General features: G+C 54.1%; 38 protein-coding genes (2 of these 38 cut by a window edge). 20 read left to right on the top strand and 18 right to left on the bottom strand.

The genetic code is table 11. The features are described 5' to 3' along the window. The 5 genes in view from CCY01nite_RS16790 to CCY01nite_RS16810 are tightly spaced (at most 29 nt apart) and all read left to right on the top strand, a layout consistent with a single transcriptional unit that may run on beyond the window. Nucleotides 1-1085, top strand: partial view of an alpha/beta hydrolase gene (locus CCY01nite_RS16790; RefSeq protein ID WP_146864265.1) — the 3' portion only. It extends 850 nt beyond the left edge of the window; only the last 1085 of its 1935 coding nucleotides appear in the window; its start codon lies off the left edge, out of view; the stop codon is at nt 1083-1085. A gap of 29 nt (nt 1086-1114) precedes the next feature. Next, nucleotides 1115-2746, top strand: coding sequence for a DUF5597 domain-containing protein (locus tag CCY01nite_RS16795; protein ID WP_146864267.1), 1632 nt, complete (start codon nt 1115-1117; stop codon nt 2744-2746). A gap of 26 nt (nt 2747-2772) precedes the next feature. Beyond that, nucleotides 2773-3945 (top strand): polysaccharide deacetylase family protein, encoded by a 1173-nt coding sequence (locus CCY01nite_RS16800; RefSeq protein WP_186831109.1) that lies wholly within the window; start codon nt 2773-2775, stop codon nt 3943-3945. Nucleotides 3946-3955: 10 nt separating this feature from the next. Then, nucleotides 3956-4828: an alpha/beta hydrolase gene (locus tag CCY01nite_RS16805; RefSeq protein ID WP_146864271.1), complete on the top strand. Its 873-nt coding sequence runs from the start codon at nt 3956-3958 to the stop codon at nt 4826-4828. Nucleotides 4829-4848: 20 nt separating this feature from the next. Continuing rightward, nucleotides 4849-7506 (top strand): family 78 glycoside hydrolase catalytic domain, encoded by a 2658-nt coding sequence (locus CCY01nite_RS16810; protein WP_146864273.1) that lies wholly within the window; start codon nt 4849-4851, stop codon nt 7504-7506. 4 nt (nt 7507-7510) lie between these two features. On the opposite strand, the gene CCY01nite_RS16815 is transcribed toward CCY01nite_RS16810, so the two are convergent. Then, complete coding sequence (locus CCY01nite_RS16815; protein WP_246129965.1) at nt 7511-8275, bottom strand: alpha/beta fold hydrolase; 765 nt, start codon at nt 8273-8275, stop codon at nt 7511-7513. A gap of 208 nt (nt 8276-8483) precedes the next feature. Between CCY01nite_RS16815 and CCY01nite_RS16820 the strand changes: the two genes are divergently transcribed. From CCY01nite_RS16820 to CCY01nite_RS16845, 6 genes are all read left to right on the top strand, one after another. Continuing rightward, the gene (locus CCY01nite_RS16820) at nt 8484-9068 is read left to right on the top strand and encodes an RNA polymerase sigma factor (protein WP_146864277.1); all 585 of its coding nucleotides are present in this window, start codon (nt 8484-8486) and stop codon (nt 9066-9068) included. Between the two features lie 85 nt (nt 9069-9153). Continuing rightward, on the top strand, nt 9154-10242 hold the full coding sequence (locus CCY01nite_RS16825; RefSeq protein ID WP_146864279.1) for a FecR family protein: 1089 nt from the start codon (nt 9154-9156) through the stop codon (nt 10240-10242). A 301-nt stretch (nt 10243-10543) separates the two neighbouring features. Next, nucleotides 10544-13759, top strand: coding sequence for a SusC/RagA family TonB-linked outer membrane protein (locus CCY01nite_RS16830; RefSeq protein WP_146864281.1), 3216 nt, complete (start codon nt 10544-10546; stop codon nt 13757-13759). Between the two features lie 18 nt (nt 13760-13777). Continuing rightward, complete coding sequence (locus CCY01nite_RS16835; RefSeq protein ID WP_146864283.1) at nt 13778-15310, top strand: RagB/SusD family nutrient uptake outer membrane protein; 1533 nt, start codon at nt 13778-13780, stop codon at nt 15308-15310. Between the two features lie 38 nt (nt 15311-15348). Beyond that, the gene (locus CCY01nite_RS16840; protein WP_146864285.1) at nt 15349-16317 is read left to right on the top strand and encodes a glycoside hydrolase family 43 protein; all 969 of its coding nucleotides are present in this window, start codon (nt 15349-15351) and stop codon (nt 16315-16317) included. 7 nt (nt 16318-16324) lie between these two features. Then, the gene (locus CCY01nite_RS16845; protein WP_222614424.1) at nt 16325-19117 is read left to right on the top strand and encodes a family 43 glycosylhydrolase; all 2793 of its coding nucleotides are present in this window, start codon (nt 16325-16327) and stop codon (nt 19115-19117) included. Between the two features lie 44 nt (nt 19118-19161). Here the strand turns inward: CCY01nite_RS16845 and CCY01nite_RS16850 are convergent, their stop codons facing one another. From CCY01nite_RS16850 to CCY01nite_RS16890, 9 genes are all read right to left on the bottom strand, one after another. Beyond that, nucleotides 19162-22563 (bottom strand): DUF7133 domain-containing protein, encoded by a 3402-nt coding sequence (locus tag CCY01nite_RS16850; RefSeq protein ID WP_146864287.1) that lies wholly within the window; start codon nt 22561-22563, stop codon nt 19162-19164. A 69-nt stretch (nt 22564-22632) separates the two neighbouring features. Beyond that, a complete protein-coding gene (locus tag CCY01nite_RS16855) occupies nt 22633-26406 on the bottom strand; it encodes a glycosyltransferase family 2 protein (RefSeq protein ID WP_146864289.1) in 3774 nt (1257 codons plus the stop codon). Further along, the gene (locus CCY01nite_RS16860; protein ID WP_186831110.1) at nt 26403-27674 is read right to left on the bottom strand and encodes a glycoside hydrolase family 2 TIM barrel-domain containing protein; all 1272 of its coding nucleotides are present in this window, start codon (nt 27672-27674) and stop codon (nt 26403-26405) included. The genes CCY01nite_RS16855 and CCY01nite_RS16860 overlap by 4 nt, the downstream gene beginning before the upstream one ends. A gap of 200 nt (nt 27675-27874) precedes the next feature. Continuing rightward, nucleotides 27875-29194: an IPT/TIG domain-containing protein gene (locus tag CCY01nite_RS16865; RefSeq protein WP_186831111.1), complete on the bottom strand. Its 1320-nt coding sequence runs from the start codon at nt 29192-29194 to the stop codon at nt 27875-27877. Between the two features lie 11 nt (nt 29195-29205). Continuing rightward, nucleotides 29206-30114, bottom strand: coding sequence for a phosphodiester glycosidase family protein (locus CCY01nite_RS16870; RefSeq protein WP_146864295.1), 909 nt, complete (start codon nt 30112-30114; stop codon nt 29206-29208). 20 nt (nt 30115-30134) lie between these two features. Then, nucleotides 30135-31421 (bottom strand): RagB/SusD family nutrient uptake outer membrane protein, encoded by a 1287-nt coding sequence (locus CCY01nite_RS16875; protein ID WP_146864297.1) that lies wholly within the window; start codon nt 31419-31421, stop codon nt 30135-30137. A gap of 18 nt (nt 31422-31439) precedes the next feature. Beyond that, the gene (locus CCY01nite_RS16880; RefSeq protein ID WP_222614425.1) at nt 31440-34787 is read right to left on the bottom strand and encodes a TonB-dependent receptor; all 3348 of its coding nucleotides are present in this window, start codon (nt 34785-34787) and stop codon (nt 31440-31442) included. Between the two features lie 76 nt (nt 34788-34863). Next, a complete protein-coding gene (locus tag CCY01nite_RS16885) occupies nt 34864-36030 on the bottom strand; it encodes a FecR family protein (protein ID WP_146864298.1) in 1167 nt (388 codons plus the stop codon). 66 nt (nt 36031-36096) lie between these two features. Further along, the gene (locus tag CCY01nite_RS16890; protein ID WP_146864300.1) at nt 36097-36690 is read right to left on the bottom strand and encodes an RNA polymerase sigma-70 factor; all 594 of its coding nucleotides are present in this window, start codon (nt 36688-36690) and stop codon (nt 36097-36099) included. 156 nt (nt 36691-36846) lie between these two features. Between CCY01nite_RS16890 and CCY01nite_RS16895 the strand changes: the two genes are divergently transcribed. Then, nucleotides 36847-38316 carry a TlpA family protein disulfide reductase gene (locus CCY01nite_RS16895; RefSeq protein WP_146864302.1) on the top strand — a complete coding sequence of 490 codons (1470 nt, stop codon included), beginning with the start codon at nt 36847-36849 and terminating at the stop codon, nt 38314-38316. A gap of 26 nt (nt 38317-38342) precedes the next feature. Further along, on the top strand, nt 38343-38567 hold the full coding sequence (locus tag CCY01nite_RS16900) for a hypothetical protein (RefSeq protein WP_146864304.1): 225 nt from the start codon (nt 38343-38345) through the stop codon (nt 38565-38567). Nucleotides 38568-38569: 2 nt separating this feature from the next. On the opposite strand, the gene CCY01nite_RS16905 is transcribed toward CCY01nite_RS16900, so the two are convergent. The 6 genes from CCY01nite_RS16905 to CCY01nite_RS16930 all read right to left on the bottom strand — a co-directional run bounded on the left by CCY01nite_RS16905 (nt 38570) and on the right by CCY01nite_RS16930 (nt 47491). After that, nucleotides 38570-39559: an ABC transporter permease gene (locus CCY01nite_RS16905; protein WP_246129966.1), complete on the bottom strand. Its 990-nt coding sequence runs from the start codon at nt 39557-39559 to the stop codon at nt 38570-38572. Continuing rightward, the gene (locus CCY01nite_RS16910) at nt 39525-40487 is read right to left on the bottom strand and encodes an ABC transporter ATP-binding protein (RefSeq protein ID WP_146864308.1); all 963 of its coding nucleotides are present in this window, start codon (nt 40485-40487) and stop codon (nt 39525-39527) included. Before CCY01nite_RS16910 ends, CCY01nite_RS16905 begins: the two co-directional genes overlap by 35 nt. A 3-nt stretch (nt 40488-40490) precedes the next feature. After that, nucleotides 40491-41588, bottom strand: coding sequence for a COG1470 family protein (locus tag CCY01nite_RS16915; RefSeq protein WP_222614426.1), 1098 nt, complete (start codon nt 41586-41588; stop codon nt 40491-40493). A 193-nt stretch (nt 41589-41781) separates the two neighbouring features. Then, on the bottom strand, nt 41782-42291 hold the full coding sequence (locus tag CCY01nite_RS16920; RefSeq protein WP_146864312.1) for a VOC family protein: 510 nt from the start codon (nt 42289-42291) through the stop codon (nt 41782-41784). Between the two features lie 126 nt (nt 42292-42417). Further along, the gene (locus CCY01nite_RS16925) at nt 42418-44181 is read right to left on the bottom strand and encodes a RagB/SusD family nutrient uptake outer membrane protein (RefSeq protein WP_146864314.1); all 1764 of its coding nucleotides are present in this window, start codon (nt 44179-44181) and stop codon (nt 42418-42420) included. 64 nt (nt 44182-44245) lie between these two features. Further along, nucleotides 44246-47491 carry a SusC/RagA family TonB-linked outer membrane protein gene (locus CCY01nite_RS16930; RefSeq protein WP_146864316.1) on the bottom strand — a complete coding sequence of 1082 codons (3246 nt, stop codon included), beginning with the start codon at nt 47489-47491 and terminating at the stop codon, nt 44246-44248. Nucleotides 47492-48019: 528 nt separating this feature from the next. On the opposite strand from CCY01nite_RS16930, the gene CCY01nite_RS16935 reads away from it, so the two are divergent. The 3 genes from CCY01nite_RS16935 (at nt 48020) to CCY01nite_RS16945 (ending at nt 50884) form a co-directional block, all read left to right on the top strand. Further along, nucleotides 48020-49225, top strand: coding sequence for an exo-beta-N-acetylmuramidase NamZ family protein (locus CCY01nite_RS16935; RefSeq protein ID WP_146864318.1), 1206 nt, complete (start codon nt 48020-48022; stop codon nt 49223-49225). 88 nt (nt 49226-49313) lie between these two features. Continuing rightward, a complete protein-coding gene (locus CCY01nite_RS16940) occupies nt 49314-49613 on the top strand; it encodes a helix-turn-helix domain-containing protein (protein ID WP_146864320.1) in 300 nt (99 codons plus the stop codon). A gap of 2 nt (nt 49614-49615) precedes the next feature. Further along, a complete protein-coding gene (locus CCY01nite_RS16945; protein WP_246129967.1) occupies nt 49616-50884 on the top strand; it encodes a type II toxin-antitoxin system HipA family toxin in 1269 nt (422 codons plus the stop codon). A 119-nt stretch (nt 50885-51003) separates the two neighbouring features. On the opposite strand, the gene CCY01nite_RS16950 is transcribed toward CCY01nite_RS16945, so the two are convergent. Beyond that, nucleotides 51004-53391, bottom strand: coding sequence for a TlpA family protein disulfide reductase (locus CCY01nite_RS16950; protein ID WP_146864324.1), 2388 nt, complete (start codon nt 53389-53391; stop codon nt 51004-51006). Between the two features lie 63 nt (nt 53392-53454). On the opposite strand from CCY01nite_RS16950, the gene CCY01nite_RS16955 reads away from it, so the two are divergent. Then, the gene (locus CCY01nite_RS16955; protein WP_146864326.1) at nt 53455-55527 is read left to right on the top strand and encodes a M48 family metalloprotease; all 2073 of its coding nucleotides are present in this window, start codon (nt 53455-53457) and stop codon (nt 55525-55527) included. A gap of 13 nt (nt 55528-55540) precedes the next feature. Here CCY01nite_RS16955 and CCY01nite_RS26765 read toward each other — a convergent pair whose 3' ends face one another. Beyond that, nucleotides 55541-56086 (bottom strand): hypothetical protein, encoded by a 546-nt coding sequence (locus CCY01nite_RS26765; RefSeq protein ID WP_222614427.1) that lies wholly within the window; start codon nt 56084-56086, stop codon nt 55541-55543. Nucleotides 56087-56278: 192 nt separating this feature from the next. Here CCY01nite_RS26765 and CCY01nite_RS16965 point away from each other — a divergent pair, with 192 nt between their 5' ends. The 3 genes in view from CCY01nite_RS16965 to CCY01nite_RS16975 are tightly spaced (at most 5 nt apart) and all read left to right on the top strand, a layout consistent with a single transcriptional unit that may run on beyond the window. Further along, a complete protein-coding gene (locus CCY01nite_RS16965; RefSeq protein ID WP_146864328.1) occupies nt 56279-56899 on the top strand; it encodes a hypothetical protein in 621 nt (206 codons plus the stop codon). 2 nt (nt 56900-56901) lie between these two features. Further along, nucleotides 56902-57546, top strand: a complete 645-nt coding sequence (locus CCY01nite_RS16970) for a hypothetical protein (RefSeq protein ID WP_146864330.1) — start codon at nt 56902-56904, stop codon at nt 57544-57546. Nucleotides 57547-57551: 5 nt separating this feature from the next. Beyond that, nucleotides 57552-57671, top strand: partial view of a sensor histidine kinase gene (locus tag CCY01nite_RS16975; protein ID WP_146864332.1) — the start only. Its footprint extends 924 nt past the window's final position; the window shows 120 of its 1044 coding nt (coding positions 1-120); the start codon lies at nt 57552-57554; its stop codon lies beyond the right edge, outside the window.

Raw genomic sequence — 57671 nt, forward strand, 5'->3', positions numbered from 1 at the left:
TTGAAATAAGGGATTATAAAGTGGAAAGTAATCTCCGGCAACCGGGCTTCCTGTACCTGCGTCATGTGAATAAAAACGGATGGGGTTTGTACACGCGGCGCTGGCTGCCGCTCGGCCCGTCCGCGAAAAATGTGGAAGCGAAGATCACCACGCCGGCGATCTATGAAGCGGGGCAGGAATACCAGGTGCTACGGTATGATCTCCTAACAGGCCGCTTACGGCTTGCGCAGTCGCGGGCCAACGCCGAAGGCCGTTTGCAGCTGACGCAATCCGCCGGTGCAACGGAAACCGCGATCTACCGGGAGGGGGATGCGGTTGCATGGATGGGGCTGGAATATAAGTTACAGCAGGCTTCCGGTGTTGGAAGACCGTCGTTGATCAATGATAGTACGAATGCCATGCCTGAAAGCGGCTACCTTAAAACCGGACACAACACCCTTACGCTGCGTTTACTGAACCGCGGCGGAGGCAACAAACAGATCCAGCAGGTGCGCGTCCGCATCCGCTCCAATGACCCCACCGTAACGGTCATCGATTCGCTGGTAAAGGTGAGGGCCGCGCCCGGCATACGTGTACTGCAATTGCCGTCCGTTCGCGTGGATTGCCAGAAGCAGCCGCCGCCGCATGCAGCGCCTCCGGAAATAAAATTACTGTTACAGATCACGGCAGACGGCGACCAGGTGTCTGAAGATGAAATGATCGTACCGGTATGGTCCGATGCGCCGGAATGGACGGATATCAAGATAGACGACGGCAGGCCGCTGCGCGATTCAGCTTTTGGCAGCGGCAATGGGAACGGTATAACGGAAGCGGGGGAACGAATTATGCTTTACAAGGATGCTTCCCGTCTGCGGCTCTATACCGAAGACCCCTGGGTGGCCTATGACGAAGAAACGCTGGCGGACGAAATTATCCCCGCACGCTGGCCGGACGGGTTCACACTCAGCTCGGTGATCAAAATAAAGCCGGGTTGTCCGCAAGGGCACGAGATCGTTTTCCTGGCGAGCTACGAAACAAAAACATTCAATCCTATCGAACGGAAAGTGCATTGGGGAACGGTGCGCATCAGGGTGGGGCATCCTTAAAGCAACCTTAAACAGACAAAACACACAACATGAAGAATATTCGGATCATCAGCCTCATCACGGCGTTTCTTTGCTGCAGCCTGGCGGGCGCGGCGCAATCCAGGCAGCTGCCTTCATTTGTAAAAAAGCAACAGGGCAAGGGCTACAGCTTTCTGGTAGACGGCAAACCTTACCTGATGCTGGGCGCCCAGCTATGGAACAGCAGCAACTGGCCCTACATCCTGGAAAAGACCTGGCCGCAACTGCGCGAGCTGCATTGCAATACGCTGGAAGCACCTATCTACTGGCAAAACGTAGAGCCGGAGCCGGGACGGTTTAACTTCAGTGAACTGGATTCCCTCATAGCCGGCGCCCGCAGGGAAAACATAAGGCTCATCCTGCTGTGGTTCGGTTCCTACAAGAACGGCAGCTCCCAGTACGCGCCGGAATGGATACTTTCCAACCCGGACCGCTATCCGCGCATGAGAGATGCCGGCGGCGCGGAGTTATTATTGCTCTCGCCCGTAGCACCCGCCAACCTCGACGCGGATAAGAAAGCCTTCGCCGCCATGATGCGTCACCTGAAAAAAACAGACGCGCAGCAGCAAACGGTGATCATGGTACAGGTGCAGAACGAAGCAGGCTCGCTGGGCACGGACCGCGATTATTCAGAAGGCGCCAACGCCGTATTCAACGCCGCTGTTCCCGCAAAGCTGGTACAGCAACTCGGCAAGCGCGCCGGCATCTGGAAAGAGGTGTTTGGAATAGACGCGCCGGAATCATTTAACGCCTATCACATCGCCAGTTATATCAACGAAGTGGCGGCGGCCGGCAAGCAGGAATATGCGCTGCCGATGTTTGCCAACGCCTGGCTGCGCGAGCACCGGTTCAGGCGCCCCGGCGATTACCCCAGCGGCGGCCCCACTTCCAATATGTTCGATATCTGGAAAGCCGTGGCCGGCAACATGGTGCTGCTCGCGCCGGACATCTATCAGAATAACCTGGCCGCCATCGATGATATTTGTGGTAAGTACGACCGTCCTGACAATCCGCTCTTCATACCTGAAACCGGTAAAGGGCTTGACTTCGCCCGTTATCATTTTCATATGATCGGCAACCACGGTGCGCTCGGTGTAGCCGTGTACGGTATTGATCCTTTTCATGCCGATCCGCATGATGAACGCCGGAAAGACCGGCTGGACGACAAGTTCGCCGGCATCGCCGCCAACTACCGTTTACTGCATGGCGCCATGGATGAAGTGCTCGCCCTGCAGGGAACAGGCCGCCTGAAAGCCGTGATAGAAGAGCATAACCGCTCCGAGCAGCTGGTAAACTTTGACGGATACGATATTCTTTTCACCTTTGGGTATCCTTCTTATAAAAAGGACCGCTCATCTTCCGGCCGTGCGCTGGTGGCTCAGCTGAATGCGAATGAGTTTCTGCTGATCGGGTTTGACGCCAAATTCCAGTTCAGGCCCACTTATGGCTCCGGCGCGCAGAGCGCGGAGATGATCCTGGTGGAGGAAGGGTATTATGAAAAAGGAAAATGGGTGCGCAAGCGGCTCTGGAACGGGGATGAAGTGTACCATTCCACGCTGCTGCCGGAAGGCGTGATCCTGAAAATAAAATTACGCCCGGCCGGCAAAGCCTTTTCGGGAGAAATGAAAGCGAACTTTGAATGATAAGATTATCGTTTTTCTGTTTGTACATGCTTTTTGCGATGGAAGCGGCCGCGCAAACTGCCGCTGCAACATTTGTGCGTATAGCGGAATCATCATCAGCAGATACGACCATCCGTATCATCATCACGCTGGATGCTCCGGCTGCAGATGCCAACGTTAGTATAACACCGCTGCGCTATAACAAGCGTTTTGCATGCAGCTTTACGCTGGATGACGGGCTGGTTTCAGCCGCCCGCGTAGCTTTCCCCTTCTTCAACGGCGGGAAAGTTGCACCATCTTTCAAAGACCAGTGGGGATTTGATCAGGGTGCGGACGGAGCAGCGCATCCGGGTTTGTTTTATACGGACGGATGCGGAAACCCGCGGCCATTTACCGCCGCGGTAGCCGTCAATGCGCACTCCGTGCGGAAAGACAGCACACCCGATGCTGGCAATCTTTCCTGGGGCCAGCTGGAACGCATGACCAGCGCGGGATGGGATGTACTTAACCACAGCTTCACTCACGCCACAGGAAAAGATGTAAAGGCCGCGGAGGAAGTGGACAGCAACACCAGCGCCGTGCAGCGGCATCTTCACACCAGCATGCGCCAGTTCGTAATACCGGGCGGAAAGGATGACGTACTCAGCCTGCCATTGTACACCGCCGCCGCTTTTGAGCAGGGCCTGCAGGTGGTGCACAGCAGCCGGTACCGCGACTACTGGATAGAACCGGCCACTTGCAAAGACTGGGACCATCTGCTGGCCGGCCGTTATTTCCTGCATAGCAACATGAAAAAAGATGTCTTTCAGGAGATCGCCCAACGGCTTGAAACAGGCAGGTACTACTGGCTGAACACCTTTACGCACAGCGTGGGGAACGACAATCTCTGGAATATCAGCTTTCGCTTCAACGATTTCTCCGCCTTTTTCAACCGCCTGGCCGCGGCCTATGGCAAAGATGGCGCGGACAACATGTGGTTTGCACCGCCGGAGGCCGTTCACGCCTACGAATCCCTGCGGCGCGCCGTGAAGCCCGACATCAGTTACAGCGATAACAAGCTGTTGATAACATTTGATACGAACAGCCTTCCTGCGGTGGAGCAGCACCGGGCGCTGACCTTCCGGGTGCAGGGCAGCGCCGCTATTGCGGAAGTTTCCGCGGAGAATTGCACCATCGAAAGTTATGGAGGAAAAGAAAAGATCATTAATATAACATGGTAAAATCAAGATCATGAAAAAACAGCTTTGGGCATGGATGATGGCCTGCATCATGCTTCCCGCATTATTGCATGCGCAGGCAGGGAAGGTATCGGATAATCTTACCCTGCCCAGTAAAATATTGAAAGGGGACAGGAAGTACGCCATTTACCTGCCGCCGGATTATGAATCGTCCAGCCGCAGCTATCCTGTGCTGTACCTCCTGCATGGCGCCGGCGACGATCAGACCGGCTGGGTGCAGTTCGGGGAAGTTTTGCATATTGCCGATAAGGCCATCCGCGAAGGCAACGCCACGCCCATGATCATCGTGATGCCCGACGCCAACACCGGCCGCCGTGGATACGCCAATGATATCAAAGGAGAATGGCAGTATGAAGATTTCTTTTTCAAAGAGCTGATCCCTTTCATCGAAAAAACGTACCGCGCCAAAAAGGAAAAGCGCTACCGTGCGGTGGCGGGCCTTTCCATGGGTGGAGAAGGTACGTTCACTTATGCCCTGCATCATCCCGAGCTTTTCGCCGCGGCCTGCCCCTTGAGCGCGGCTACCGGCCCGCTCGCGCTGGAAGACGCCACCAGGTGGCTCAAACGCCGCGGACAGGATTCCACCGTTTCCGATGCGCAGATCAAAGCCTGGTATGAAAGACAGAGCGTGTTGCACATGGTGAACAATATGCCGGAAGATCAAAAGAAAGCCGTGCGCTGGTACATTGATTGCGGCGACGATGATTTCCTGTTTGAAGGCAATTCCCTCGTTCACATCGCCATGCGTAAAAAAGAAATACCGCATGAATTCCGCATCCGGGACGGCGGCCACTCCTGGGGCTACTGGCGCACCGCATTGCCCGAAGTGCTGGCATTTGTATCCGCATCTTTCCACCAGTTTTAAATCATCCCGAAACAGACATCATGATAAAGACCTGCATTTTATTTGCGGGCCTGGCGTTCGCGCTGCCCGCATTTGCGCAAAGTACCATGGAAGTCACAGACCTGCGCTGTGAATACATGACCGATCCCCTAGGCATTGACGTGCAAACACCAAGGTTTAACTGGAAGCTCACAGACAAAGAACATACACGGGGGCAAAAACAAACCGCGTATCACATACTCGTCGCCAGCAGCAAGGCGCTGCTGGACAAAAACAGGGGAGATATCTGGGACAGCGGTGAAGTAACATCGGATCAGTCGTCGCTCGTGCCGTTTAAGGGAGCAGCGCTGCGCGCCAACCAGGATTGCTACTGGAAAGTGCGTACGCGCGACAAGGACGGGCATACTACCGCATGGAGCGCGGCCGCGCGCTTTTCCATGGGGCTGCTGCAGCCTTCTGACTGGAAAGGCGCCTGGATCAAACATCCCGATGCGGCGAAGGAAAACCATATCTGGTACCGCCGGAATTTTACACTCGGTAAAGTGAATACCGCTTTTGTGCACGTAGCTTCCATGGGATATCATGAGCTGTACATCAATGGCCGGAAGGCGGATAACCGGGTGCTGGCGCCGGCCCTTACGCGGCTCGACAAGCGGGTGATGTATGTAACATATGATATTGCCGGCCTGCTGCGCGAAGGAAATAATACGATCGCGATATGGTATGGGCCGGGATGGTCGCGGAACGAGTTTTTCGGCAGGATCATCTTTCCGTCGCTGCGGGCGCAGCTGAACGCGGAAGATTTTGTGCTCGCCACGGATGCCAGCTGGAAATGCCAGGTAAGTTCCAGCAAAAACACGGGGAATAATACCTATGAAGATCACGGCGCCGAATGCGTGGACGCCCGGCAATACCTGGCAGACTGGAATACCACCGGCTTTGACGACAGTAAATGGCCGCATGCCGTGGAAACCGGGCATAAAGTGGCTTTGTCCGCCCACATCATGGAACCCGCCCGTATCATCGATACCGTCACTGCTAAAACGGTGACGGATACACTGAAAGGTATTTACAAAGTAGATCTGGGCAAGAACTTTACAGGATGGGTGGAAGTGAAGCTGAAAGGAATGGCGGCGGGCGATTCCGTCAGGATCATGGTGGCGGACGATCCCGAAACCGTCCAGGACTGGGCGCAGGGAAATATCTATATCTGCAAGGGCGGCGGCGAAGAAACATTCCGCAACCGTTTCAACTACATCGCAGGGCGCTATATCAATATATCCGGATTAAAAAATAAACCCCCGCTCAACAGTGTGAAAGGATATGTTATTGCGACGGACATTGAGCGCACCGGGCATTTTTCCTGTTCAAACACCCTGTTCAACAAAATATACGAAACCGATCTGTGGACGTACCGGATGTGTACCACCGAAGGGTATACGGCGGATTGTCCCCACCGCGAGCGGCTCGGCTACGGAGAGGAAGTATTTGCCACGGCATGGGGGATAGGCATGCCGAACTATAACGTGGGCGCGTTTTATACGAAGCATGTGCGGGACTGGTCGGATGTGCAGGAACCGAACGGATGGATCCATCATACCGCGCCGCAATGGAACGAACATTATGGAGGGCCGATGTGGAGCAGTGCGGGATTGAATGTAGCCTGGGAGTTTTACCGCACCTACGGTGATAAAAAAATACTGGAAGCCAATTATCCATCCAGCAAAAAATGGCTGGAATTTCTGCATACCAAAAGCCAGTTCGGCCTGCTCGAAGCGTTTTTCGGCGGCGGGAAGTTTCTGGGCGACTGGGCCGCGCCGGGCGGAAGAAAAGAGTTCGGCGGCACCCCCGAGGCCACGTTCTTCAACAACTGCGTATACGCCATGAACCTGGAAACGATGATCAACATAGCCGGCATACTCGGTCATCAACAGGACGCAATCCTGTACACCAAAAGATTAAGATTCCTCAAAACCCGGATCAACGCGCAGTTCTTCGACCCCGCGCTGAACATCTACATGAACGGCGACCAGGTGCAGACCGCTTTCCCGTTAATGACCGGCATCGTTCCCGAAAAATTGTATGCGCCCGTGCTCGCCGGTTTCCGGGAAAAGATCACCGCGCCGGACGCCTATTTTGATATGGGCAGCTCCGGCCTGCCGGTGCTGCTGAAGTTCCTGATAGAAGACAAGGAATATGATGAAGCGTTTTCCCGCATCCTTTCCAAAACGAATGAACCGAGCTATGGTTATTTCCTGGAAATGGACGAAACCACCTGGCCGGAATACTGGAGCGTGAACGTCACCAGTAAAATTCATACCTGCTTCACCGGCATCGCATCCTGGTTCATCAAGAGCCTGGCCGGCATCCGCCCCGATCCCGAACATCCCGGCTACCAGTCCTTCATCATCAAACCCTCGCCCGTCAGCAATGTGTCCCACGCCGAAGCGGAAACCGCCTCCCTGTACGGCATCATTAAAAGCAGCTGGCAAAAGGAAAACGGCCGGTTCCGCCTGAATGTAACCGTGCCGGTGAATGCGCAGGCCACCGTTTATTTTCCCGCGTCTGCAGGGGAGCGCATCACCGAAGGCGGCAGGGATATCAGCAGTATAAAGGAGATAAAGGTGATCGGGAAAAAAGATGGCCGCCTGCTGGTAAAAGTACCCGCCGGGCAGTATGTGTTTGTGGCCGGCAGGTAAGCTGTTACCGCAGGAATTCGTTTATCAGGGAAACCGTCAGCTGCGGCATGTAGCTGTCTGGATCCGGCGCGCAGATCTCCCCGATGTAATCTCCGTGCCCGGCCGGCAGGATCGCCAGCTTTGCGTGGGGCAGGGCGCGGAACAGCTCCAGCGCATGTTCGGGAAGTATCACATCGGTATCGCCGTTGATAACGAGCGCGGGCGCCTGGATGGCTTTGATGTCCGCCTCGCTGATATCCCTGAAATGGATCATCCGGGTAGCGTCGCGGGTGAACATGGCTTTCAGCCCTTCCGGGTCGGGGTTGATCGCGCGATAAGCGTCTTTCAGCGGCTGCGGCATATTGTCCAGGGACGCCTGTTGCATGCCTTCGAAAAAGCCGGCCGGCACGCCGCTCCGTTTGTAAAGCGTGGAAGCCAGCACCAGTTTGTTCACCACCTCGGGATGACGGATGGCGATCTGCAGCGAAGTGGTACCGCCGTTGCTGAAGCCCATGATGTCCGCTTTGCTGATATCAAGCTGGCGCAGCAGGGCCGCCACATCGTCCGCATCCTGTTCAAAGGTCATTTCCCGGTCGATGTCCGCGGTATGCCCGTGCGCCTGCAGCTCAACAGCAATGACCCGGTGGCTTTTTGCCAGTTCAGGAAGGATGCGGCCGAAGGTGGTGCCGATAGTTGATCCCCCGCCATGTATCAGCACGAGCGGTTTTCCGCTTCCATGAACTTCGTAGTACATTTTCAGGCCATTCACTGTGGCATATTGTGCATTCATTTGCAAATGTGTTACCGTTAAAAGAAATATGATGAATAAGAACTTGTGTTTCATGGGGTGTGCTGTTTTGATGGCACAAACTTAAACGGATTTTTCATATTCCGGGGGATGTGGAAGTGCCAAGTTGCAGGGGCAATTTGGCTATCCGGCAAGGATATCCGACGGTAATTTCCCAAAAAAGTATTACCTTTTTCCCATCTTCCACAATATGCCAGGATACAAATATTCAGATCGGGATACCATAGACAGGAATGAATGGTATGTTGCCTTGTACAGGCAGCATTACAACTACCTTGTCGCGATCGGGCTGAATGCCGGCTACGGGATGGAAACCGTCAAGGACTGCATTAATCAGCTCTTCCTGCATTTTATTGAAAAGAAGATCGACTGGAATGCGGTGGACAACTGCAAGCACTTTATTGCCGTGAGCTTCCGGCGCCGGCTGCTCAACCTTTCCGCGGCCAAAGAAAGCCGGCTGGTATACGATCTGCCGGAAACGGACGATGCGGAAGACAATGCCGAAGAGAAAATGATCCTGGACGAAGAGCAGCGTCAGTTACAGGAGAAATTGAAAAACGCCTTCCTCCGCCTGCCGCCACGCTGCCGCCTGGTAGTGAAGCTGAAATACTACGAAGGTCTTTCATCGGCCCAGATCGCCGAAAAAACCGGCCTGAGCCATCGCAGTATATATAATAACCTGTCTGTGGCGCTGAAAGAGCTGCGCCTGATATTGGAAAAACAGGAGAAGCACCCCGTAAAACATCTCAACTTCCTGTTGCTGACCCTTTTCTAACGTTTCCCGCCTGTGAGCAAAAAAAAATTGGAAAAAGTTGGTAAATCCTGCCAGCCATCTTGTCTATTAAGTACAATCGCCGCTGATGGATAAGGTTTTCACGCAGGATGAGCTGGAACAAAGCTCGTCGTTCATTAAATATTGCACCCGGCCAGATACTGCGCTGCAGGCGGAATGGGAGGCGTATGTGAAAGCATATCCGGGTGAGATGGAAACGGTGTGGAAAGCCAGGGCGAACATACAGGCGCTGTACGCCATGCTGGGCGACGTATACAGTACGGAAGCGGCGGAAGGGTTCCGGCAATTGCTGTTGCAGCGGGAGAATCAGCTGGAAAGTAGCCTGCCGGAGGAACCGGCAGCAGCGATCCGTTCCGGAACAAAAAAATACTGGCTGGCTGCCGCAGCGGTGCTGCTGTTGATCCTGGGAGCCGGTGGCGCGCTGCTGTTCCGGCGCACAGCGGACACCGCGGTTACAACGCCTGCACTGGCGGAGCAGCTGGAAACCGGCTACGGCACCAAGTCAAAACGCATACTGCCGGACGGCACCACCGTATGGCTGAACGCCGGAAGCAAGCTGTCTTACAACGACAGGGAAGCAACGCTGGAAGGAGAAGCCTTTTTTGATGTGGCGAAAGACGCGGGCCATCCCTTTATCGTGCACGCCGGCGGCGTTACGATAGAAGTACTGGGCACCACTTTCAATGTGAAAGCCTACGTCTGCGAGGAAAATGTGGAAGCCACGCTCATCAGTGGCAAGATCAGGGTGCAACTGAACCACCTGAAAGGAGAAAAGATCACGCTGGCGCCCAATGAAAAACTGATCATCCGCCGCCTGCCGGCCACCAATAATAATACACAGACAACGCCGGATAGCCGTGAGCGTGAGAAAGAATACCGCGTGCAATCCGTCGTGAAACCCGATAACAGCCCATATCTGGCGGAAACCGCATGGGTGAACAACACCCTGGTGTTTACGAACGAAACCTTCGGCGACGTAGCCACCAAGCTGGAACGTTGGTACAACGTGCATATCCGCTTTGAGAACGAACAATTGAAACAGGAACAGCTAAGCGGCGTCTTCGAAGAGGAGGATGTACAGCAGGCCCTGCAGATCCTGCAAATGACCACGAGATTCAAATACCGGATAACGGATAGCGAGATCGTAATATTCTGACGGCCGTACTTTACAACGGCCCCTGGTAGCAAATTATTCCCTGACTTAAAACACTTGTTATGGCGTAAACAGTACTCATGTCCCTAATGATACAGCAAAAAGGGAAGAGCGGCTACTCTTCCCCCGCAAGGCTGTCAAAAAACGGCCGGATAAAGCAACTACTTGCAGGTGATGCTTTTCCGTATTATTTCTCAACCTTACAATTCTTAAAGTTATGAAAAACAAAAGACTTCATTGGCCCGGCGATATGCCGGCCAGGGTAGTTAAATTTTTGCTCGTTATGAAATTATGTGCGTTGCTTATGCTGACTTGTTGCCTGCAGGTATCCGCCGACGTGTACTCCCAGAAAAGATTTACACTGAAGTTCGAGCAGGCGGGAATTGACAAGATATTCGCACGGATACAGAAGGAAAGCGAGTATAAGTTCTTTTATAATTACGGGTATATCCGGCAACTCGGCAAGATAGACCTGCAGGTGGCCGATGCCACCCTGCCGGAGATACTGGACCGGGTACTGAATAACAGGCTGGATTACAGGATACTTGACAGAAACCGCGTGGTCATTTCACCGCCGGAAGAGATCAACACGCAGCAGGATGTAAAGGGCCGCGTAACGGATTCCACCGGTCAGCCTTTGCCCGGCGTGTCTGTGCGCGTAAAGGGGCAGACCACCGGCGTGATCACGAACGCGAAAGGGGAGTTCTCCCTGATCGTGCCGGATGGCGCGGTGCTGGAAGTATCTTATCTCGGTTTTGAAACGCAGGAAGTGACCGTCAGCGGCAACAAGTTCCTGGACATACAATTGAACGAAAGCGCCAGCGGCCTGAATGAAGTGGTGGTAGTGGGATACGGCGCGCAGCAGAAGAAAGACCTCACCTCCGCGATCTCCGTGGTAAAGGCCGATGACATTAAAAAACGACAGGCCACCACCGTGGCGGAAGCCTTGCAGGGCCTCGCTTCAGGTATCAACGTGCGTGGCGGCGGCCTGCCCGGTTCGGAAGCCAAGATCGAGATCAGGGGCACGAAAAATTTCACAGGCACCAATCCCCTGTATGTGATAGACGGAATGATCACCACGGCCAACCGCGACTTCAACCCCAACGACATTGAATCCATACAAATATTGAAAGACGCCGCCGCCGCTGCGATCTACGGCTCCCGCGCCGCCAACGGCGTGATCATCATCACCACCAAAAAAGGCCGCGAAGGCCCCATGAAAGTAGAGGTCTCCGCCAAAACCAGCGTGCAGACCATCCCGCGCTACGAACTCGCGGAAACAGATGAGTTCTCCCGTATCAACTACATGGCGTATGACAATGCCGGCGCAACAAGGCAGCAGCTGGACCTGGCGGTGAATACCGACTGGCAGGACGTGGCCTACCGCACCGGCACCATGCACGATCTCAACGCCAGCTTTTCCGGCGGCGGAAAAAGCGGTACTTATATGATATCCGCCAACTACTTCGGGAATAAAGGCACCGTTATCAGCACCAATTTCGACCGGTTCAGCCTGCGTGTAAATTCACAGGGCTCCAAAGGCATCTTCAGCATCGGGGAGAACATCGCCATCAGCAATGGCCGGGCGGATGAAATGTCCGGCAACCCGATCATAGACGTGGTGCGCCTGCTGCCCACCATACCGGTGTACGATGCCTCGCATCCCGGTGGTTACGGCTACGGCGATGAAGCCAAGGCGCGTACCTTCGGCACCAACCCTGTAGCGATCGCCAACCTGGAAGACCGTATGAACGAGAACTTCAGGGTGCGCGGAAATATCTGGGGAGAAATACAGATACTGCCCGAACTGAAATACCGCCTCAACCTCGGCTACGAAACCAGCAACGATCACTACTCCTATCTGCGCAAGGAAGGGAACTGGACGCTGAACCAGTCTTACGATCCCGCTATCGCGAACGAGAACAGGGCAAGATGGCAGACCGCATTGGTGGAAAATACATTGACCTTCACCAAAACCATCAACAGGCATTCACTCACCGTGCTCGCAGGGCAGACCTATCAGCGCGATGACTATGGGCAGATCTGGGGAACGAAGCGCAACATTCTGCAAAATTCCAACACGGGGCAGTATTATCCCGTACTGGACCAGGGCAATGAACCCCAGACCGGCGGCTACCTGCGCAAGGGCATACTGCTTTCCTACCTCGGAAGGGCGGAATATAATTTCGCGGACAAATACCTCCTCAACGCCGTATTCCGTCGCGACGGCAGCTCCCGCTTCGCGAGCGCCAACCAGTGGGGCAACTTCCCCGGCTTCTCCGCCGCATGGCGCATCAGCCGCGAGAACTTCTTCCAGGTGAGGTGGATCGACGACCTGAAGCTGCGTGGCAGCTATGGTGAAGTGGGCAACAGCAACACCAGCCAGGGAGGATATTGGGATTACCTCGCGGTCATCAACACCCTGATCACGACTACCATGGGGCGCGACCAGCACGTAGAGCCCGGGGCCACGCTTGTGAAGCTCGTGAACGCGGACCTGCGCTGGGAAAGGCTGAAACAAACGAACATTGGTCTGGATGCGGCCTTCCTCAATAACCGGCTATCCGTTACCGCGGAATACTTCATCAACCAAACGGACGACGTGCTCACCGCCATGCCCATCGCGCTGACGACAGGTAACGACGGCGGCAACCCCGTTGCCAACGCGGCCAGCCTGAAAAACACCGGCTTCGAAGTGTCCGCCGGCTTCAACGACACGCATGGAGAGTTCAGCTACAACATCGGCGTGAACTTCACCCGCCTGCGGAACAAAGTGCTCGGCCTCGGATACGGAAGAAATAACATCTACGTGGGCAACACCGTCACCAAGATCGGCCAGCCGATCGGCATGTGGTATGTATTGCAGACAGACGGCCTTTTCCAGAGCCAGGAAGAAGTGGATAACTACAAGAATAAAGACGGCAAGATCATTCAGCCGACCGCAAAACCCGGCGACATCCGTTTCCGCGACAATGACGGCAACGGGCAGATCACCAATGCGGACAAAGTGGTAGTAGGCGATCCCTGGCCCGACTTTGAGGTGGGCCTCAACCTGGGTGCCTCCTGGAAAGGGTTTGAGCTGTCCATGAACTGGTTCGGCTCTTTTGGTGCAAAGGTGTTTAACGGCCCGCGCAGCGTGACGGACCGCTTTGACGATAATTCCAATTATCGCAAAGGCATCCGCCCCTGGACGCCGGACGATCCCAACACGGACGTTCCCCGCGCATACTACGGCACCACGCTGAACTCCCGCGGAGATATCGACCGCTGGCTGGAACCCGGCAGCTTCGCCCGCATGAAGCTCGCCAGCCTCGCCTGGAACGTGCCGAACGATCTTGTCAAAAGGATCGGCTTCGAGCGCGCGCAGGTGTCCATATCCGGGCAGAACCTGATCACGATCACAAAATATACCGGCCTGGACCCCGAATTCAACAACGCCTCGATCTACGAAAGAGGCTACGACTTCGGCGCTTTCCCGAACCTCAGGACCTGGTCCGTTGGATTGCAATTTGGTTTTTAATTCATCAAGCCGTTTTTTATGAACAAACATCTGCTATATATAACATTGCTGGCGTCCACACTGCTGGCGCCATCCTGTAACAAGGACCTGCTGAACGTTGAAAATCCGAATACGATCACAGAAGATCAGTTCTGGAAAACAGAATCCGATGCGGAAAAAGGCGTGAACGCGATCTACTCCATGTTCTATCAGAACGGCGGATTCAACCGCTGGATCTATTTCCGCCTGGACCTCACGTCTGATGAAGGATTCAGCAGAAGCCCCTGGCTGGAGCTGGGGGACTGGACGCGCTTCCAGTATATCAATTATAATTTCTGGGAAGGCAACGTCAACACCTGGCGCGATGTGTACAAAGCCATCTTCCGCGCCAACCAGGTGCTGGCCTATGTTCCCGACATTCCTTTTGCGGACGAGCAGAAGAAAAGCCGGCTGCTGGCACAGGCGCATTTCCTGCGCGGACTGTATTACTATTATGCAGCCATCCTGTGGGAGAACGTGCCGCTGGTGCTGGAACCTTCCGAGCCCGCTGACCTGCCCCAGCAAAATACGCTCGAAGAAGTATGGGCGCAGGTGGAAAAAGACCTCACCGCCGCCGCTGCCGTATTGCCCCCGCAATGGGACGATCCCAACGTAGGCCGCGCCACGAAAGGCGCCGCGCAGGCCATGCTGGCAAAGACCTACATGCAGCAGCATAAATGGCCGGAGGCCAAAACCGCCCTGGATTACCTCGTCACCGGCGAAGGCCAGGGATACTACGATCTCGTGCCGGCATTCAGGGATAACTTCCGCGGCAACACCGAAAACAATATCGAATCCGTATTCGAGATCCAGTTCTCCGACGCCAACAAAACCGGCGAAGGCGACGGCCCCAACAGCAACATGGGCAGCAACCGCTCGCAGTTCTTTGCCCCGAGAGGCATCGGCTGGTCAGACGGACAGGCCAGGAACTGGATCATCGGCGAGTTTAAAAAAGAAATGAACAAGGATGGCGCGCTGGATGAAAGACTGCGGTATACGCTTTTTTATAAAGACCTGGAAGCGGACTTCGGCGATAAGGTGTATGGCCGCGACTGGCAATGGGATGCGGACGAAGCCTGGTTCAGAAAATATCAGCGCGATTATTACCGCAGCAATGAAGATTATTTCAACGAGATCAATTTCAGGATGATCCGCTATGCGGACGTGCTGCTGATGTACGCGGAAGTGCTGAATGAGCTGGGGCAGACGGCGAACGCTTATCAGTATGTGGACAGAGTGCGCGAGCGTGCCAACATGCGGCCGCTGGCTACCGCTTATCCTGCCATCGGGAACGATGCCGCCGCTTTCCGCGAACGGCTGAAAGTGGAAAGGGAACTGGAGCTTTGCGGCGAAAGCGTGCGGTGGGCGGACCTGAAGCGCTGGGACGACCTGCGCTCCGACGCCGGCGTTGATAAAGTGGCCGCCCGTGATCCGGACTTCAACAACTTCGTGGTGGGCAAACACATCCGGCTGCCGCTGCCGCAGATAGAGGTGGAGAATAACACCAATCTCGAACAAAATGATGATTATTGACGGATTTAGTCGGATATTGATACGTTAAAACAGGCACTATGAAAAAATTCTGTTTGGCGGCGGTCCTCTCGTTCGCCGGCATGTATGGCTTTGCGCAAAAGACCGGCCATAATCCCGTACTTGACAAGAATTTTCCGGACCCTACGGTCATCCGCGCAGAAGGAAAATACTATGCCTATGCCACCAACAGCAACGCGCACATCCAGGTGGCGTCATCCACCGACCTGATGCACTGGCAGCCGGAAGGCGATGCCCTGCCGCAACCGCCGGTATGGGCGGACCGCGATTTCTGGGCGCCCCACGTGCTGTACGATCCCGTCATGAAAAAATACGTGATGTTCTATTCCGGCGAGTCTACCGATAAAAACATGGGCAAATGCCTCGGCGTGGCGTATGCAGACAAGCCGACCGGCCCCTTCGTGGATAAAGGCACGCCGCTGATCTGCGGAGAGGGTTTCGTGAACATCGACCCGATGGCTTTTGTAGACCCTGTCAGCGGAAAGAAGCTGCTGTACTGGGGTTCCGGCTTCGAGCCGATCCGGGTACAGGAAATGTCCGACGACTGGTCAGGTTTCAAACCCGGCACCACCGCCAAAATGGTGGTGTGGCCCGGCAAAGATAAAGTTCCCGCCGACGGAAAAAGCTACGACCGGCTGATCGAAGGCGCATGGGTCACCCTGCATAAGGGATGGTATTACCTCTATTATTCGGGCGATAACTGCTGCGGGGAAAATGCGCATTATGCCGTGATGGTCGCGCGTTCCAAAGATCCATTCGGTCCCTTTGAAAGATTCGGGGAAAAGCATAACAACGGCAGCAGTGTGATACTCGGTCTGAATGAAGAATGGCTGGCGCCGGGGCACAACTCCATCGTAAAGGATGACCGGGGCCGTGAATATATTGCCTATCACGCCATCCCGGCAAAGAAAAAGACCGGCGGCCGCGTGATGCTGATCGACCGCATTACCTACCGCAAAGGCTGGCCGGTGGTGGTACCATCAAAATAGTTACGGCATGAACTACAGCATGATGTTCCTGTGCGCCTGCTGCCAGTTGCTGGCGTTGTATGCAGGCGCACAAAGACCGGAACATATCCATAACCCCGTACTGCCCGGTGTGGCGGACGCGGGCGTGATGAAATTCAACGGGGAATATTATATCGGCGGCGTGTTTACCAACGGCGGCTTTTATGTGTCGGACGACCTGGTGAACTGGAAAGGGCCGGTGCATGTATTTTCGATGAATAACGGCTGGACGGAAGGAGCTTCCGCCGGCGATAACCAGATACATGCGAACGATATGCGGTACATCAACGGCGTGTTCCATCTCTACTGGTCCGTGAACTACTGGGGGCAGGACAGGAACGTGGTGCACATCGGGCACGCCGTGTCAGACAGCGTGCTCGGTCCTTACAACGAGCCGGTAAAAGACACATGGCTGGATAACCGCATTGATCCGATGCTTTTTACAGATGACGACGGCCGGCACTACCTCTACATGGTAAAATTCACAGACGGTAACACCATCTGGGCGCGGCCCATGAAAGATCCTTACACGTTTGCAGGGCCGCCGGTATACCAGTTCGCATCACTGCCCAACACCTGGGAAACAACGGACAACCGCGTGGCGGAAGGCCCCTGGGTCATCAAATACCGCAACCGGTATTACATGATGTACAATGCCAATCACACTTCCACCGCCTGGGGCAATTACATGCTCGGTGTGGCGGAGGCGGATAGCCCGATGGGCTTCGGGCATGGCGGCAAGTATCCCGGGCCGGTGGTGTTCTCCAATCAATCCGGTCTGGAAGACCGTTTTGCTGATCTGCTGAAATACAATACAAATCCATACTTTCAGTACACCACCGCCAGACCGGCTGAAAACTGGCATCAGTCCGGCTTTGATGCAAGCGGCTGGCAGCAGGGGAAGCCCGGATTTGGCTCCGGCGTTATCAAAGGTTCCACCGTCCGGAATGTCCGTACGATGTGGAATGAGCCGGAGATATGGGCGCGAAAAGTGTTTTCCCTGAACAGCCAACTTCCGTCCAATCTGTTACTGCGTGTGTATCATAATGGCGATACCCGCATCTACCTGAACGGCCAACCAGTTTACGAAAGATCCGGCCGTCAGTACACCACCCTGAACATCGATGCGCGTCAGCTGCTGAAGAACGGAGAAAACATACTGGCCATCCAAAGCAGCCGCGGCCGGCAAAACTTCCTCGACATATCGCTTTTCGATATGAAAAATGAAAGGGGGGATGATATTTTATATTCTCCCGGCCAGCCGAACATATTGCGCGGTCCAAACGGTTTTGAGTGGTGGCTGGTGTACATGGCGAATAAAAATGCGGATCGGAGAGGACAGTATATTGACCGGGTGCATTTCTTTAACCGCAAACTGGTTGTTGATGGTATTACCAGCGAGCACACGCCCGGTTATCATCCGGCGCCTGCGATGCCGGATTTCAGGGATTTGTTCAATGGTGCAGATAGCCTGACGGCGGCGGTAACATCAACGGTCAAACGAACTGATGTGGATTTTCTGCAAAAGTGGCGAACATCCGGTGGCGACTGGCAGCAACGCCACGGCCAGCTGACGCAAACCGCAACCGGTACTGCGCAGGCTTTGATAAAAAGCACGCCGGCCAGCAACTACCTTTTTGAAACCGGCGTCCAGCCCAATAAAGCAAAAGCAGGCATCATAGCCGCATGGAAAGATGAGTCAGATTGGCTGAAAATATGGCTGGACCCGCAACGCAAGGCATGGGGATACCGCCTCAACCAGAAAGGAAAACAAACCACCGCGTATCATCCGCTACCGCAGGATTTCAATTTTGACCGTTATCATACGCTGACTGTTTTCAGGAATGCCGCGTCGTTTGAAGTGAAAATAGATCACCTGCCCGCACCGGGCATGCCGGTGATCCGCACGGCGCTGAACGGCAAACATATTCCCGGCCTTTATACAGAAGGCGCGGGCGCGGCATTTGATGGTGTGCTGTATACGATCGGATGGGATGAATTTGACAACATGATCAGCGGATGGGGTACGCCGGCCAGCATCTCCGGCAACGGCCTCACGCTCAACGCCGGTAACCGCGTTTTCAAAGGTGATCTGCTGGACAGTTACGAGATCGGCACACAGGTGACGCAAACCGCAACCGGCAACGCAGGTATCTACGCTGTTTATATCGATGATGAAAACTATTTGCAGGCGCAGTTTGACAACAAAACGCAAAAGCTGGCCATCACCGGTAAAAAAGACGGTACGCCTTTATCCACCGAAGCAATATCCCTCGAAACCGCGAGCAGCTATTATGTGGACATGAAGTACAGCGATTTTTTTGAAAGACATTTTAGCTTCGATCATCCCGTCTACATCAATTCCATCAGCCTGAACAAAACGCCTTACCAGCAGCCGGACACATTGATAGAGCGCATCCATGAGAAAATGAACATCTTCTATCAAAGCGGGGAAAAGTGGCATCCGCTGCCGGCTTTCCGGCGGGATACCACCGGCCATCCGGGTTTCGACAAAATCGTATTTAATCCCGTAAAGGCGGAAGGGCTGAAGTTCGTCAACAAAGCACCCGGCGAACGGATGATATATGTCAACAAAATACAGGTAAACGAAACCTGCCGCGAATCGTATCATTTACGCGCGGTGAAGACCGCCAGCGAAGTGATCTTTTTTGTAGACGGGCGGGAAGTGAAGCGCTATCCCGCGTCATTCCCCGCATCCCGGGTAGGATTGTGCGGCAACGGCACGTTTAACGGCATCACGTATTTTCATATTCCGCAATAATGTAGAAGGCCCTCGCATCGTTGGATGGGAGGGCCTTTTCTGTCTTAATTATCTTCCTTCGAAAGCGCCAGGAAACTCACTACGTCACGGATCTCTTTTTTGGAGAGCACGGTTTTCATATCCGGCATGCTGGAAGGAGAAAATACCTTTTTCACGATCTGGCTGTTGGGGATGGTCCTTTCGGGATCAAGTCCAACTTTTACGGTGATACCGTTTTTATCTTCTCCCTGCAATACGCCCGTCACTTTTTCACCGTCTTTCAATTCCAGTACCGCCATGCCGAAACCCGGCGCGAGGCGCGCACTTGGCGAGATAAGCGCTTCCAGTATCTGCTGACGGGAGATCCTGCCCGCGATGCCGTTCAGCCGCGGGCCGGCATTGCCGCCGCGGTCGTCATAAGCATGGCACTTCATACATTGCGCGTTCTGGTTGCGGTAGAATATCTGCCTGCCGCGCTGCGGGTCACCGCCTTGCAGGCTACCCGCATAGGCGGCCAGCTGATCGTCCGGCGACAGTTTGCTGCTGATCTCTTTGTACTGCGCGATCAGTTGCGGAGAACGGTTACTGTCCACCGCTTCACCCAGTTCAAGATAGATGTCAGGGCTCAGCTTGCCGGCGGCCATTTTATGCAGCAGGTCTTCGAGAGCTTTATTTGATTTCGCCGGCGTGAGCTTTCCGAGCGTGAGCACGGCGGCTTGTTTCTCTTCCATGGTTTTGCTGGCGATCACCTCTGTCAGCAGGCTGACCATCACTTCCTGCGGGATGCTCATTTTGGGCAGGAGGTCGAGGCCCGCTACACGTACTGTTTTTTCTCGGTCAGCGAGCGCATAGCGGATGGCTTGCTCTGATTCCGGCGCTTGCAGCGATACCAGTGTTTTGAGGGATTCCTCGCGCATGGCGGCTTCCGGATCGCTTTTCAGCACGGCGAGCAGGGGCGTGGCGGCGCGTTTGATGGCGAGCTTGTGGATGGCTTTCGCAGCGCTGGTCCTTACAGGTAGCTCGCGGTCTTTTAACAGGCTGATCAGCGCATCGGCGGAGGTGCTGACCAGTTGTGCGGCATTCCTTTCGATCTTTCCTCTTAAACGCCCGTCCACTCTGTCAAGCACGGAAGGCTTGGCCCAAACGCTGATCGCGTCTACGGCTTCGGCTCTCATGGCGGCGGGACTGCCGTTCTTCTGCGCGTAGCTGATAAGGCTTTGCAAAGCGGCGTCCGTACCCACGCGCAGGCTGGCGTTGATGGCGCGGCGCAGCAGGGCTTCACTGGTGAAGGTGGTGGTGTTTAAGAGATTAGCTAGTGCGGGCAGGGCTTCTTTGATGGACAGATCATCATTGATCGCCCGTGCTGCTTCTGTTACAATAAATTCGTCGGTATCATTGAGGAAACCGGCGATGCCGGGGTGGGACATTCTTCTGAGCGTTACCACGGCCGCGATGCGCAAGGCCCTGGAGGGGCTGGATGATAATGCGATCACCGGCTCCGTTTTGCCAATGCGGGACAATGCGAGGCAGCCTGCATGGCGCAGGTAAGCGTCCTCATCATTATTGCTTTCGAGAAAATCGATGATGGGTTGAACGGCGGGCTCGTATTTGATCCGGCCAAGCGCTTCCGCCGCAAAGAAGCGGGCGCGGCTGGCGGTATCTTTCAGCAGTGGCACCAGTGCGGGGCCGGCCTCGCTGTAACGGATATCTCCCAGCCATTTTGCGGCCTGCGCCCTGATTTCGGGATCGTTGTCTTTTAATACGGGGATCAGCACGGCGGCATATTGCTTATCCTGCCGCGCGAGCTGGCAGATACCCCAGATAGCGTGTACCCGTGCCAGTTGGTTATCCCGCTGTTGCAGCATTTGCAGGAAAATATCGTTGCCTTTCGCTTTGCGTTTCACCAGCTCGAACTGTGCTTTCAGGCGCACCCGCATGTCCGGGTTCTTCAGCAGCCCGCCGAGCGCGGCTTCTTTGCGTTTGCTGAAGTCCTCCGCCAGCAGGGATTTTACTTCCATGCGAACGGGAGAGGAGGCGCTGGCGGCATGGTCGAGCTTCCAGATGCGGCCATAGTTATGCGTATCCCATCCATCGATCCAGTCCGCCACGTACAATGCGCCGTCCGGGCCAAAATCCAGTCCCGTTGGCAATACGCCGCGCAGTACTTCTTTATGTTCTCCCAGCTCAAAAGTGGCGCCTTTGGGATTGAGCCGGAAGCTGTGCACGCCGGAGCCGGAGGGATTGCCCACGAACTCGGCGATGAAGAAGGTATTTTTGTATTCGGGGCCCAGTGCGGTTCCGGGGTTGTACACCATGCCGGCGGGACCGCTGACGAAGTTGCTGATGCAGGGCGTGATATAGGCCGCCTGGCCTTCAAAGCGCGGGAGGTACATCTTTTCTTCCATCCACACTTTGTAGGTGTTGTTGTCCGGGTCGCGGTATTTGCCGTATTGCCAGTTGCTGCGCCAGCCCGCGTCTGATCCGTTCACGATGTATACGAGGCGTTCTTTTTCACCGGGATGATCGCCATCATTGTCCTCACTGATCAGGTTACCGTATTCATCAAAAACGAACTCATGTGTGTTGCGCAGGCCGTGTGCGAATATTTCGAAATCGCTGCCGTCAGGGTTGGAGCGGGCGATCACGCCGCTGTTGGGGTGTTCCCATTTCTGCCCGTCGGGCCCTTTGCCGGAAAATCCGATATCGCCGATCTGCCAGTAGATCCTGCCGTCAGGCCCCATTTCAACGCCGGACATGCCGTGGCCGCTGAAGCCGATGTGAATGCCGTATCCGGTGGAGATAGATGTTTTCTCATCCGCGAGGCCGTCCTTGTTCTTGTCTTTCATCCGCCAGAGATCCGGCGCTACGGCCACATAGAGATCATCGCCGTCGCTCAGCACGCCGCCGGCCACATCCGTTACCTCATCGTTAAAATCATCTACTACCAGTTGCGACAGATCCGCTACGCCATCGCCGGAGATATCTTCCAGGCGGAAAACATTTTCTTTTTCGATGGTAAGATCGCGCCAGTCGTGGGAGCTGTCGCCGTTCAGGTCTTCCAGCCAGCGGTTCCTTTCACTGTTTTCGGGCGAAAGCTCCTTGTGCAGGAAAGCGCGCCGGTCTTCCACGGTCTGCAGGCTGATGGACGGAATTTCCCAGTCCCGGTGCCCGCGGATATCAAATTCGGAATGTTTCTGCCGGTTGGTGGTGGTGTAATACAACTTTCCATGATCGTCAATATCAATGGCGATCGGGGAGATCACCAGCGAATCGATACCCCATAGTTTCAGGGTAAGACCTTCCGCCAGTACGGGTTTTACCTGTGCTTCGATGGAAGCCGCGATCTGCGCGGTCTGGGCCGTATCCATCTGTTTGATGCGTTTGTCGGCAGGGCCCTGTTGCCCGCAGGCCGTGATAAGTACCGGGGCCAGCAGCAGGGATGCCGGGAGCGCTGAAAATGTTCTCATGGTGGAATTTTAAATAATGCCGATCAAAATAGGGAAAAAATAACGGAAAGCAAAGCCCTGCATATTCATTCAGGGCTGGGGCATTAAATGCAGCGGCGTATTCAATGGTGAGCGGGCGGTGGTTACCTGGTTATCCCGTACGGCCTGCAGGTAGAGGCTGTAGTGCCCGGGAGATTCGGGTATGGTAACGGTGATGGACGTTCCGGAACCGAGTTTTTTGAGGAACACCTCGTTGCCGTAATTGTCCGTTTTCACAAGATGCCAGTTAAACGCCAGGCTGTCCGCTGCTGCGCCGGGAAACGCCCATTCGTTGTTGCGCAATAGGAGCGCATGATAGGTCAGTTGGCTGCCCGGAAAGGTTGTTCTTGCGGGCCGCAGAATGTGAATTTGCGGGAGATGTGGTTGCTGTATTGCCGGGTTCCAGGAAGCTGCGAGCTGGTAATACGCCGGTTTGTACCGGCCCCAATGGTCCGTCAGTCCATTAAAGGTCACGTAATCTCTCGTTTCAAGGTCCTGCCAGGTAGTGATGAACGCCGGAACCCGGTCATCAGGCAATTGCCGGTAATATTCCACGGGGATCTGGCTGATGAAATGCGGAACGGACATCTTTCCGAGCTGTGACAAGCCGGAAGTATCATGCTCGGCGACTATGCCAAACGCATCCACCCGCGGTAATTCCCGTTGCAATAATTCCAGGACTTCGTCGATATTGTCTGAAAGCGCGACATCCATTGTCAGCGGTCTTGAGGCGTCAATCGCCTTGATCCTGACGGAGAGGTTTTTCAACCAGTGCAGGAAGGCTTGCTGCTGGTAAAGAAGGGCGGGCTTGCTGTAATGGCCGGCCAGTTCCTGCCAGCTGGTATTCCCGATGCTCCAGGCTGTAATATCGGGGTTGTGCTGCAGCTCTTTTACACGCCGGAGTATTGTTTTTTCCAGCCGGTCAAGCATCCTGCCGTTCTTCCGCATATCCTTTACCGCCGGCACCCAGAAGCCATAATGTACTTGCATGCCGGTCGTTTCCGCTACACGGAGAATGTTCCTGTCATAGATGCCGGGCCCGAAGCGCCGGATGGCATTCACACCCAACGCTTTCATGCCTTCCATATCTTTCTCCACCTGCCGGCGGGTAAGCGCATGCAGATTACGGAACCAGTTTTCTCCTTTGTGATAATTGAGCCCGCGCAGCGTGTCCGGCAACCGCCGGTGTCCGCTGTTGCCTGTAGTAGTGGCGAACTGCACAGGAGCATAATATGCGGTGTCTTCCCGCAGATATTTTTCCTTCGCGGCAAATACCTGCCGGGGATGCTGCAGTTGCCAGTCCAGCACGCCGCCTGCAACGGGCCGGAGAATATTTTTATCCTGGTTGCTGTTGAAGAACACCATTGCCTGAATTTCGGGGAAGCTGTCCCGCGTCAGGCGGAACGCATCTTCCATCCATTGGTCCTGCCGCCCCGCCATGGCGAGTGATCCCATCTCGGCGATCATCACCGGTAATCCCGATCTGAAAACCGGCAGGCGGTGGAAAGGCATATACAGTTCCCCGAAGGAAAACCATTGGCCGTTTTCATTTTGTGGACCGTAGTTCAGTCCGGTAACGCCGATCCAGTCCACATAATCTTTCCCCGGAAAATAATCCGCCGCAGCTTCCGGCCGCCAGGGATTCCAGACCCATATTACGTTATGGGCGCCCTGCCGGGCAAAAAAGCGGTGAACATACTTCCACGCCTCCCGGAATTCTTCCTTCGTATTGCGGCCGGTTGGCGACCAGGGATATGCAGGATTGTCTGCTTCATGCGCAAAACGCAGGAAAACGGGGCGTTTCCATGCTTTTATCTGTCCGGCGAACCGGAGCAGGTAATCATCAAAAGAACCGGCACTGATATGCGCGAGCACTTTTTGCTCATGAAGTGACGCCGCGTTTTCAAACAGGCTGGTCCATGGCTCCCATGTGATCATCGGCAGGGAACGGTTATCGTAAATAGCCTGCAGTACCGAGTCCTGCAAAAAACACTGGCTGGCATCGCCCCAGGGAATATACAGTGAAATGATACTGAAATGTGCGCTGTCCCGCTGCTGGTATTCCGTTACCTGGCGCATCGAAGTAAGGCCATCCGTTTCGCCGGGACTGTAGATGCCGGTATAGAATGTTTTTCGCAGGGCATGGCGTTCAATAGCGGGGGTGGCGGGCTCCGGGTTCATGGTTGTGCCGTACCAGGTCAGGAAAACCGTGATCAGCAGCAGCGGCAGGCCGAGCTTTCGGAAACCGGCATAGAGGTGCAGGTGCCGGAAAAGCCAGAATTGCTTTTTGATCAGCAGGGGATATACAAGCATGGTGCTTATCCACCGGGATCGTGCGGAGAGGCGGCGGAGCCTGAAGCTGGCGATGATGTTAAAGGCCATGATCAGGCAATTGATGCCGGCGATGCCCGCCATGATCAGCGTATAGGGGTTCCAGTCATACGACAGGCCGTAGATGATCGCAACAAGCGACACCAGCAGTACCGCAATATTGGGAATGTTCAGCTTCCAGTTATCCGGTTCGCTGTCATCTTTCGGCGTGGGGATATACGGTACTTTTTTCCTGATCACGGTGTAAACAAGACCGAGGATATATATCCACCATGTGCCGATCAGCAGCAACCCGCCTACCACGTGAAAGCCCCGTTCTTTTTCTTCCATCACCCATCGCTGTACGAAGTGGCGGATCAGGATAATGGAAGCGATGGCCGGCAATCCCAGTAACGTGAAATCTACAATGTCTACCCGGAAAGGGATGAAGCCTGTGAAAAGGGAAAGAACAGGTATGAGGAAATTGATCAGGAAGACGATGCCAGACAGGTAGTGAAGCGGTATGGTGCCGTAGTGCAGCTTTTGTTGCCAGGTGAAATGCCGGAACAACTTCGGATAGGAAGTTACCAGCAGCTCCAGGGTGCCACGGGCCCACTTCAGCTGCTGCGCGTAGTAGGCGGACAAGGTAGAAGGCACGAGGCCCCGTGTGAGCACAGCTGGTACGTACACCGATTTCCAGCCACGGGCATGCAGCTGCATGGCGGTATGCATGTCTTCCGCCAGCCCGCTGGCATGTCCGCCGATAGAATCCAGCGCAGCCCTCCGGAACGTACAGTTCGCACCAATGGCGAGTACGGTGCCGTAGCTGTTCATGGTCGCCATGATAGGGCCGTAGAACTGAAAAGTCTGCTGTGCAGCGCCTTTGGCGACAAGACTGTCCCCCAGGTTGCTGTATGCCTGCACGATCTGCACAAAGCCTACTTCGGGATCGTTGAAATGCGATATGATGGGGTCCAGGAAATCGGGCGTCGGCACATGGTCAGGGTCCATTACCACACAAAGCTCGCCGGTAGCATATTGCAATGCATTATTGATGTTGCCGGCCTTGGCATTCAGACGGTTGTTCCGCGTCACGTGCCGCACGCCCAGCTCCCGGCAGATGGCTATCAGGTAGGGATCATTGGCTTCATCGCAGAGATAGGTGGTGTGGGGATAACGGATAGCCTGTATGGCCTTCAGCGTTTCCACGATCATGGGGTAAGGTTCTCCGGCACAGAAAGTGGTCAGGATATCAACGGTGAACATATGCTGTTGCGCCGGTGTAGCCGGAATGGAGATGGAAAAGTAATGGTACCATTCATGCAGTATCCGCAGGCAGTTGAAGGTAAGGCCGGCCATCAGTATCCAGTAGAAAGGCGCATAACCGATCTGCCTGTCATCAAACAGGTTGTACAGCAAATAACCGATACTGCCTACGCCCAGTATGATCATCAGCCGTAAGGTAAAGCGTTCCCGCCGCGAGGGAGGGGCAATAGGATCTGGTAGTTTTATCATTGACCGACTACGTAAAAAGGTGTATTCGTTGATGCAAAATGCCCGTTGTTGTCGTAGACCGTAGCAAAGATCCTGTAAGGACCTTCTTTTGCCGGTGAACGGAATGCGGCCGTGTGCGCTCCGAAAGAAAGCAGAAGGCTGTCGAAAACAGCAGGCTTTTGCGTATTGGTTTCATATTTGTTTTTGGTATACCAGTCCTCTTCCAGTATTTCCCAGTGAATGCGCAGTGAATCGCCGGGAGTGCCCTGGAACAGTACTTCCGCTGATTGCAGCGTGTTGGGCCTGAACATGATATTATCCCTGGCGCCTCTGCCGGCAAGCAGCATGTATTTCAGCATGGGAGCTTTGCTGCCGGGCCATTTGCCTGTCCACAGGTACTGCATGACATCAACCGTTTCAGATTGGGCGCCTTCTTCCGTGAACAGGCTGAACCAGGTGTGGGTGACTTCCTGTTTGCGGCCCCAGTAGAAGATGCAGGAACCGAGGTACCTGGGGTGCTGTACAGGCATGAACTGCTCGTAAAGTTCCCGGTATTGCTCTGCTTTTTTCGTACTGGTATTCTCGATAGGCGCGCCCCATGCCGTAAATTCCGATTCCCAGGGGCCATTAATACCCCATTCGGTGATCAGGAACGGACCGTCCCAGAACCATGCGAAATCTTTCAGATCTTTTTCGATCTCCTTCAACGCACCGAATATGTTAAAGGAGATAAGATCAAGGTCGGGTACCTTAAACCTGATATTGTAAATGCACCGCCGGTTGACATTGATCAGGGCTGTGGTCACGGGATGGTCCGGGTCTTCGGCATGGATCATTTTCACCAGCCGACGATACGCGCTGTAAAAGGCGTTGTAACGGGGCCTGCTGGGGAAATCCACTTCGTTTCCCAGGCACCACATCAATAGCGCCGGATGAGATTTATACCTGTTTACAATATCCCGGAACGCAGCGTATTGCATGGATACCTTTGACCGGTCTTTATAGTAAGGCAGAAAGTTGCTGACGGGCATGGGGAATCCAGCGATAACAGCGATGTTGTTGGCGTACGCACTATCGAGTATGCTGCCAAGGTGCAGCGTGTCCCAGGTACGGATGGTGTTACCGCCCGCTTCATGCAATTTCCTGAGGTCTGTGAAGCCCGCCGCGCCCTTTACTGTAAAAGGCTTGCCGTCGCGATAAAGTATATATTTTTCTCCATTCCGGGCAATAAACACTTTTCGTTCAGGGGTAGACGTGGTTGATCGTGTACATCCTGCAAGTACAGCCATTAGAACAATTGCGACCCGGTGGAAAAACTGAATATTACATGCCGATCCCTGCATTATTTGATGAATTGCCGCTTTAAATTTAAGTTTTTTCTGTATCTGTGACAGCATTGGTAAAAATCAGATGGGGCAGGGGGCAGATATGGAGGGTTGATGTCGAAAAAAAAACCGGCGCTGCAATGGCGCCGGTTTTTTTATAGTGCTTATTCTATCGGTGATATCTTCCTGATACAATGATTGCCAAGGTCCGCTACAAATATATTTCCATTCGCATCCACACAAACATCCACCGGCGATCTGAACTGGGCGATCACGCCCGCGCCGTCCGTGAAGCCGGCATTGGTGCCCGCGATGGTGCTTACTTTCGCATCGGTGGATAACTTCCTGATCTTCGCATTATTCAGGTCGGCAATGATGATATTACCGTTTTTATCCACCGCAATACCATACGGGTCGGCGAATCGTGCAAGTGAGGCGTCGCCATCGCGGAAGCCGCTGATGCCTTCGCCGGCCAGTGTTGTTACCACGCCTTGCGGCGTGATCTTGCGTATCCGGTGGTTCAGGCGGTCTGCTACCAGTACGTTGCCTTCCGCATCCAGCGTGATACCGCTGGGGTTGCGCAGTTTCGCGGCGGCGCCTGTGCCGTCCGCATAAGCAGCCGTGCCATCGCCCGCGAGCGTGGTTACGTTGCCGTCCGGATCGATCTTCCTGATCCGGTGGTTCAGATTGTCCGCCACATAAATATTGCCGGTTGCGTCTACGGCCACATCCAGCGGCTGGTTGAATTGGGCGGTATTTTTATCGCCGTCCACAAAGCCCGCCGTTCCTGTTCCGGCAATGGTGCTTACCACGCCATCCGGTGTTATTTTGCGGATGCGGTGGTTATCGCGGTCTGCTACGATGATGTTGCCTGCTGCATCCACGGCGGAACGCCAGGGAAGCCGGAAGCGCGCGGTGCCGGAAGGGCCGTCCGCAAAGCCCGCGGCATCGGCGCCGGCGACAGTGCTCATGATCCCTGCCGGCGTTATTTTGCGGATGCGGTTATTGCCGCGGTCCGTGATGATGAGGTTGCCCGCGGCATCGATGACCACGCCCTCCGGGCTGCGCAGTCGGATGTCGGCCAGCGCGCCGTCAACAGAACCCGCTGTTCCGTTACCGGCATATGCTTTCACCGTGTATTCTTCCGGCGGCGCGGCGTAGGTGAACACCGGCCCTGTTACGGAAGCATTGCCCACGGATACGGTAACGGGACCGCTGGTGCCGGCTTCGGGGCTGACTACCTGCAGTTCACCGGCGGAGGCTTCGATCACAACCGCGTCTGTGCCGTTGAATTGCACGATGTTCTCCGTGCGCACGCCGCTGAAATTTTTTCCTTTGATGGTTACGATCGTGGAGGCGGTGCCTTCTTCCGGCCAGATGTACCTGATCTGCGGGGAAGTTACGCTGCCGGTCTCATTGTTCTTGTCGCAGCCGGACATCCATACGAAGCCCAGCAGTAATGATAGTATAGAGAGTTGCTTCATCAATCCGGAGTTTAAGGTTTTGAAACGATCATCCATGCATTGCCCACGGCGCGGTTGGTGCCGTCAGATGGGCGGTTGCGCACCTGCCAGACTTCCGCGAGCGGATGACGGATCATGAAAGTGGAAGAGCCGCCACCATCTACATTGATAGCGATGGTAGCACCGCAGGCGCGCAGCATTTCCCCGAGCCGGGCAATGGTGATGCCGTTGGAATAATAGAAGCTGCGGCCATCCACCACCGCGAAATACAATTTGCCGTTGTCGTTCATGCCGATGCCGGTTCTTGGTTCTATGGACAGGTCCGTTTGCGGCAGCATTTCATTGTCTTTCACCAGCATCGGCCCGCCGCCGAGCGCATCTTCAAATTCATCCTGCATGTTCACGAAGTCAGTGCGGTCGCCGATGAACAGTTTGCCGTCTTTCCGCACGCCGAGGAAGCTGCGGCTGCGATCGTTCGCCCAGGTGGTTTTAACGATCTGCCCGTTTTTGATGTAGATGCCGCGCGGCTCTCCGGCGGTGCTGAAGAAATCCGCGTTAATGCCGGCCACTACGCGCGCTTCCGGCGACTGCAGGTACTTTGCCATTTCAGGCACCGTTTGCAGCGCATAAGCGGTGTTATCGTAAGGGGAGGCGGCTTCCAGCTTCAGGGAAGGATTGTTCATGTCTATTTCAAGGATGAACACATGCATGGAATAGCCTTCCCGGCTGAGATAATGTATATCCGTTTCCGTGATGCCTTCGCTGATCTGGAAAATAGTATCGGAGAACACCCGCGCCATAATGTCCGTGCTGTCCGCAATACGCTGCGTCAGCGGGCTTTCGATGGTTACCGGCGGCACCTGCGCCTGGCTGTCCTTTTCACAGCCCGCTCCGGCAACGCCGAGCAGGATGAGAAAGGAGAATAATCTGATGGTGTGCATATGTCGTTCTTTTAAGATCATCAATAGTCATAATTCTGTTCGAGCAGGTTGTTCAGCGCCCGTTCGTTCATGGGTATGGGGTATTTCACTTCGCGTTCCAGCAATCCGAGCGTGGAAATGGCGCGGCCAGTGCGCACCAGGTCGTACCAGCGGTGGCCTTCGCCGAGAAATTCCTTCCTTCTTTCCAGCAGTACAGCATCGAGATAAGCGCTCTCATCAACCGGTGAAATATCCGTCAATCCCCGTTCTCGGCGTAATTCGTTCAGCCTGTCAAGACCGGCGAGACCCCGGCCTTCGGCGCTGATGAGGTACATCTCGGCGAGGCGGATCACCACAATGGGATCCGTGCCGGATTGGCCGCTCGGGTATTTGTTGATCACCCGTAGCCCTTCATAAGTGTCTACGGACATAGCCGTGCGCTTGTCTTCGGCGCTGAACATGTCCATCACTTCCTGCACGGGGCGGTATACGTAGCTGCCTTTTACGTCATGGGCATACGTGTAGAACAGTGTGCTTACACGGATGGAGGATTCTATCGTGAGATTTTTAAAAGAGAAGATCTCTTCGTTGTTCTGCTGTGCGCGGAAGATCTTTTCGAATGCATCGAGCTGGAAATAATTGCTGTTGATGACTTCTTCCGCAAGCGTGGCGGCTTCCGCTTTTTTGTCCTGCGCCAGCTTCACACGCGCCATCATGGCTTTGGCGGCGATGGAAGACACCTGGTAATACTGGCCGGTAGCGTATGCAGGCGCACCGTCTATCGCCAGCTGCAGTTCTTTTTCGATGAACGCCCATACTTCCGCTTCGGTATTGCGCTTTACTTTTTCCTTGGTGTTCTTTTCCAGGATGGGCACGCCACCCCAGCGGGTAACGAGGTTGTAATACAGGTAGCCGCGGAAGAAATGCCCGATACCGGCGATCTCTGTGTTACGCGGCGATTCCGGCAGGGTAGCGGTCACTTCCAGCAGGTTGTTCACCTGGTAGAGCGCTGAATAGTACCCGTTCCAGGCGGCGGACATCAGGCCGTTTTCCGGCCGCAGCACGTTGCTGATAAAGGTGTTCAGCCCGCCGTCTGACGTAGCGCCTGCATTGATCAGGTTGCCGCCGGTGATGTCGAAGGCGATGTAGGATTCCGCGCCCGGCGCATTCTGCACACGGTTGTAGATACCTACCAGGAAGGCTTCCACATCCGCGGCCGACAGGGTGTTGGTAGCAACGGCGGAATGCGATTTCACGTCCAGCATCTTGCTGCAGGCAGTAAAGAAGCAAGCGCCGGAAAGCAGGATCGGAAAAATGATTCGTTTCATGGGAATATTTTGCATCATTTAGAAATTCAGGTTAATGCCCGCGTTGAAGGAGCGCGGTTGCGGCAGCACGAGATTGTCTTCCCCGATAAAGCGCGGGTCCATGTTGGAGCTTACTTCCGGGTCCAGGCCGGAGTAGTTGGTCAGCAGCCAGAGGTTGTCCGCCTGCAGGTACACTCTTAACCGGCTGATCTTCGCGCGGGACAGCCAGGACTTCGGCAGCTCATAGCCGAGGGATACCGTGCGCAGGCGCAGGAAAGAACCATCCTCCATCCAGCGGCTGGAATTATACAGGTTGTAAGCAAGGTTGTAGATCGCGCGGGGCGTTGTATTGCTGGTGCCGGGACCAGTCCACCTGTCTTTCACCACGCTTTCGCGGATGTTCACCGCATTCTGCCCAAGCCGGTCGATCGTAATGCGGTAGGTGGCATATACGTCCTGCCCCTGCATGTAGTTCAGGAATACGGAAAGGTCGAAGTTGCGGTAACGGAAAGTGTTGTTCCATCCGCCGTAGAAAGCAGGATTGGAGCTGCCTACGATCTGCCGGTCGTTGATGTCGATATTACCATCGCCGTTCACATCTTCATATTTCACGTCGCCGGCCCTTACGCCGATCTTCTGCAATGGTTCGGGTACTTCCTTATCATCCTGGTAGATGCCGGTCATTTTGTACACCCAGATGCTGCCGATATCATAACCCACCTGCAGGGCGCGGTTGCTGCCGATGGACAGCACATCGTTGTTGCCGATGAGCGACGTGATCCTGTTTTTGACGAAAGAGATATTGAAGTCGGACGACCAGTTGAATTCACCGAAGTTGAAGTTGGTGTTCACGGCGGCTTCCAGGCCGTGGTTCAGCATGGAGCCGATGTTGCTGGTCACGCTGGTGAAACCGGAGGTGCCGGGTATCGGCATGTTGTACAGCAGGTTGGTGGTGTTCTTCCGGAAATAATCCACCGTGAGGTTCAGCGCGCCGCCCATCAGGCCGAGATCGATGCCGGCATCCAGCTGGTTGGCTTTTTCCCAGGTGAGCGTTTCATTACCGAAACCGGTAATGGCGATGCCGCTTTTACCGTCGTAATTATATCCGCCGCCGGTCAGCGACTGGTAGGCGTAGTTGCTCACGCCTTCCTGGTTACCGGTAGCGCCGTAGCTGAGGCGCAGCTTGAGGTCCGTTTCCGGCATCGTCCAGAAGGGCTCGCGGGAAACCAGCCATCCTGCGGAAACAGAGGGGAAGTAGCCATAGCGGTTGTCCGGCGAGAAGCGGGAAGACCCGTCCGTACGGATGGAAGCGCCCAGCAGGTACCGGCCTTTCCAGGCCAGGTTGGCCCGGCCGAAATAGGATTCCATGGCGTTGCCGTAAAGGTTGGTGGATGCGTTGTTGATGACGGAAGCGGCTGCCAGCACGTCGAATGAAGGAGCGGGGAAGCCGTTGCCGTCGATGCCGGAAGTGGATACGGAAAGGCGCTGGAAGGAATGACCGCCTAACAGGTCCACTTTCAGGTCGCCGAAGGAGCGGGAATAGTTCAGCGTATTTTCCAGCAGTATGTTGGTCAGCAGCCTGTTTTCATCCACGATGCGGCCATTGCCGGTACCATAGGGATGCTGCTGGTTGTAGTAGATATAATCATGCGTATACCCGATATCGGAACCGAAGGATGTTTTGAAGGTGAGGTCGCGGGTGAATTTCAGCTCTGCAAAGGCATTGCCCAGCAGGCGGTAATTTTTCAGGTTGGCCACTTCTTCCTTCAGTATCTGCACCGGGTTGTGGTATACGAGGTCAGGCGTGCCGCCTACATAATAGCTGCCATCCGGTTTATACGGCCGGTCGAACGGTCGCTGGGGAATGCTTCTGCCCATCACGGTAGAGCCCATATTGGAGCCCGGCACGCGGTTGTTGTCGGAATAATTGAAGCTCACGTTGATGCCTGTACGCAGCCAGGATAAAGGTTCGGCGGTAAGGTTGATGCGGCCGGTGTATTTTTTCAGGTCGTTGTAGATCACGGTGCCCTGCTGGTTGAGGAATCCGCCGGAAACGTAATAGGTCGTTTTGTCGTTCCCGCCAGAAACGGACAGGTCTATATTCTGCGTATAGGCTTTCCGCATCACCACGTTCGCCCAGTCCGTATCCGGCAGGCCGGGATAAGGATGGTCTACGCCGGGAATGAATTTGCTGTTGCCAGGCAGGTAGCCGTATTGCTGGTTGTAGTTGTCGATGGCTTCATTGATCACTTCGAGGTATTGTCTGGAATCCGCCATTTTCACCTTGTTCAGGTTGGGCACTTCCTGCATGCCAGCCCAGGCGTTCAGGGTAAGCTGCCCGGCGCCTTTGCGGCCGCTTTTGGTGGTGATGAGCACTACGCCGTTGGTGGCGCGGGAGCCGTAGATGGCTGCGGATGCCGCATCTTTCAGTACTTCTATGGAAGCGATGTCGTTCGGATTGAGCTGGGAAAGCTGGTTCATGGGCGAGCCGAAGCTGGTCATGTCCGCCGAATGCGGGATCACGGGCACGCCGTCGATCACGTACAGCGGTTCGTTGTTGGCGCTCAGGGAGCCGATGCCGCGTACGCTGACGCGCACGGCGCTTCCCGGCATACCGGAAGAGGAAGACACGTTCACGCCGGCCACACGCCCCTGTAGCAGCTGATCAGGACCCAGCACCGGGCGCGCATTCAGATCATTGGGCTTGAAGGTGCCGATGGAGCCTGTCAGCTCTGTTTTTTGCTGCGTGCCATAGCCGATCACCACCACCTGTTGCATGGCGCGGCTTTCGCGTTCGAGCCGTATGTCGAACTGCCGGCGGTCGCCCACTTCGATGGACTGCGCGGTGAAGCCGATGTAGGAGAATACCAGCACGGCGGGCGTGGTCACATCGTTCAGCACAAATTCCCCGCCGGCATTGGTCAGCGTTCCTGTTTTAGTGCCTTTGATGCTGACGGTCACACCGGGGAGCGGATCGCTGTTCCCGGCGTCCCTGACCGTGCCGGTAAGCCTTACTGTTTGTTGCTGAACGCTTTCATCGCCGCGCTTCACCAGTATCACCGTGTTGTCCACAATGCGGTAAGTCAGCGGCGAGCCCTCCAGGCAGCGTTCCATCACCTGTCCTATAGTAGCATCCTTGAGGCGGAAGGTGACTTTGGTATCAACATTGGCAAGGTTTTCATCCCTGAATATAAAAAGGTAGCTGCTCTGCTTCCGTACGATATCGAATACGGTCTCCAGGCTGGCGTTATTAACGTTAACGTTTAAACGTTTTTCCTGACCCTTGCCCCGGGCGACAACCGTCAGTTGCAGGCCGCCTGTGAACAGGAGCACCAGCAGCATTTTGAGCGCGCCTAAACTGCGCCTGTTGCGTAATGATCGTTTCATGATGTCTTTTTTTTGAGCATGACAGCAGCGTTACCCGCGGTAGCCCGCCGGTTCAGCCTGTCGGAGATTTAATTGATTATTTGCTGACGGTGACAGTGCGTCCCTGTACCGAGAAATGCAGCTCAGCTGTCAGTTCCAGTATTTTCAGCGCCTGCGAGAGTTGTTCCTGCTTCCGCATGGCGCCCGTTACATGAATTTTTTCGTCTATTCCTGCTGCGTATATGATCTCTACATCGTACCAGCGGCTGATGTCGCGCATCACGGCGGCCAGTTCGTCGTTCCGGAAGGTGAGGATGCCGTTCTTCCAGGCAACGGCGTCTTCCGTATCGGCGGCGGCGCGGCGCAATGATCCGGAATGCTGCTCCAGCACGGATTGCTCACCGGGCGCCAGCGTCGTCTGCCGTTTGCCGGCCACTACGCGCACGGCGCCTTGCAGCAGGGTGGTGGTGAAGCTCTTTTCTTCCGGGTAGGCGTTGACGTTAAAGCTGGTGCCCAATACCTGCACGGTCATGCCGTTTACTTTTACAAAGAAAGGCTTTGACGCATCCTGCGCTACTTCAAAATAGGCTTCGCCCGTCAGGGCCACGGTACGGTCGCTGCCGTTGAAGGATGCCGGGTATTGCAGGCAGCTGGCGGCATTCAGCCAAACTATGGTGCCGTCGGCAAGCTGTACGCGGTATTGCCCGCCGTTGGGCGTGATCAGTTTGTTGATGCCGGAATGTGTGGATGGTTCGTATACCAGTCCGTCATCTTCCTTGTTCACCCGTTCGCCATCTCCGCTGATGCGGCCCTCTGCGGCCTGTTCCAGGGAAACGGTGCGGCCGTTCGCGAGCACCAGCCTTGCTTTGTTGCCACCGGGCAGCACATCTTTCCTGTCAGCGGGCGTTGCCTGTTTGGCGAGCTGCTGCGGTTGTTTCCCGGATGGCTGTGTAAAGAACCATGCGCCGCCTGCTATGGCGGCTATCACGGCAGCGGCAGCCGCTGTTTTCCAGGGGCGGCGGCGCAGCGGCACCACCGGCGTTTCGCCTTGCGGGCGGATGCGCTCGTGGATGCGGTCCAGCAGCCTTGCCTGCAGCGCGCTGTCCGGCACTGTAATACCCTGCCGCCGGAAGCGTTCCAGCAGGTAGCCGCGCAGTTCGGTACCGGGCGTGTGTTCCAGGTAGTGCAGCAGCCAGCGGCATTCTTCTTCCGTCCAGGTGTCCCTGGCCAGCAGATCAAGCAAGTATGGGTCCGGTTGATTCAAATGAACGGTTTTGCAGTAAATACACCGAAGTGATGAAAACGGGGGGCTGTGTGCGGAAAATTTTTTTTAACGGCCGATCATGCCCGTGAACAGGGGCAGGGTAACGATCAGCGCCTGCCATTCGGGCTGCAGGCTTACATATTCGCGGATGAAGCGGGTGGCTTTGACGATATGCTCTTTCACGGTATAGTGGGAGATCTTCAGTTCACTGGCGGCTTCCGCATAGGTCTTCCCCTGCATCTTGCAGAGCAGGAATACTTTTTTTCTTTGCGGCGGCAGTTTTTCGATGGCTTTCTCGAGCATGTCCAGCTGAATGGAAGTGATCTGCCATTCATCGTCTTCCGTGACGGTATTTTCCAGGCTTTCGATCTGCAGCCGCTTGCGCAGCACCGCGCGGAGATGGTTTACGGAGCGGTTGTAGCTGACCACGAACAGCCAGTTGCCTGCCGGCTGGTCGTCATGCAGCGCTTTCCGTTTTTCCCAAAGGCGGATGAACACTTCCTGCACGATGTCCTGCGCTGCCGCCTCATCTTTCACCAGCGAAAGGATATTGGCGTACACACCGGGAAAATACATATTGTAAAGCGCATCGAATGCAGCAATGCTATCTTCCCTTAATGATCTGACTAATGCTATTTCTGCTGGCTCACTGAACGGCATGCCTCTTTACTGTTTTAAGATGACAGCAAATATTTGAATTATTGGTTGAATGATTAAGCGGACAATGCCAAATTAATATAAAAATAATATCCCGCGAATAAAAAGTTGACGGCGTCCGGCAACCGGGGAGGATTCCGAAAAACGCTGTATCTTGTTATGATGAGAATGTTATTATTCCTGTTGTTTTTTCCCATGCTGCTACAGGCGCAGCAGCCCACCATCACATTCCGCGTAAAGAACGGCGAAGGAAAGCTGGTGCGCGTGATGCGCCCGCTGGACGGCAAATATTTTGTAGCATTTCCCCCGGAAGATACGCTTAATGCCAGTGGAGCGCTGGTACTGCCCAATAAGGAAAAAGTCCCCGGCGTTTTCGGCTTTACATACAAAAAGATGTACCGCCTCTATGTCCGTCCCGGCAAACAATATATCATCACTATCGACGAAAGCAACAAAACGGCTCCGGTAACCTTCGAAGGGCCGGATGCGGAAGGGCAACAGGCATTGCTAAACCTTTCCTTTGACTTTTACCAGTCGGCAGCCATGCGGCACTACCGGAAGGATACGGTATTTGCCAGCAGCAGCCGGCAGATATTGAAGGAAATGGACAGTTGCCTGCAACCGTTCAATGATCTGCATGCGAAGCACAAGATCGATGCGGCCTTTTATGCTTATGCCCAAAGCCTTGTGAAGAATTATTATGCTTCTGTTCTGGGCGCCACGCTGATATTGCCGTTGAGGGCGATGGAATTTAATAAGGACAGTGCGCGGTATGATGCTGCGCTGGTACCCGAAATGGATGCGACCTGGCGGCAGGTGCTGGCTGTGGCCGATCCCGCCGATCCGGCGTCTATGATCGCCGACACTTATGTGGATTACAACAACCTGTATACCATGTGGTACCTGGACTATTTCCTGCCGAGAACAAAAGGACCGGTGGTGCAGCTGGAACGGGAAGCATATGATGAAAAGCTCTATGCTACCCTGCGGGACAACTTCCGGGAGGAGCCCCTGCGGGAATACCTGATGGCCACGAAGCTGCAATACCTGCTCCTGGAAAACCGCTTTGAATCTTACATTCCCGCCTGGTACGACGATTTTGTCGGTCAGTATCCCAACAGCCCGTACATTCCTTTGCTAAAGGACGGTGCGGAGTATGTGAAGACTTATTTCAAAAAGATAAAGACGGATTTTGCGGAAGGACAGCAGTTCGTGGAGAATTATGCGGCTGTTGAAACGATGGATGAGCTGGCGGCGAAGTTCAAAGGGAAAACGGTGTACATCGATCTCTGGGCTACCTGGTGCGGGCCTTGCAAAGCGGAGTTTGCGTTTAACGAAGGGCTAAAAAAATTTCTGAAAAAGAAAGGAATTGCTTCCCTTTATATTTCGATCGACCGCGATCAGGCGGACCAGCATTGGAAAGACATGATCAAGTTCTATAATCTGGAAGGATATCACGTCCGCGCATCGAAAAAGCTTTCGGAAGACATCCGCAAGGTATTCGGGAAGAACGGCTCTTTATACATTCCGCGGTACGCCGTGCTGAAAGACGGGAAGCTCGTGCTGCCGGAAGCCAAGGCGCCGAGTGAGCAGGACGCTTTGTACAGGCAACTGGAAGCGTACCTGTAGTTTTTTGATTAATTTGCCGCGCTATTATGGAAGATTATATCATATCAGTCAATAAAATTGAAGAGCTGCAAACCATCAGGGATGTACAGGCGCTCGAAATGATCCTCGAAAGAGCGCGGCGTACCATCATCGGCGGTGCTGCTGTAGTGCTGGTGCGGGAGCGGAGCGGCGGGCAGCCGGAAAAATTTGAAACCTTCACGGACGAAGAGGAGTTCAGAAGATACCGCGAGCGGGTGCTCCGGTATCTGTAGCCCTATCTTGAACGGATCTCCTTTCTCATGAATGAAAAATAGGAAAGCGCAAAACAAAGTACTGTAGCGGCAACGAGCCCCGTCAGCTGCGGCCATATCAGCAGCAGGCTTTGCGTTACCGGCAATGGCGCCGGAATAGCGCCGTACACCTGTTCCATGGTGAGTATGCCCAGGCTCCGCACGGAGGGCATCAGCAGGGTAACGGTGGCATCGCTGAACAGCTGGCTGGGCGCGATCCGCTGAAGGTTCAGGATCAGCTCCTGGTAGTGGACCATTTGCAGGGGCGACGCTTCGCCCGCGGGAATGAGCCCTTTCGCCACCAGGTTGATAATGATCGGGTAGAAGATCACGAAGAAGAGCCAGACGGCAATGGAGGCCAGCGCGGAAGTAGCTGCCTGCCGGAACCTTACGGAAAAGAGAATGGAGAGGTTCAGCCAGAATGCCACGTACAGGATATTCAGCAGGATAAAGAAGATCACCCGTATAAACTCTCCCGGCGTAGGCGGAATGCCAATGAAGATCAGGCCCAGCCCCATCACCAGGAAACCGAGCGCAAAGAATAACACGCTGATAAGTCCCAGTGCGGCCACGAATTTGGAATTGATGATGTAGTCGCGGTGTATGGGTTGCGCCATGATGCGGCTCATGGTGCCGGCGTTCTGCTCCGAATTGACCGCGTCAAACCCCAGGCTGATGCCAAGCAGCGGGCCCAGCAAGCCGATGAAAATGTGAAAGGGCGGCAGCGTTTTGTCCGAAATCGTAAAGAGCTTCAGAAAGAAAAAAGAGCCGTCCGGATCCTCCGCCTTGATCGCCGCGCTGAAATTCGTTACGGATATGTAGATGGCGCTCATGCAGGTCAGCAGAATGAGCAGCAGCAGTATTTTGAAACGCCAGCTGCGCACGTGGTCGGACATTTCCTTGTACACCATCACCTGGAAGGGGTGTGGCGCTGATGTTTCAGACGGTTTCCACATAAGCTTTGTCTCCTTCAAAATAGCGGTTATAAATATCATCCAGTCCGTATTCCTTCCTGGACAAATGCATCAACCCGTAACCGGACGCGACAATAACGCCGGCGATATCCACCGTAATGTCCCGCAGGCAGTTTATCTGCAGCCGGTTATCCTGTAACGATACGGAACGTACGCCATCCATTTGCCGCAAAGCGGTTTCCAGCTTTTCCGCGCCTTCCGCGGCGGCAATACCCGCTTCAATCGTGAAAGCGCCCTTGTTGAAAAGCTTTTCGGAGAGGGAGGCAATATCGCCTTCCGCGAGCAGTTTGCCGCCCACGAAGATGCCCACCCTGTCGCATACCTTCTGCACCTGGTGAAGGTGATGGGAGGAGAGCAGCACGGTGATCTTTTCTTCGCGGCTGAGCTTTACGATGAGGTCCAGGAATTCGCGGACCCCTGCGGGATCGATGCCCAGCGTAGGCTCGTCCAGGATAATGATCTCCGGGTTTTTGATGAGCACATCCGCCAGCCCGAGCCGCTGCCGCATACCGCGTGAATATGTACCTGTTTTTTTGTTCTCTGATCCCTGCAACCCGATGCGCTGAAACAGGCGTTGCGCCTTTTCTTTGGCTTCATGCAGCGGAATGCGGTTCAGTTGTGCGGTATACAGCAGGTTTTCGAGGCCGGTGCGGTGATCATAAAAACCAATATCATCCGGCAGATAGCCTACTTTTCTTTTTACTTCCACGGGATTCCGGGTAGCATCGATGCCGCAGATCTTCGCGGAGCCGGAAGCAGGTTCCGTCAGTCCCAGCATCATCAGTATGGTGGTGGATTTGCCGGCTCCGTTGGGACCGAGCAAACCGAATATTTCTCCCTTTTGTATGGAGAGGTCGAGATTGTCTACCGCTGTGAGTGCCCCGTATTTTTTGGTGAGGCCGCGCAGTTCAATGATAGGCTCGTTCATGATCTACCTCCTTCCGTATTTCCTGAACAAGCGGTACACGCCGCCCAATGCGGCGAGTATGATCAGGATGCCCATCCATCCCCAGATCATGGAGGTTTCTACCGATACCCTGAAAGCCGCGCGGGATGAAACTTCCGGCGTTTTGGCCTCCAGGTTCGTGACGTAATCGCCTGCGATCGCTTTTTTGTCGGCTTTAATGACGGCGGTCACCTGCGCTGTTTGCCCTGCCGGGAGCTTTTCTATTTTTTTCGGCTCGAAAGTGACGCTCCAGTTGGCGGGAGCGGCGGATTGCAGATCGATGTTCCTCAGTTCGGCGGAGCCGGTGTTCCTCAACACGAGGTCTATCTTTTTATCGTCGCCCGCGGTGATGTCCGTACTCAGCAATCCCTGCGGCGTGGTCAACTCCATGGCGTAAGAGCCGGTAATGCCGGCTTCCAGTTCCAGGTTGGCGGAAGTAGCTTCTGTGGCGGCTTGCACGGGAATCTTGTATTTCCCCGCTTTCAGCTGGTCCGGCGGGTTTACTTCGATGGTGATATCCTGTGTGCGGTTGGCTTCCACATTCACGGAAGACACCTGCTTGTAATTCGCTTTGAAAGTAACATTCCATCCCGGTGGGGCGAACGACCGCAAGGCATACACCTGCGCGTCCGCGGTGCGGTTCCGCAAGGTGGCGTTGTAGGTGAATGTTGAGTTGGCCGCACCTTCCATATTGGCCTGCCCCGTAGAGAATTCCGTTTTGAAAGTACCCTGTTCGGATACGATCACGGCAATGGGCAATTGCGTCAGACCCTTTGCGAGCACCTGGAACGCATATGTTCCTTTGTTGATCTTCAGCGGCACCTGTACCTGCAGGGAGAAATTCTTCTTTTCACCCGGCAGCACGGACAGCCGGCTGACATTCCATCCGCCGGACTTGATCTCGTAAGTCCAGTTTTTCGGCAATCCCGCTACTGCTATGTCTGCGTTCTTCACAACTTTACCGTTGTTGATCACATCAATGGAATAGTCGATAGATTGCCCCGGAGGAACAGCGATGCGTGTGTAAGGTGTGTACAGCGTAACGTTTTGTGCTGAAGTAGTGCTGTGGAATCCGGTTTGCAATAACCCCGCAAGTAATAACGGGAACAATAACTGTTTTGGTTTGTAGGCACGTGTTGGCATAAGAAAATCCAGATAAACTTTCAGTGACGAACAGGTACGGCCATAAAATTATAAAATGATTCAAAAATCAAAAAAAAATTTTAAAAAAAATTCGTGCGGTGATTGTGTGGGAATAATAGTGACTGGAAAAGTCTTATCCTTCAAAAGCCGCTTTCAGTACGGCAAGATCAAGCTTACCTTCCATTTTGAACATCGCGTTCATGACTTTGGCGACTTTTGTTTTGTCTTCATGGTGTACAATTTCGGTCAGAAAGTCGGGAACGATCTGCCAGGACACGCCGAACCTGTCTTTCAGCCAGCCGCAGACCTGTGCTTTGGGATCACCGCCTGCACCAAGCTTTTCCCAGTAATAGTCTACTTCTTCCTGTGTTTCACAATTCACGATGAAGGAAATGGCCTCGCTGAATTGGAAGTGCGGCCCGCCGTTCAGCGCCACAAATTCCTGTCCTTCCAGCGCAAATTCAATGGTCATCGGCGTATCTGTCGTCATGCCATGGAGCTCGAAGCCTTCCTCCGTGTAATATGCAACGCGCCCTTTCTGCGAATTTTTGAAAACCGACAGATAGAAGTCAACGGCTTCTTCCCCGTTTTTATTGAACCAGAGGTTGGTGGTGAGTTTGCTGTTTGTGATTCTCTTTTTCATATTTGTTTTTTTTCTTTGGGTTGATACAAAAATAGCTGTATAATTCAAAGCCGGGGCGGTGTAAAACGACTTTCTACAGGGGTGTTTGCGACAAAAAAAACCGGGAGCGGACTCCCGGTTTTTTGCTTATTCAAGGGCTGGATTGAAAGTTCCGCCCCAGTTACTGTTCTGTTCAAGATTATGATTGCGGTCCAGTATATCGCTCTGGATGGGGAAGAAATAATACTTCTCCGGCACCGATGTCACCTGCACGCCGGAGCGCGGCACCTGCAGCAGGCTGTATTTGAAATTGGTTTCGGTCAGCTCGTATGCATCCGCTTTCGTACGTGCTTCACCGATAGGCATTTCATTACCGTTGGGCAGAATGGCGATCGATTCCACGCCGTGCTTGGTGAGGCCGTCCAGCCGGTTCAGCATACGCAGGCGGCGCAGGTCCCAGAAGCGGTGCCCTTCAAAGCAGAACTCGATGTTCCTTTCCGCGATGATGGCTTCCCGCATGGTTTCGCGGGTGGGCGCTACGATGCCGTAGTTGCCGTCGGCGCCCGGTTCAATGCCGGCGCGCTGGCGGATCTGCCTGAGGATGTCGAGCGCTTCGGCCAGCTTGCCGGTTTCATTGGCGGTTTCCGCATAGTTCAGCATCACTTCGGCGAAACGCATCAATACAAAATCAACATCGTATTGCTGCACTTCCGCTTGCGCGAGCTTCAGCAGGCTGTTCTTCAGGATGAAGAAGCCGGTATAGCGGTTGAGGTTGCTGGAGTTCAGGCCGGCAGCCGGATTGATGCCGAAATCATCCAGCTCATGCGCCACGCCCAGCGCGGTGTACTGCCGCTTGCCGGCTTTGCCGGATACGGGATATTCCTTGCCGTTCCATACGATGGACTTGTCAAAACGCGGATCTCTGTTCAGCCAGTAACTTTGCAGGAACTCCGCGTCTGTTTTGTAATAGGCGCCGGCCGGGTCGTTGTACAGCTTGCCGTCTTTCATCGGGAAGGCTTTTACAAATTCCCAGGTGGGGCAGGAGTTGGCAGGGCCGCGGCTTTCCGATCCCGGCCTTACGCCGTTGTCCCATTCCGTGGATTTGTTCGGATAGGCGTTGATGACGGAAAATACTACTTCCGGGCCTTTTTCCACCAGCGCAATATTGCTGTAATCATCCGCCAGTGCGTAACCCTGCGCTTTCAGATCGTCATACGCTTTTTTATTGACCGTATAAGCGTCGGCCCAGTAGGCATTGTTCCATGGAGTGGAAGGATTGAACTGCGGAGATGCCTTGTACAGCAGCACTTTGGCTTTAAAGGCCAGCGCGAAGTTCCCGTCGATCTTGCCGTAATCCGGAGCGGAAGGTTCAATATGCTGCGGCAATTTTGCGATGGCGTCGTCCAGGTCTTTTACGATGAGATCGAAGCATTCCTTCGTGGTGTTGCGCGCCACGAACAGGTCGTCTTCATACCGGTCCTGCGGTTTGGTGATATACGGTACGCCGCCGTGGTACATGACCATTTCAAAATACGTGTAGGCGCGCATGAACAGGGCCTGGCCGGTGATATTGTCCTTCACGTCCTGCGACAGGCCGCCTTCGCCGATGTCCACGATTGCCTGGTTGATGAGCCGGATGCGGCTGTAGTTCCACAGCTTGAACTCCCCGTTGGAAACGGTGATCCGGTCCGCATAAAAATAAATGCCCGCCAGTTGTTCGCTTTTTTGTTCGAGGCCGGGGCTCCAGTTGCCGAACATGGTGTAGAGGTTGGCCATGTAGGCATTGGCGAGGTTCTCGTCGTTCCACACCTGTTCCGGGCTGTAGTTGTTGATATCTTCGATATCGAGTACTTTTTTGCAGGATGCGCATATCGCTGCAAACAGTAGTGTTATATAGATTATCTTTTTCATCAGTTCACATTTGAAAATTATAGGTCTGATGGAACGCAGATGGCGTTTCATCAGTACACATTTTTTAAAACCTTAAATCCATTCCGAATGTGAATGATTTCATAACAGGGTAGGAATCGTAGTTCTTTTGTTCCGGGTCATGAAATTCTTTCATCTTCGAAATGGCGAACAGGTTGGTGCCGTTGAAGTATAGCTGCGCGCCGGTCAGCTTCAGGGCGGACATCCAGGATTGCGGAAGGCTGTACGCGAGGTTCAGCATTTTCAGGCGGAGGTATGCGCCGTTCCGTATCCAGAAGGAAGTGGCGCCTGTTCCGGATTCATACCAGTTCTGCCCGATGGGCCGCGGGTATTTGCCATCCGGGTTGTCCGGCGTCCATACATCGTCTGCCCAGATAGGATAGTAGGGCCTTACCGTACCGCCATGCTGCCGCATGCCTTCGCCTTCCTGGTTGCTGATGATCCGGTCGTACGCGCTGACGCCCTGGAAGAGGGATTGTAGTGAGAAATTCTTCCAGGCGATGTTCAGACCGATACCGAAGTTGATGCGGGGCGAGGCGTTTTCAGACAGCAGCTGTACATCGTTGCCGTCGATCTTGCCATCCGGACCGGGAGAATATCCATCTCCGCGCACATCTTCAAAATACAATCCCCCGAGATAAGGCTTCCTGCCGTACTGCGTGAAACCCTTTGACAGCAGCTCATCCAGCTGTTCCTGCGTGCGGATGATGCCCAGTGATTTCAGCCCGATGATCCGGTTTTCCGGCCGCCCGATCCTTGACTGGAAATTGCGGAGACCACCCGGCCCGAAAGCCGCGGATTCATCGAAAATATCCCAGCGGTCGCGCGAGTAACCGATGTTAGCGGTCACAGAGTAATTGATCTTGTTGGCTACCGCTCTGTCCCGCCACTCGAGGAACAGTTCGCCACCGCGCCAGGAGCGCGCGGCGTAGTTTTCCGGCGCCAGCGCCTGCCCGTAGTTATCCGGCAGCGTTACCAGCCGGGAGCCGAGGATATCCGTTTCTTTTTTGATGAACACGTCCAGCGAGCCGTTCAGCCGGTTGTTGAACAGCGCAACATCCAGCCCGGCGTTGTAGATGGTGGAAGTAGCCCAGGTTAGGTTCGGGTTGGGCGTGGGGCCGGGCGCGATAGTTCTGTACAGGCGGTCGCCGAACATATAGCTGCCGGCATTCGTGTAGAAGTTCGTGTACGTGAAAGCCTGGATCTTTTCGTTGGCCACATCCAGGTCGTTCCCCGTAGTGCCATAGGAGGCGCGGAGCTTCAGGTCATCGAATATGCCGTTGTTCTTCATAAAGTCTTCTTCGGAAATCCGCCATGCCGCGGAGATGGACGGGAAGAAGCCCCATCTGCTGTGACTGGGGAACAGCGTGTTGCCATCGTACCGGAAAGAAAATTCTGCGATATAACGGCTGTCGTAATTATAGTTAACGCGGCCGATCCAGGATTGGCGGGCGCCCAGCTCTTCCCATCCGTCCGCATCCTTCATGCTCCGGTCATCGGAATAGGCAAAAAACTGGTCGAGGGAAGTAACAGGATTTTCTCCTCTTGCCAAAGCGGCATACCCGCCGTTCTCCGCCTGCTCGAATACTGCCAGCGCTTCCAAGCCATGCTTGCCGAAGCTGCGGTTGTAGTTCAGGAACCAGTTGAGCTGGTAGTTCCAGCCGGTGGTGACCTCGTAGCTCATGAAAGGCTGGTTCTGGCTGAAGGTGAAAATGTTGATCTTCTCCGGGTCCGGCGCGGCGGGAATGAACCGGTTGCCGTCCGGGTCAGCCTGGTTGAACACATAGTTCTTCTGGAAGGTGAGATATTTTTTGCGCATGAAATCTTCTCCCATATAGCTGCCGGTCACCTTGGTGGACAGTCCTTTGATAAACCGGTCCAGCTTGATGTCCAGCGAAAGAATGGAGCTCATCTGCCGTTGCCGGGTGCGGATGTAGCGGTCGCCGATCACCTGGTCTATCACGCTCCATGCCTGCCAGCTGCCCATCGGCGTTTGCACGGGATAAGGCGTTACATAATTGGCCGGTGTGCCGTCCGCTTCCGTATAGAAGGGATAGGTCTTGGGCCAGTTGAAGGTTACGCGGTAAAGGTCGGACACGTCAAAGTCGTCATCACCCGTAAATGGCCAGTAGAACCGGTCCAGGTTCTGCTGATTGGCGGCCACGTTGAGGTTTACGCTGATCGCGTCGGTGACCTTTGCGGTAACGTTGCTGCGCATGTTGAATTTGTTATGCGACAGGCTTTTGTAGGAGCCTTCTTCCCCGCGATAGCTCAGCAGTGAATAGTAGCTGATCCTTTCGCCGCCGCCGGTGACGCTCAGCGAATGCCGGTGGCTGTAAGGGTTTTGCCAGATGAAATCGTGCACGTTATAGCGTTTGTCCTTAAAATAATCGAACTCCTCCTGGCCGTTGGGAATGGGCGTGCCGTTGAATTCCGCTACGCGGTTCTGGTACGTCAGTTCATCTTCAGCGGTGGTGAGGTCGGACAGCAGCGTCATCGTAGGGCGGCTGGTGGTGTAGTTCGATTGAAAGTTGAAGGCGGGTTTCTGGCTGACGCCTTTCCGGGTGGTGACCAGCACTACGCCGTTGCCCGCGCGGGAACCGTAAATGGAAGCGGTGGCGGCATCTTTCAGAAAGCTGATCTGGTCTACCTCCGCGGCTTCCAGCGCATCGAATGCCTGTTTGTCCCGCACGATCCCGTCTATCACATACAGCGGATCGCCGAAGCTGCCGCGTATGCGCACGGAAGAGCTGGCGCCGGAAAGGCCGGAGGTGTTGGTGACATTCACGCCCGGCGCGCGTCCCGCGAGGGTGTTGGACAGATTGGAGGGCGCGATGTTGTTCAGATCGGCGGCGTTTACCGTTGTAATGGCGCCGGTGAGGTTCACTTTCTTTTGGGTGCCGTAACCAACGACCACCAGTTCGTTCAGTCCTTTTGCATTGGAGGTCAGTACCGTGTTGACGCGCGTTCTGGCGCCGACGGTGATTTCCTGATTGTTGTATCCGATGAACCGGAATACCAATACCGTGCTGGTATCGCTTACGGGAATGCTGTATTCGCCGTTGGCGTCTGTTACGGTGCCCTGTGTAGTGCCTTTTACAAGAATGGTCACGCCCGGTAGTCCGGCCCCTGTTTCGTCCGTTACTTTACCGGTGACGCGCTTTTCCTGGTATACCGCCGCGGTTGCTGAAACGGTGAAGCAGAGGAGGAGCAGGGTGAGCAGAAAGTTCCGGCGGGTTGGCGGGCAACAGCCGGAGGAAGACCTAAAAGGTCTGCGGATAAAAGTGTTCATGTGGGTGAGGATTTTGGATTAAATGGTTGAATGTTTTGGGCGGATGGCGGAGGAGTGCCGCATCAAGGGCTTCGTGATCTGGATTTCATACAACAATATTTGAGTGGTGAGTAATGGCATGACAAGAGCGGCCCGGCGAAACAACCGTTCGCCCGGCAACGATATCTTTGCAGGAAAATCTTACCGCAGCCGGATAGCTGCGCGTATATGTGAGCAGGACTGGTCAATATAACTGACCGGTACCAACAATGCCGAGTAGCAAAAAATTAATTTGTCTGGATGTTACATGTAGGTTTTTTTGTTTTTCAAAAGCATATGATCAATGACACGGTTAACAGCCGTTTACGTTTATCTCGATTTTCCCGCCGGCGTTAACGGTGGCGGGTTTTTGGTCTGCATCATAATATTACAACAAATAAATTTGCGGTGCTTCCATTTTTTTAGCAATAACGGTTTGCCGCTTCAAATTTGTCCCTCATAAAGGAACCCGCGGTAAAATGTTTTAAATTAACAGCCTAATACGCATTTATGAAAGTAATCCTCGCCTGGATATTGTTTGCAAGCATCAGCGCTTCACAGCGCTTTGAATGTTCTTCCGTAAAAGCTGACGGCATTATCACCGGCGCTGATCAGACGGAGAAGTATGTTCCTTATCTGAAAAACAAACGGGTGGCCATACTCGCCAATCCTACCACGATCATCGGAAAAAGACATCTGGTAGACAGCCTCCGCGACCGGGGAATCAATATCGTAAAGGTTTTCGGGCCGGAACACGGCTTTCGGGGAAAAGCCAGCGCCGGCGTGGTGGTGAAGGATGAAACCGATCCGGAAACGGGCATCAAAGTGATCTCTTTATACGGCAACAAACGCAAGCCCTCAAAAGAAGATATGGCGGATGTTGATATCATGATCTTCGATATACAGGATGTGGGTTGCAGATTCTATACCTATATCAATGTGTTGCGCGACGTGATGGAATCCTGCGCGGAGAACGACAAAGAGTTGATGATCCTGGACAGACCCAACCCGAACGGGTATCTTGTGGACGGCCCTGTGCTGGACATGCGGCTGAATTCCGGCATCGGCAGGTTTCCCATACCGATCGCCCATGGCATGACCATAGGTGAGTTTGCGCAGATGGTCAACGGGGAAGGATGGATGGCCGTGAAAAAGAAGTGCAGGCTGAAGATCATTCCTGTAGCAAACTACGATCACAACATGCCGTACACGCTGCCGGTGCCGCCTTCGCCCAATCTGAACACGCAGCAGAGCATCATGTTATATCCCTCCACCTGTCTGTTCGAAGGCACTATCCTCAATCATGGACGCGGTACTTACTTTCCCTTCACGATATTCGGCAGCCCGCTGCTGAAAGGCAAGTACGATTTTTCATTCACGCCGGTGAGCATCCCCGGTATGAGCGAAACGCCGATTCATGTGAATGAAACCTGTTACGGCCTCGATCTGCGGAATTATGATATTGCGGAATTGCGGAAAACGAAAAGGATCAATATACAGTGGATGATCGATCTGTATAACGCCTATCCGGATAAGAAAAAATTCTTTGACCGCTCGCAGCACAGGGAAATAAGGAATATCGATCACCTTACGGGAGATTATGCTTTCACCAGGCAGATCATGGAAGGGAAATCGGAGCAGGAGATACAGGCTTCGTGGGAGCCGGAATTGTCCAGGTACAAGGTGATGCGGAAGAAATACCTGATATATCCCTGAATTCTGTAAATCTTATCCATAAGCATGTTCGAAATAAAATGACCGCTATTTCGGTCATTTTTTGTATTTTTGACTGAAATAACGGTCAATGCGAACTAGAAAACCGAGTTTGCTCCCATCAGCAGAAGACACTTTAGTAGAACTGGGCACCAATATAAAGCTTGCCCGCAAGCGCCGTCGGCTCACAGAAGAGCAGGTGGCGGAAAGGGCTGGTATTGCCCGGTCTACCCTGCAGCTTATTGAAAAAGGGGAAGCTGGCGTGGCGATTTCATTTTATGTGCAAGTTCTTTTTGTACTCGGTTTGAGTAAAGATTTATTGAAAGTAGCTGCAGATGATCCCTTGGGCAGGAAACTGCAAGATGCTCAACTATTGAATAAAAAGAAATGAATGTGGCGAAAGCTGTATTACATAACAAACAGATTTACGTTTACGCTGACTGGCAAGAGCTGGGTACGCCGCGATTCATGGGCACTTTGACGGTAGAATCCGGCCGCGGAAGGGAAACGTTTTCCTTCTCCTATGATCAGGATTGGATGGTAAGTGCTTCTGCCTTGTTGCTGGATCCGGACCTGATGTACTTTACCGGGCCGCAATATCCTGTTAATGAAAAGACCAATTTCGGGCTGTTTACTGATTCATCGCCTGATCGGTGGGGCAGAGTATTAATGCAGCGCCGCGAAGCGCTTAAAGCCCGTCAGGAAGAACGTCGCGCACGGGCTCTGATGGAAAGTGACTATCTGATGGGTGTCCACGATCTTCACCGGATGGGTGCGTTACGGTTCAAACTGGCGCCCGATGGGCCGTTCCTGGACAATAACCATGAAATGGCGGCTCCACCTATTACATTCCTGCGCACGCTGGAAGAAGCCAGCTTGCAACTGGAGCGTGATGATGCTGCAGACGCGCCGGAATTCTCTCAATGGCTTAATCTGATCATGTCGCCCGGTTCATCTCTAGGCGGCACCAGGCCGAAGGCCAGCATCATAGATACCGCGGGGCAGCTGTGGATTGCAAAGTTTCCCAGCAGAAATGATGATCACGATATTGGTGGATGGGAGCATGTTGTGAATACACTGGGAGCACAAGCCGGCCTTAATATCGCGGAAAGTGCAGCGCATCGCTACACTCACCGTCATCATACATTTTTATCAAGGCGTTTTGATCGGGTCGGCCCTGTCCGCACACACTTCGCATCTGCCATGACGTTGCTGGGGCAAACTGATGGCGCTGGTGCGCAGGCAAATGTATCGTATCTCGATCTCGCCGAATTTATTGTGCAACATGGCGCAGCTCCAAATGACGATCTGGAAGAGTTATGGCGGCGAATCGTTTTTTATACCAGTGTAAGTAATTCCGATGATCATTTGCGTAATCATGGTTTCCTGCTTACGCCGCGCGGCTGGCGGCTATCTCCGGCTTATGATGTAAATCCGGTGTCTAACGCCACCGGACTCAGTCTGAATATTTCCCGGTACAACAACGAGCTGGACATCGAGCTAGTTCGGGAAGTAGCAGAGCGCTTTCGGGTATCGCCAGACAGACGAGAAGAGATTATCACCCAGGTAAGTGATGCGGTAGGCCATTGGGCAGAAGTGGCTGCAGATGTAGGGATTCCGCGCCGTGATATGGAATTAATGCGTAGCTGTTTTCTTCTTTAAGTCGTGTCTGTATTGAGTTGCACAGATTTGATCTGTTTTGTACCTCTGTAAAATAAATAGTTCTTTTACAAAGCAGATCAGAACCAGCGATTTCAACTGGTCCGCATGATCAGACCTGGTTAACGCAGTTCCTTGCTCACCGTTGAACTTTTTTCATCCGGCCTGATATTGCTGAACAGCTCCACGATCTTCCGCCAGTCCGTACCGTAATTCAGAAAGATCATCTTTCCCTCCGGGGACACCAGGAATTTGGAAGGGTATCCGCGGACGTGGTAGTCATACTGCACTTTGGTATCAGACAGCGCCGCGGGCAGCGTATACCCTTTCTGGCTGAAAAGGGCGTTCACTTTTTCAGCGTTGTCGAAGCAGGCGATGGAAAGAAATGCTTTTTCAGGATCGTTTTTCACCTGGTTGGCAAAGGCGTTGATCTGCGGCAGTTCTTCCCGGCAGGGATGACACCAGGTGCCCCAGAAATCGAGCAGCAGCCATTTCCCCGCGTAGTCCGAGAGGCGGTAGGTCTTTCCGTCCACTCCCTGCAACTCGAACGCCGGCGCTGTTTTCCAGGACCGCATCACCGATTGCTCAAAGAACTCCGCAAAGTTTTTTTCCGGCAAATGCTGTTTGAATGATTTTTGCACGTCGGGCAGTACGGAAGGGTCTGCGGAAATCTGTTGGGAGAGCACCATCAATGCTTCCTGGCTGGCGCCTTCTTTCAGCAGCTCGTCCGCAAAATCCTGGCGGTAGCTTTCCTTTGAGCCGAGCAGGGCGCGGTCATAGAAGCTGTCGTGCACATTTTCTTCGGGGGATTTCGGTGAAGCGGCCGCGGCCTTTGCGAGGAATATGAATGCCTGCTTGCGGTTGGTATGCTTCAGGGTATCGTATTTCAGCTTGTAGGCGTAGGCAAGGATGTTCTGTTCCGCGTGGCGGGTGTTGCTGGTGGAGTCCGCGGTGGTTTTTTCCAGTCTGCTGATGGTATTGTCCAGCAGCCTGCCGGCTTCCGCGGGATGCCCGCTCTGCTGTAGTTTTTTGTATAGCAGCAGGGCGTAGCGGCCGGCATTGCCTGCTTTGAAAACGGCGGGCGGGAGGTTGCGGAACTGGTTTGTGATGTATTGCAGGGAATCCTTGCGGCGGAGGTTTTTCGCCGCATGATAAAGGTACATCGGGTAGGTAACATGATGGATGAGCGTATCCGGATGATGGGCCGTTCGTTCGATCAGCATGCCGGCGTAGCGTTCACGTCCTTTTGATTCTTCGATCATCCTTTCGATCCGCTGCTCCGGCCAGCCGATCTTGCGGAAATGGGCAACGGCATCATCAATATTGAACTTCTCCGGACGTGCCAGTTCCTGTGCGAAGCTGTGCTGCACCCAGCCCCGGAAAGACTGGCGGCTGGCCTTTGACAGATACGTTATCAGCATCATGGCGCTGTCCGCATCCTGACCAATGGCATTTTGCAATCGGTTATGCAGGTGCGAGCTGTTGCCTTCCAGCAGGTAGATGGGCACCGCGCGCAGCGAATCATCATAGAGGTAGTGGCTTTCCTCGCCGGGCAGGCTTTGCAGGGAGCTGAGCTTCGCCTGCACATATCTTTTTTGCCGGCCGTATTGCGGATCGAACTTTGCAATGGCGGTATAGAGTTTTGCAGAATCCGTTTCCCCGTTCACGTTCAGCCCGTCGCTCCAGAAAGAGAACAATACGCTCATTTCCTTTAATGTAGCCGGTACAACGGGTGGTGTGAAAGACGTGTCCAGCAGTTCCAGTTGCATGTTGTCAGAAATCCGGAAAGCCTTGTTTTCGCCGTTGATAAGGCCGGTGCCGGTCACGTTGTTCTGCAGGTTTGCGCCGCGTATCTTTTTACCGGCATCGTCCCAGTCATATTCATAACGGTATTCCCGCCGGTCGCCGCCGGTTTTTTTAGCGGTATTTTCCCGCGCGGAGATATGCATGATGCCGCCGGGAGCGCCGGAAACCGAATACAATATGGAAGAATCCTTGCTTTGCCATGTTGGCTGGCCTTTCGGGTAAGTAAAGAATATCGCGTTGGTTTCCTGCAGCAGGTAGTACGGGAGGCCACTGGTCATTGCCTGCAGGTGATCCTTCCTGATATGCCATTCGCGCCCTTTCTTTTGCAGCACCTTCACCAGTTCCGGCTGCTCCGGAGGTGTGCCGCCCAGGGTCAATTCCACCGGTTCATGCAGCAGCGCCAGCTGCAGCAGTTCATCCGAAGAGCTGATGGAGGTTTCATGCAGACGGGCTGCGTCAAAATGCGCCTGCCCCCGGGTGTTGCGGTAATCGAGCAGGGTGCTTTCTATCCGCCATCTTCCTTCCGGCAGCTGTTCAAGCACTTTGAACCGGTAAATGGCCGTATTCGATACGGAATCCATATCCGTTTGATGGAGCGTTTTTGTCACTTTGTAAAGAAGGGTAGTGCCGGGCTGTACCTGGGCGGGGGCAACGGTGGCATGGCAGGCGCCCAGCAACAAGGATAATATCGTCCTGTATTTCATAGCTTTTATTTGGAGCGGTTAAATGTAATTATTAATTTCCAATTACATTATAAGTCTGTACCTATGCCTGATCTTTCTTTCTACCCGCCCAACCCCCTGTCGGTAAACCCCGGGCTGACCGTTCCCGCTGCTTCCTTCCGGAAACAGGTGATCCGGGTGATCGGTGCGATCATCCTGTTCTGTTTCGTATACCTGTTGCTGTTACTGATGGCCGCCGGCCTTGCCGCGCTGTGCATTATGGGCGGTGTTTTCCTGATCGTGAACATGCCCAAGCTGATCACGCTGATACTGGGATTGGGGATCATAGGCGTAGGGGTGATGGTGCTCATCTTCCTCATCAAGTTTGTATTTGCCCGGCAGTCCCACACCAATCCCAACAGGGTGGAGATATTCGAAGAGGACCATCCGGACCTGTTCGCTTTTATCCGCCAGCTGACCATCGATACGAACACGCCCATGCCACGGAAAGTTTTTATTGTGCAGGATGTGAACGCCGCCGTTTTTTATAATTCCAGCTTCTGGAGCATGTTCCTGCCGGTAAGAAAGAACCTGGAAATAGGGCTTGGGTTGGTGAACGTACTGAACCTGAGCGAATTCAAAATGGTGCTGGCGCATGAGTTCGGCCACTTTTCCCAGCGGAGCATGAAGCTCGGCAGTTATGTGTTCACCATGAACAAGGCCATTTATAACATGCTGTATGAAAATTCGGGTTACGATAAAACATTGAACGCCTGGGCCAACATCCACAGCATTTTCGCGTTGACGGCCACGCTCACCGTATGGATCGCGCGGCTTATCCAGTCCGTGCTCCGCGGCATGTACAGCGTCATCAACCTGCAATACATGAGCCTTTCCCGCGAAATGGAATTTCATGCGGACGCGGTGGCCGTATCCGTTACCGGCAGCGATATCGCCACCTCCGCGATGCGCCGGATAGAATATGTGAACGGCGGCATGAACTATTGCATCAACAAGGCCGGGGAACTCGCCGGCAATAACAGCGCCATGCAGAACATGTTCGAAACGCAACGCAGGGTGAACCATTATTTTGCGGACATCAACCAGATTGCGATGGTGGACGGCCTTCCGCATATTACCAACGAATGCCTGTCGAAATTCACCGGCAGCCGCCTGAAATATAAAGACCAGTGGGCGACCCATCCCTCGATGGAGGAGCGGGAAGAACGTTTCCGGCTGGCGGGGGTGGAGAATGCCGCGGACAACCGCAGCGCATGGGTGCTTTTCTCCGATAAAACGGGGCTGGAAGAATCCATGACCCGGCATTATTTTTCCGTGAACTTCCCCGATGCGGAAATAAAGGAAATGGTGGACAGCGAAACGCTGATCGATAGCGTAAAGGAATACCGCCAGCTGTATGAATTCCCGGCGGCGTTCAATGATTATTACGATAACCGCTCCTTCCAGCCCATCGATCCGGACCGCATTGTTCCCGATGCGCATTCGTTCGCGGAGCGGTATGATCCGGCCGTTGTGCAGCGCATCAAACGGTATTTTCAGAATATGCACGACCTGGCCTGCCTGCAGGCTATGGAAAGAAAAGAGATCGATGTGAAATATTTTCAGTTCGATCAGCAGCATCATACGCTCAGCGAAGCCGGCGGCGTGATAAAAGAACTGGAATCGGAAATAGAAACGGACAAGCAATGGCTGCTGGACATGGACCATGCGGCTTTCCGCTTTCACCAGCAAAATGCAGCCGCTGCGGCGGAGCTGAAGCAGGCATATGAACACGTGATAGCCCTGCAGGAAGAAGCTGGTCAGCTGGATGCCATTGTGCAGAAGATACTGGGGCGCATCAATTACCTTTACCAGGTGCAGCAGTTTTCACTGGAAACCCTGAAAAGCGAGCTGGATACGCTGAAAGCCGATGAACAGGCTTTCCGCGAAGCGCTGGAAAAGATACGGCGCAGCGGTGTGGTGGAGCCGGCTGTTGATAAAACTTTCGCGGAGGATGCGGCTACGTTCCTGGGAAGCCAGGCGGAATACATGAAAGACGATGTGGCGCAGGGGCCCGCGATCGTTGCGTTGTACGAGCTGGCTAACCGGACGGCCGTATGTTTCTCCAGGGCCATTGAGCGGAAGCGCAAGCATTACCTCGAAATGGCGGCATCATAAAACGCCCCGCCACTTATTGCAATGCCTGCACCTTTGCTGCCGGATAATCATTGAAAGATGCATCCGTATATGCCTGCCTGTTTAAAGCCGCTGCCGTGCCTGTGTTGGCAATGATCACGAGGCGGATACGGTGGTGCCAGGATTGCGTGGTGGGCGTGCCGTTCTGGTCTTTCCGGAGTAGTACGGACCCGACCTTCACCTCCGCCGTTACCCGTATATTCCTTTCCGTATGATAGGGAACCATGCCCCATCCCGAGAAATCTGACGTATACACATATACGAGTATGGTGCTGTTCTCAAGAACGCTCGCCGTAAGCACTTTGGGCGCCGGAACGCTGAGGTAGGAGTAGGTGCCAGAGGCCGTCCAGGTCATTGTTGCAATATCCTTTTCGTAGACCTTCACATTGGCATTCCCGGCGGGGCCTTGCGGGCCCTGTGGCCCTGCGCCGCCCTGCGGGCCTTGTTCGCCCTGCGCTCCCTGCGGTCCGGCAGGGCCTTCCTTGGAGCAGGAGAAAAGTAACAGGGGCACCGCCAGGAACAGAATTGAAAGCTGTTTCATAACAAAAATATTTTTGGGGTTTAGTGATGTAAAAATAGGAAGGAGGGAAGGAGGAGGGCAAGCGTATTTCTACCTGAATTTGCCATCTCGCGGGAGCAGATTGCAGCTTACCGCCCAAAATGCTATGTTTACCGAATAAATTTCATACCCCCCGCCGCGCCGGATAGCTTTACGGTATAAAAATCCTTCATCATGAAAAGAACGATCATTGTCACCACACTGCTGCTGTTTGCGCTCGGTTTCAGCGGATGCCTGTACACCCTGCATCCGCTGTTCACGGCCAAAGACCTTTCCTTTGATCCACGCCTGGCCGGCAACTGGAAGATCGACGAAGACAATACCGCGGTCTTCGAAAGAGGCAGCTCCGCATCCTTCAGCAGGTTGCCCGCCGCCATCCGGCAGCTGGCGGACAAAGCCTATACCGTTACCGTAAAGAACAAAGAGGGAGCAGTGGTACAAGCCTATTACGCCTTTCTGCTCCACATCGGCGGAAATCTTTACCTGGATTATTTTCCGGCGGAAACATCCTGGCAGCAGGCATACGATAGCTTTTACCGGCAGCATTTCACGCCGCTTCACAGCATCTACAAGGTCCGTTTCAATGGCGACCGCTCCTTTGATGCCAGCCAGTTCAATACGGATTACCTGCAGGGGCTGATCAACAAAAAGCAGATCCGCATTCACCATGAAACCCGCTTTGACGGCGCTACGCTCATCACGGCGTCTACCGAAGAGCTGCAACAGTACGTGCTCAAGTACGGCGATGTGCCGCAGGCTTATGAATCCGCATCCACTTACGAAAAAATCAATTAAGCATGAAAACGATCAGTTTATTCGCCATCGCGGCCATCATCATATTTTTACCGTCCTGCATCACCACACTGCAGCCGCTGGCAACGGAAGACAGGATGATCACGGACAGCCGCCTTACCGGCACATGGAACAGCGCGGAAGGAGAGATGCGCATAGAGCCGGTATTGCTCAGCCGCACCTACCGGCAGGCAAAGATCACGGACGCGGGGGGAGACAGCGCCCGGATGTCCAGGACCTATATGCTGTCCTACGAAAAGAACGGCATCCACTACAACATGTTTGCATCATTCATACAAGTTGGTGAACATTTGTTCATGGACCTGCGGCCCGCAATAATAGCAGACGCGCAAAGAGAAGATGATAATAACGGCTATGATTTTAACCCCGATTACATGCCCGGCTATACGATCGCAAAAGTGGAATGGAAGAACGACCGGCAGCTGGCGGTGCAGTTCGCGGACGGCGCTTTTGTACGACGGCAGCTGGAAAGCGGCCATCTGCGGCTGAAGCATGAGCTGGACGATCTGTTCGGCACCTGCATTATCAGCGCATCTTCCGAAGAGCTGCAAAAGTTTGTTGAAAAATATGCGGCCGACGAACGTTTGTTCAGCAACCGGAATTCCGTTACCTTGACGAGAAAAGGCTAAGTCGTATGCGTACCGGATTTTGGCTCTATCACCCCATTCCCCGTTTTTTACAACACCTCTTTTTCTGGGCATTCACGTATTTCATATTCGTGCAGGTCTTTAAATCAGGCGCCCGCGTAGCGAAA

The organism is Chitinophaga cymbidii, from assembly GCF_007992715.1.
Lineage (GTDB): Bacteria > Bacteroidota > Bacteroidia > Chitinophagales > Chitinophagaceae > Chitinophaga > Chitinophaga cymbidii.

Bases quoted from the DNA above. Each gene is read 5' to 3' on its own strand.
- CCY01nite_RS16875 (WP_146864297.1), bottom strand. From the start codon at position 31,421: ATGAAACGAATCATTTTTCCGATCCTGCTTTCCGGCGCTTGCTTCTTT.
- CCY01nite_RS16860 (WP_186831110.1), bottom strand. From the start codon at position 27,674: ATGGCTGTACTTGCAGGATGTACACGATCAACCACGTCTACCCCTGAA.
- CCY01nite_RS16840 (WP_146864285.1), top strand. From the start codon at position 15,349: ATGAAAAAATTCTGTTTGGCGGCGGTCCTCTCGTTCGCCGGCATGTAT.
- CCY01nite_RS16850 (WP_146864287.1), bottom strand. From the start codon at position 22,563: ATGAGAACATTTTCAGCGCTCCCGGCATCCCTGCTGCTGGCCCCGGTA.
- CCY01nite_RS16955 (WP_146864326.1), top strand. From the start codon at position 53,455: ATGCCTGATCTTTCTTTCTACCCGCCCAACCCCCTGTCGGTAAACCCC.
- CCY01nite_RS16930 (WP_146864316.1), bottom strand. From the start codon at position 47,491: ATGAACACTTTTATCCGCAGACCTTTTAGGTCTTCCTCCGGCTGTTGC.
- CCY01nite_RS16890 (WP_146864300.1), bottom strand. From the start codon at position 36,690: ATGCCGTTCAGTGAGCCAGCAGAAATAGCATTAGTCAGATCATTAAGG.
- CCY01nite_RS16880 (WP_222614425.1), bottom strand. From the start codon at position 34,787: ATGAAACGATCATTACGCAACAGGCGCAGTTTAGGCGCGCTCAAAATG.
- CCY01nite_RS16815 (WP_246129965.1), bottom strand. From the start codon at position 8,275: ATGAATGCACAATATGCCACAGTGAATGGCCTGAAAATGTACTACGAA.
- CCY01nite_RS16810 (WP_146864273.1), top strand. From the start codon at position 4,849: ATGATAAAGACCTGCATTTTATTTGCGGGCCTGGCGTTCGCGCTGCCC.
- CCY01nite_RS16825 (WP_146864279.1), top strand. From the start codon at position 9,154: ATGGATAAGGTTTTCACGCAGGATGAGCTGGAACAAAGCTCGTCGTTC.
- CCY01nite_RS16835 (WP_146864283.1), top strand. From the start codon at position 13,778: ATGAACAAACATCTGCTATATATAACATTGCTGGCGTCCACACTGCTG.
- CCY01nite_RS16935 (WP_146864318.1), top strand. From the start codon at position 48,020: ATGAAAGTAATCCTCGCCTGGATATTGTTTGCAAGCATCAGCGCTTCA.
- CCY01nite_RS16845 (WP_222614424.1), top strand. From the start codon at position 16,325: ATGAACTACAGCATGATGTTCCTGTGCGCCTGCTGCCAGTTGCTGGCG.
- CCY01nite_RS16910 (WP_146864308.1), bottom strand. From the start codon at position 40,487: ATGAACGAGCCTATCATTGAACTGCGCGGCCTCACCAAAAAATACGGG.
- CCY01nite_RS16940 (WP_146864320.1), top strand. From the start codon at position 49,314: ATGCGAACTAGAAAACCGAGTTTGCTCCCATCAGCAGAAGACACTTTA.
- CCY01nite_RS16970 (WP_146864330.1), top strand. From the start codon at position 56,902: ATGAAAACGATCAGTTTATTCGCCATCGCGGCCATCATCATATTTTTA.
- CCY01nite_RS16965 (WP_146864328.1), top strand. From the start codon at position 56,279: ATGAAAAGAACGATCATTGTCACCACACTGCTGCTGTTTGCGCTCGGT.
- CCY01nite_RS16870 (WP_146864295.1), bottom strand. From the start codon at position 30,114: ATGCACACCATCAGATTATTCTCCTTTCTCATCCTGCTCGGCGTTGCC.
- CCY01nite_RS16920 (WP_146864312.1), bottom strand. From the start codon at position 42,291: ATGAAAAAGAGAATCACAAACAGCAAACTCACCACCAACCTCTGGTTC.
- CCY01nite_RS16805 (WP_146864271.1), top strand. From the start codon at position 3,956: ATGAAAAAACAGCTTTGGGCATGGATGATGGCCTGCATCATGCTTCCC.
- CCY01nite_RS16855 (WP_146864289.1), bottom strand. From the start codon at position 26,406: ATGATAAAACTACCAGATCCTATTGCCCCTCCCTCGCGGCGGGAACGC.
- CCY01nite_RS16800 (WP_186831109.1), top strand. From the start codon at position 2,773: ATGCTTTTTGCGATGGAAGCGGCCGCGCAAACTGCCGCTGCAACATTT.
- CCY01nite_RS16830 (WP_146864281.1), top strand. From the start codon at position 10,544: ATGCTGACTTGTTGCCTGCAGGTATCCGCCGACGTGTACTCCCAGAAA.
- CCY01nite_RS16950 (WP_146864324.1), bottom strand. From the start codon at position 53,391: ATGAAATACAGGACGATATTATCCTTGTTGCTGGGCGCCTGCCATGCC.
- CCY01nite_RS16820 (WP_146864277.1), top strand. From the start codon at position 8,484: ATGCCAGGATACAAATATTCAGATCGGGATACCATAGACAGGAATGAA.
- CCY01nite_RS16895 (WP_146864302.1), top strand. From the start codon at position 36,847: ATGATGAGAATGTTATTATTCCTGTTGTTTTTTCCCATGCTGCTACAG.
- CCY01nite_RS16900 (WP_146864304.1), top strand. From the start codon at position 38,343: ATGGAAGATTATATCATATCAGTCAATAAAATTGAAGAGCTGCAAACC.
- CCY01nite_RS26765 (WP_222614427.1), bottom strand. From the start codon at position 56,086: ATGAAACAGCTTTCAATTCTGTTCCTGGCGGTGCCCCTGTTACTTTTC.
- CCY01nite_RS16925 (WP_146864314.1), bottom strand. From the start codon at position 44,181: ATGAAAAAGATAATCTATATAACACTACTGTTTGCAGCGATATGCGCA.
- CCY01nite_RS16795 (WP_146864267.1), top strand. From the start codon at position 1,115: ATGAAGAATATTCGGATCATCAGCCTCATCACGGCGTTTCTTTGCTGC.
- CCY01nite_RS16865 (WP_186831111.1), bottom strand. From the start codon at position 29,194: ATGAAGCAACTCTCTATACTATCATTACTGCTGGGCTTCGTATGGATG.